The organism is Peptoniphilus rachelemmaiella, from assembly GCF_943169845.1.
Lineage (GTDB): Bacteria > Bacillota > Clostridia > Tissierellales > Peptoniphilaceae > Aedoeadaptatus > Aedoeadaptatus rachelemmaiella.
The window spans coordinates 1-56,880 of sequence record NZ_CALPBW010000003.1; the positions used below are offsets into that span (position 1 = coordinate 1).

Sequence of the window (56,880 nt, forward strand, 5' to 3'; positions counted from 1 at the left end):
GCAAAACTTTCATCATTTTCGAACCAAATTACTCTTTGTTTGTTCAAAAGATCGGTGATGGATGGCTTTTAGGAAAACAAAAAGGAGCCTAGTTTTCACTAGACTCCCCAATGGTTGACATAGAACCGAAAAAAACTCGTGATGACATCATCAATGCAAAAGAAAGGCTCTTTCCCATCGAAAGGATGAGAAAGAGCCTTTTTTCTGTGTTCTCTTTTAAAGGGCCGATGCTACTCCGCCACCCTTCCCCAATACAAATAGTTCTTGTCTCCTTCTTCTTCCACGAAAGACAAGATGCCGTCGTTACTGAAAAAGACAGAGCGCAGATTTTCTTGTCTTGTAGAAATTTTCTTTGCCCTCATTTCGGAAAGATCCACGAAGTCGAGGCTGACGTCCCCGTGAATAAAGAGGCGGCCGTCATCTAAAATTCTCGATTCTCGAATAAAATTCGAATAGTCGTAGCCCGGCAGGATATAGGGCCTGTACCCGTCGCCCTCTTTTTTGTAGAGAGTGCAGCGATCTTCTTCCGGCTCTCCTTTGAGATTCGGCGCGTTCAAATTGACGATGAGATCGGCATCCCCCGCCAAATAAGTGGAAAGTTTGGTAATAAAGGGGATCTCGTAGAGGGTGTTTTTCTCCCTGTCCAACAAATAGGAGCCCTTGGCTTCAGTGACATTTTCCGAATAATCGTCCAGTTCCTGAAATCCCACGGTATTTCCCATGCCGTAGAAATTCGTAAACAGATGCCCTTCTTTCACTTTTTCGTCTTTTCCCAAAGTAAAGGCTTCATTTACAATTTCATCTGCCTTCTCTGCGCCGTATTTCATAAAATACATGGCGTTTTCCAATTTATTTTCGCCGAGCACTTTTTCCAAGCTGACATAAAATCCCTCTTTTTCGGCAAAGGCGGCGATTCGGTTGAAATCCGAAAGAGCCACCTGCTTCACTTCTCCGTCGGGACGGATCTCGACGGAATCCACGGCCCCCTCCGTATTGGAGCCGACAAAATAAAACGTCCCGTCCACGACCTTGGTGGCATCGATAAACTTGTAAGGCTGCTTTAATTCCACATCTTTCCTCTCGCCGGTCTTGAGATCGGTGATTCGGATGCTTTTAAAAACTTCCTTCGTGGGATCGCTTATGTCTTGATATAAAATTTCCTCTTTCGGATCGAATCCGAAAACCGAGTCCTTCGAGATTTCTTTTTTCGAAAAATTGCCTTTGATCTCGTCCACGGATAGAGCGGTAAACTCCATCGTCTCCGGCTCTTTTAAATTGTCGGAAAGCACTTTCGTCTCCCGAGCCGAATTTTCCAATCCTTTGTTTGCTCCCGAGTTTTCTTGAGGCAAGGCCTCTTGTCTCCCGCAGGCAAGCAGGCAAAGCAAGATGCACACAATGGCAAATTTTTTCATGCTACCATACCCTTTCTCAAGTCGAAATAAAATCACAGGTCTCTTTCATATTCAATATATCTTTTTTCTCCCTTCATTGCAATTCCCATTCAAAGGGGGTTATTGTTATGCCTTTTATATGAGCGCCGAATATGTTTTTTATCGGCGGTCGTAAAGCTGATAGTAGGAACTCCTGTATTGATGGCAACCGCTTCTAAAGACACCCTTTATACAATTTGACGCCGCTTGGTGTGGAATCACGCACACTTATAAAGAAAAGGGACGCAGCGAAAAGACTGCGTCCTTTTTCAAAAGACAAGATTATGTGGGATTTTTTACTTGTGCGCGGCCAGTGCATCAAGCATGGCTTGATAATTGTTTGCCGCCATGAGAATTTGTTCATAAGCCCAGTGCTTTTCACTGACGTCCTTAAAGGAATTGAATTTCGCTCTAATCTTCATCAGATCTTGCTTGCTCATATTCCTGCCATCGTAACGATTCAGTATCGTCACGGCTTCAGCTCTCGTAATGGCGCCGTCGGGTTTAAAGGTGCCGTCGGGGTAGCCGATAATTCGGCCGTTGCCGAAGGCTTGATTAATGGCCGCTTCAAAGGGATGACCCTTTACATCGGCGAAAGGCGCGATGCGATCCGTCTTTTTGTCGATGCCGGCCAATGCCCGAGCAAATTCAGCCCTGGTAATGGGTTCGTTGGGACGGAAGTTTCCGTTTTTATCCGCCAACATCAAATCATTTTTCACCATGGCGTTGATGACTTCGTTGTACCAACTGCTGTCCGTGTCCTTGAAACCGGGTTTGGCCTTGTTGCTCGTATCCAAACCGGCCAGAGAGGCGATCATGGACGCCGCCTCGGCGCGACTGATCTTACCTTCGGAGCGGAAGCTGTTATCGCCGTAGCCGAAAATAAATGCCTGATGCTTTACTTTCGGCTCCACAGGCGTACTCGGCGTTCCCGGATTTTCCGCAGCCGTCACTGCAACCATATCTCCGTTTTCAAAATACGTGTCATTTGCAAATTTTACATAGACGATAGGTTTAATATATTTGGTATTTTCGGGTAGCTTCGTGATTTCGATTTCATAGCCGCCGGCTACTTGTTTTACCGTGTAATCATCCCGAGGCACTTCCTGCTTCTTATATTTCGGCGTCGCCGACGTGCTTGTATCCACCCTCGTCGAGGGACTGCTTACTGCCTTGGGTTTCCCTTCTTCAAAATCCTTCTGTGTCACATAATTCAGCTTAAAGAAAGCTTCTTCATTCTCGCCGATCTTTCCGGCCCCTGCAAGATTCGACTGAATTTCAATCTTATTGTCCTTTAATGCCACATACTTTTTATTATTGTGGGGGTTGAGCTGATCTCGCTTCCCCAGTACCTTATAATTGACGAGAGCTTTTTTCGTATAATCCCTGAAGAGGCCGGATTTCTTTCCATTAACCTTTTTATAAGGGACACTTTCAATAAAATTCAATTCCTCTTCCGTAATTTTTTCTTTGCCTAATAAAGTCTTCGCTTTTTCAACGGCGCCCTTGACTTCATCTTTCACGCCCGGCTGAAATTCAATGGAATCGCTGTCAAGAACCTTCTCTTCCACTGTTTTCATGTACTTTTGAAGTTCGGCCTTGGCCTGTCTAACCCTTTCGGCAAATTCCACATTGGTCTTGTCCGCTTTGGAATTTTTCTCTTTCGCTTGCTCGCGTTCAAGGCGACTTATACTTTGGTTCCCGGCAAGCGCCGGATTTTGATTCGCATCCATTGCCCTATTCGTTCCGGAGCCGGAGGCGGCATAGGAGGATCCCGGTAAAAATCCTGCAATTAAGGTAAAGCCTAAAAGGCATGAGACGAAACCGACAGACAATTTTCGCATTCCGTAACGAGGTCGTTGCTCTTTTTGTTTCATATTTTCTCCTTCATTATAAATTCCATGGCCCCTTTGTCCGCATCAAATCTATGTATTTTTCCATAGCAGACCTAATCCAAAGTTGTCATGAGCTAAAGTGATCTTCTAATTCGAAATTATATCACGCTGATATTAATTATCAACTGTTGTTTTTATATTTCTTCTCTTTTCCTTTATTTTTGCTTTCTGCTGCCTTTTTATTCTTATGTTCTAGCTCATTTAAATTATTTCTTCCGCGCGGCTTTTTGATGACTCTGTTGAAAAAAGAAAAAACCTCTGCAGTTGTTTTTCACGCCTGCAGAGGCTTTTCTCATTTCTTTTTTCTGATTGTCCGTTTAATTTAATTGATTTTTTAAATTCAGCATCATTTGGGTGGCTTCTTCTCTGCTCGCCGTGCCTTTTGGATCGAAGAGATTGTCGCCCTTGCCGTGCAGAATCCCTCGCGCCGTCAAGCTCGCCACCGCCGGTCGGAAGACGGGGCCGATGGCATTGGCATCTTTAAAGGGCAGGTTATGCGATGCATCGTCGTATTTCATGGCGACGAAAAGAATTTTCGCCATTTCTTCCCGACTGATTAAGCGTTCGGGGCGGAAATTTCCGTCTTCGTAGCCGTCGATGAGCCCGGCACGTCTCGCCGCCGCCACGGCTTTGGCGTAGTAGGCATCGGCAGGCACGTCGCTAAAACCTCCGTCCGCTTCCGTCATGGGCAGGCGTAGGGCGAGGCCCATTAAGAGGGTAAACTCGCCGCGGTTCATGGCCTCGCGCCCTTGAAAGCTCTTCAGGCCGCGGAAGGCGGCGGTGTTGATGCCCTCGTGGTTTGCCCGGCTCGGCACGTCTTTCGCCCAAGGTGAGGTAGCGTAGCAGCTCATGGCGTAGTTTAAGAGGGCCATGGTGTCGTGGTAGCGTTGATCCTGTCCCCGAGATCCCATGACCACGGAAATTAGGTGGCGGCCTTTGTTCGTGTAAGTCACCGAAAGGCATTGGCCGGAATAGGAGGCCGTGCCTGTTTTAAAGCCGTTGATTCCCTTAAAGTGGCGAAATTTTCGATAAAATTGATTGGTGGATCGATAGATTTCGTTTTTGTACTTGGTCTGATGTTTCGAGGTGGTGTTTAGAATTTCCGGGTAGTCGCTGATGATGGCGCGGGTCAAAAGGGCTTGTGCCCTTGGTGTGACGCGGTTGGGCTTCAGGCCGTTGGCCTCGGTGTAGTAGGCGTCGATGCCCAGTAGCCTCGCCTTTTCGTTCATCCGCTCGGCGAATTGGGCTTCGCTTCCGCCGCCGAAGTATTCCGCTATGGCGATGCCCATTTGATTGTTGCTGCGAACCAGAAAGGGCTCAAAGAGATCGCCGAGCCGCTCTGTTTCGGCGAAGTCGGTCTTGTCCCAGGGAGACTGGGTGCGGGCATTGACGGATATGGGGATCACCGTATCCCAAGTGGCTTCGCCTGTGCGCAGGGCATCGAGAATGATGTAGGCTGTCATGATTTTAGTCATGGAGGCGGCGGAGCGGGGCGTGTCCGCATTTTTTTCGTAGAGCACCTGCCCCGTGTCGTAGTCCATGACGATGGCCCCGGGGGCGTTGATGGCCGGCGCATTGGCAGCAAAGGCCGCCCCGGGAATTAATAGAATGGCGACGATGAGTAAAAATGCCGCCACAGAGTTAAATCGTTTCATTGTCGTCCTTTCAACTTTATCGAACAATTATCAACTTACCGTAAAATGCCCTGCAGATTTTTCGAGGGCTCTTTGTTATTTCTTGTCTGTGTCGAAAAGCGCCGTAATTTCATCGGGTTTGTAGCCCACGACGACCTTTCCGTCTGTAATAATCACCGGCACATATTTGTAGCCTTTTGCCTTAAATTCGCGAAGGGCGATTTGATCTTTCGAAATGTCTTTCTCTACAAAGGGCCGGTGGAGTTGATCCCTAAACATGGCTTTCGCCATAACGCAGTATTTGCAGCCTTCTTTCGTATATATGACCACGTCTTCCGTCTTTTGTGCAGGCGCCGCGTACGCTCCGGCTTTTTTGGAAATTTTCGCCATTTCCGAGCGGCGAATGGGGCGATCGCCTTGGAAGAGGCCGTCGCTGCCTTCGGCGGAGAAAATGTCTTCTTTTACCAACGCGGCCACATAGTCCGCCACGAGAATTTCCACGTCCTTCTCGTCGAAGACGGTGCCCATTTTATCCAGGTCCTTCATTTTGAGGTTGCTGTGATCTTTCGTTGCGGAAAGATTCAGGGCTCTGGCGTAGTAGGCGGCCACTTCTTTTCTCGACGGAAAGGCCATGTCTTTTGCCTTGAGCTTGCCGCAGGCCTTGGCCTCTTCCAACTGCTTTTGGGTTATAATGCCTCGATCCAAGGCGTAGGCGATGCTGTCTGTGGCCCATTCTCCTGCGCCGCTTGCCCGCGCCATGTCGCCATAATTTGCCTCGGCCTGTTTCATGGCGTCCTCTGTCGGCGCTTTGATTCTCTTGATAAGAACAAGGACCTCAGGCAGACTGACGGGTCGATTCGGCTTAAATGTGCCGTCGGGGTAGCCGGAGATGAGGTGCTTCTCTGATAGCTCAGCAATGGCATCATAGGCCCAGTGGCTTTCTTTGACATCTGTGAAGCGGGCGGCATAGGCACCGGAGGCCGGCGTGGCGATGGTCAGTGCGGCCAAAAGAAGGGCCCACGTTGTGATTTTCTTTTTCATTGTTTTTCTCCCTTGGATATGGATACGATGAAATCCGGATTGATGCGTTCTCTGTGTGCATGAAGCGTCTCTTCCAATCGGCCTTTCACTTGGTCGATTCTCGGACAGGGAATTTCGCCGCTTAGTACGGCCTCTGCAGGTAAGACGTCGAAATGGAGCCCATCGCCCCAGTGTTTGTCCACGTAAAGGGCGTCGGGCTGAAAAGCCACCACGTGCGTGCCCTTCTCGTCTTTTTTAAGGCGCGCCCGCACCATTTGCCCCGTCTCCACCCGGCTCGTGTTCATGTACTCACGTCGCTGATTGGAGACGAAGTTCCCCATGGAGTAGGCCACGAAACAGGCGCCATCCTTCGTGGCGATGTTGTCGACGGCGAGGGGCACGTGGGGATGGCTTCCGAAAATAATGTCCACGCCTTTTTCCGCCAAATAGTCGGCCTGCTTTTTCTGCGTCGCCGTGGGCTCCTTAATGTACTCTTCGCCCCAGTGCATAAAGCAGACCACGGCATCGACGCCTTGCGCCTTTAATGCGGCCATGTCTTCGTTTACCTTTGCTTCGGAATAAATGGCCACGGCATTGGGCCTGTCGCTGTTTTGCAGGGCACCGTCGTTGCCGTTAAGGCCGTAGGTGTAGGCGAGAAAACCGATTTTAATGTTGTTTACCGTTTTTATGAGAGGCTTCGCTTCCACTTCGCCGGTGCCCACCACATCCATACCCGCCTCGGTAAGGGCGCGGTAAGTGGTCTCCACGCCGGGTGCAAAGGTGTCGTAGGCGTGATTGTTGGCCGTGGTGATCACATCGAAGCCCACGGTTTTTAAATCCCGAGCGATTTCTATAGGCGATGCAAACATGGGAAAGGTGGTGTAGCCCTTCTTCCCGTCGGTTAAGGTGGTCTCAAGATTAATCACGGCCACGTCGGCATCGTCGATAAAGGGCTTCACGTAGCAAAAATCTTCGGTAAAATCAAAGCCCTCGCCCCGCCGCGCCGCGTTGATCTGAGGCCGGTGCACCATGTAGTCGCCGAACGCGATAAAGCTTACTTCCGTCGGCGGGATCTTTTTTTCCTGCGGCTTCACCTCAGGGGCCACGCAGCCCGTTAAAGTGAAAAGGAGCGCCAGCAGAATAAGTCGATATCTTTTCATCATCATTCCTTTTCTTCTGTTCATTCATTAACGTATTTATTGTATCAGTCTTTTCCTATTTTTTGCACTAAAAAAGCGGGGTCTCCCCCGCTTTCGTCGACTACGTCTATAAGCCGTGTTTTGTATTGGTTAACTATCTGTCTGGTCTTTCCGTCGCCGGAAAGCTCTAGCGACCTACCTACCGGAGACGACGAGCAGCCGTCTTTTTCCCTCTTTGGTCTTGCTCCGAATGGGGTTTACATAGCCGCACAGTCGCCTGTGCGCTGGTGAGCTCTTACCTCGCCTTTCCACCCTTACCTTTGCAGGCGGTATCTCTCTGTTGCACTAGCCTTGGGGTCGCCCCCACCGGACGTTATCCGGCATTCTCGCTCTGTGGAGCACGGACTTTCCTCGCTACGCGCAGTTAACTGACGTACTCGACGAATTATTCTACCATATTCAGTCTTCGATTTCAAAGACGAAGGGCGAATTCATCACCACGTGGGCACGGGCGTCGGAGATTTCTTCCACCCACTCCGCCATGGCCATTAAAATGGCCTTTTCGCTGTGAAAGTGGCCGATGTCCAAAACCATGAGGCCGATTTCGTAGGCGTGCTGGCCGTCGTGATGTTTCACATCCCCGGTGATGAGCACATCGGCGCCTTTAAACGCCGCTTCATCGATAAAATCTGCGCCGCTTCCGCCGACAAAGGCGATCCTATCCACCCGCTCTTTTTTCTGCCCGTAGCAGCGAATGCCGGTAATGGATTCCCGTTCGAAAATTTCCTTTAGATCCCTTAAGCTTAAAGACGACGTGCCGAGAATGCCCAGTTCTTCGTCATCGCTCAGTACGGTTACGTCCTTAAGGCTCAGCTTGTCGATCCACTGATCGTTGACGCCGCCTTTGGCCTTGTCCATGGACGTGTGAGAGGAATAGACGGAAATGTTGTGGCGAATGAGATCGCAGACCATTTTTCCTCGAAGCGTCGAATCCTCCACCATCTCAAGGGGCGAAAAAATAAAGGGATGATGGGTTAGGATGAGCTCCGCCCCCGTTTCAAGGGCCAGATCCACCACATCGCGGGTCACATCCATGGCCACGACGACATTCTTCACTTCCCGCTCGCCGAGACGCAATTGCCAGCCCGTTTTGTCCCAAGGCTCTTGCAATTCTTCCGGCGCCCAAGCGCGCAATTTATTGATGATCTCTACACTGTTCAATGTACGCCTCCCACTTTTTTACATCCCTATTTGCCTTGTCGATTAAATCCTTTTTGCCGCTCACTTCCACAGCCCGCACCACGCCTTCGAGGCGGGCCTTTTCTTTTTCCGCCATGGCGAGAAAATCGCCACAGTGAAGAAAATTTTTCCAGGAGAAGGCATCCCTTCCGCCGGCTGCGATTTTCATCAGGGGATAAAATTTGCCCCGCTCTTCCACGAGCTCCGCCTCCATGAGGCGAAAGCCCCGGGCGGTGAGAAAATCGAAAAGATCTTCCGCCCCCTGCATGGGCTGAACGATGCACCAATCCAAGGCATCCACCACGTCTTTTCCGCGAGACAGTATATCGGCGATCAATTGGCCCCCCATGCCCATAATAATGGCGCCTTGAATTTCGCCGGGAGCCATGGGGGCGAAGCCGTCGCCTAAGCGGGTCTCGAAACGGCCGTGAAAGGCCCCTGAAAGAAGCGTAGCCGCTTTGTTTAAGCTCGGGGCGGAAATATCTGTGGCGATGACTTTCTCGGCTCTATTTGCCTCTAAAAGGGCATGGGAGATATAGCCGTGATCGCAGCCTATATCTCCCACACAGTGAACCGCCGGGGTCATATGAAAGACGGCCTTAAGCCGCTTCGACGATTCAATCATTCCAAAAAGTCCTTTAACTTCTTGCTGCGGCTCGGATGGCGCAGCTTTCTCAATGCCTTGGCTTCGATTTGACGAATCCGCTCACGGGTCACGTCAAATTCCTTGCCCACTTCTTCCAACGTGCGGGCGCGGCCGTCTTCCAAGCCGAAGCGCAGGGTGAGCACTTGCTTTTCTCTTTCCGTCAAGGTGGTAAGCACGTCGCCTAATTGTTCCTTTAAGAGAATAAAGGTGGCCGCCTCTTGAGGAGAGAGGATGTCGTCGTCAGGAATAAAGTCGCCTAAATGGGAATCTTCTTCCTCGCCGATGGGCGTCTCCAAGCTCACGGGCTCCTGGGCGATCTTTTGAATTTCACGCACTTTGTCTACGGTAATGCCCATTTCCTCGGCGATTTCTTCCGGTTGGGGATCCCGCCCTAAATCCTGTACCAATTGCCGTTGGACCCGCACCAATTTATTAATGGTTTCCACCATGTGCACGGGAATGCGAATGGTCCGCGCCTGATCGGCAATGGCCCGGGTAATGGCTTGGCGAATCCACCAAGTGGCGTAGGTGGAGAATTTGAAGCCTTTTTTGTAATCGAATTTATCGACGGCTTTCATCAGGCCCAAATTGCCCTCTTGAATTAAATCCAAAAAGCTCATGCCACGGCCCACATAGCGCTTGGCGATGCTGACGACGAGACGCAGATTCGCTTCGGCCAATTCCCGCTTGGCCAACTCGTCGCCTTCTTCCATGCGCTTGGCAATGGCCACTTCTTCGTCGGGCTCCAAGAGGGGGATTTTCCCGATCTCTTTTAAATACATGCGCACGGGATCGTCGACGCTGCCGCCCTTCATTTCCGTGGGTTCTTTTTTCTTTTTCGCCGTTACTTTTTGCTTTTTTTCTTCGTCGTCTCTTAAGATTTCCACATCCAGGTCCTCAAACTCCGCATAGATGTCGTCCATTTCGTCGCTGGATAAATCCACGTCGTCAAGAGCATCGACGACTTCCTTCGCCGTTAAGCTGCCGTGCTTGACGCCTTTTTTAAACAACTTTTCAATGGCCGGATCTTTTTCCAAAATCTGTTCATCTAATTGATGGAGTTGATCCTTGTGATCCAAGTTTTTCGTCATCTATGATTCGTCCCCTTTTCTACTTCCTGTAAGCGCCTGTTAATTTCATCGAGTTCATATAATTTTTCAGACAAGTTTTGATTCTCATCCCCTGCCTGAGGCGACTGTTCCATATGTTCTATATCGTGGAGCAATTTCTGACTGCGAAGCCTGAGCCCTTCGGCGTAAATGCGGTCGATGAGCTCACCGACAATGGCTTCTCCATGTATTAGATCCATACCCTTTGTGAGGCGATAGAAACGGTCTTTCATCTCCGGATAGTGATCAAAAAATTGGCCCCTGCGTTCCTTCTGAGGAAGGTCTTCCTTGTAAAGATCCGATACGGTGGTAAACAAGGGGCCCCACGTTTCTCCGGCCACGTATTTCCACTGATCCTTCCCCTCAATGATGGCGAAAAAATCTTTGTCTTCCAAGCCGTACTGCAAGAGGCTGATCCACAAACTTTCCATGGGATCCGCCGCAGGGGTCTTCGCCGCCTTCTGCGGGCGATTCAAATTGCCCCGACGCATTTCTCCTTCGAAGGACTCGGGGCGCACCCCGTAGGCTTCGGCAAATTTTTTCGCAAAAACGTCCCGCTCCACCGGGCTTTTCACCTTGGATAATATGGCGGTGACGCCTTGTAAAAATTCCGAGAGGGAAGCCGCATCCTCCAGGTGATAGTCTTTTTCCAGGTTTTTCACCTGGAATTCGACGGAGGAAAGGCCCCGGTTCAACTTGCCTTCAAAGGCGATTTTTCCGTAATCGCGAATGTATTCATCGGGGTCTCTTCCCCCTTCCAGCACGACGATTCGCGGTCGAATGTCCTCCGCAGCCAAAATGTCGATGGCTCGGTTCGTGGCCTTTATCCCGGCATTGTCGCCGTCGTAGCAAATAAAAACCTGTTTGCCGTAGCGCTTAATTACCCGTGCCTGCTCACGGGTCAGTGAGGTGCCGAGGCTCGCCACGGCATAGCCGATTCCCGCCGCGTGAAGGGAGATGACGTCCATGTAGCCTTCCACCAATAGAATCCTGGCGCGGTCGGATACTTTCATGACGCGATTTAATCCGTAGAGCTCCCGGCTCTTTTTGTAGAGCAGGGTGTCCGATGAATTTAGGTATTTCGGCAAACTGTCGTCGAGAACCCGGCCGCCGAAGCCCACCACGCGAGATTTTCTGTCGATAATGGGAAAGATCAGGCGATTTCTGAAGCGGTCGTAGTAGTGGTTTCGCTCCTCGTTAAAGGAGACGAGGTTCGCTTCGAAAAGCTCTTTTTCGTCGTAGCCCTTTTTCTTCATGTGGCCCAGCAATTGATCGCCGCCGGCGGGGGCAAAGCCCAAGCCGAAAGCCAGAATCATGTCTCTTGCGATGTTGCGATTTTTTAAATAGTTCAGGCAATGGGGATTGCGGCTCAGGATTTCCATGTAGTAAAGGGCCGCTTCCCGATTCATGGCCACCATGCGGTTGCGCTTTTTTTCCCCTTCCGTGTCTCTGAAAGAGGGCTTTAAGTCGATGTGAAGGTCTTCCGCTAATTTCTCCACGGCTTCGATAAAGCCTAATCCCTCTTTTTCCATGAGGAATTTAATCACGTCGCCGCCGGCGCCGCAGCCGAAACAGTGGTAGTAGCCCTTATCCGGTTGCACAGAAAAAGAAGGGGTCTTTTCCGTATGAAAAGGACAAAGACCCATGTAATTTCTTCCTTTTTTCTCAAGCTTGGTGTATCGACCGATCCACTCGACAATATCGCTCTCTTCTTTTACCCGGCGAATGATTTCGTCGTCGATGATTAAAGCCATATTGTCACCTGCTTTCTACAAACTGTGCCAATCCTTAGGCACGTAAAGTTCCTTCCACACATTAATGGCGAAGCGATCGGTCATGCCGGCGATGTAGTCGGTGACCATATCTTCCACCGACATGGCGTGGGCTTTGGAAAACGCCACGTGGGCCGGAGGAATCGCCTCGACCTGCGCCGTGAAATAGCTGTAAAGATCTTTTATGAGTCGCTCCACCTTCCCGTCTTCGCTTTTCACCGTGGGATTAAAGTAGACCTTCTCAAACATATAGGCCCTGAGATCCAACATGGCGGCGTAAATGGCGGGATCCATGGTGATTTCATCCGAGGATTCGCTGGCTGAGATCACGCTTTTTACCAGACAGGTAATGCGCTCGGAATGGCTCGCGCCCAAGGTGTCCACAATGTCTTTGGGAATGTCGTCCATGGAAAGGACGCCGGCGCGAATGGAATCGTCGATGTCGTGATTTAAATAGGCGATGCGGTCGGCAAATTTAATGATCTGCCCTTCCAAGGTGTGGGCGGGATTGACGGCCTGCTCTTTGGAGTGGTGCAAGATGCCGTCTCGCACTTCCCAAGTAAGGTTCAAGCCCGGCCGATCGCCTTTGGATTCCAGAAGATCCACCACCCGCAAGCTGTGGGCAGCGTGATCGAAGCCATTTGGGTGCAATTGATCCAGCACTGCTTCTCCGGAATGGCCGAAGGGCGTGTGGCCCAAGTCGTGGCCCAGGGCGATGGCTTCCACCAAATCTTCGTTGAGGCGAAGGCCGCGGGCCATGGTGCGGGCGATCTGCGCCACTTCCAAGGTGTGGGTGAGGCGGGTGCGGTAATGATCCCCCTCCGGCGCTATAAAGACGTGGGTTTTATGCTTCAGGCGGCGAAAGGCCTTGGAGTGAATGATTCTGTCCCTGTCCCGTTGGAAACAGGTGCGCATATCACAATCAGGCTCCGCCATTCTGCGGCCCTTTGAACGGGCGGCGTGTGCGGCTCTTTCGTCTAAAATCGCCGCTTCAACTTTCTCCCATCGTTCTCGTTGAAGCATAGGCCCTCCTAAAACCGGCTAATCATGTAGTCGTTAATGATTTCCGCCGTCTCTTCAATGGCTTTGTTGGACACGTCGATAATGGTGCAGCCGATGTCTTTCATGATCTGCACGGAGTAGTCCACTTCTTCTTTGATGCGGTCTACATTGGCGTACTTCGCCGAAGAGTTTAGCCCCAATGCACGGAGACGCTCTTCCCGAATGGTATAGAGCTTTTGTGAATTGGCGATAAGGCCGAAGAGCCGGCGCTTATCCTTTTCGTAGACTTCCTTAGGCACGGGCACTTCCGGTACCAAGGGCACATTGGCCACTTTGTAAAGCTTGTTGGCCAAATACATGGAGAGGGGCGTCTTCGACGTACGGCTGACGCCGACGAGGACGATGTCCGCTTTCATGACGCCGCGGGGATCCTTGCCGTCGTCGTATTGAACGGCAAATTCAATGGCCTCTACTTTTTTAAAGTAGTTTTCGTCCAGGCGGCGGATTAAACCGGGCTGACGCATGGGCTCGTAGCCTAAGATGGTTTCCAGCTTGTCCATAGGCGGCCCCATAACATCCACCATGGGCAGGTTTAATTCCGCTTCTTTTCGCTTCATGTAGGCGCGGGTGTCCGTGTCCACATTCGTATAGATGACCAAGGCCCGCTTTTGTGCCGCCGCTTCTTCAAGGAGTGGCTTGACCTGATCCACACTGTTGGTGTAGGGGTAGCGCTTAATGGCGAAGTCCTTCGTGTCAAATTGTTTCACCGAGGCTTTGGCAATTAATTCCCCGGTTTCACCGATGCTGTCACTAATGACATAGACCATCAGTTTTGAGTCGTCGCGTACGGAATCAAGATTCATCGTCTCCCCCTAAATCTACAACTAAGCGGTTAATATTTGTTTTCGTCAGGCGGCCCACCACTTTCAGCTGCTCATCGCCGACCACTACGGGCAGGGCGTCGATCTCCCATTGATCGATGGCTTGAGCGGCTTTGTAAATGGAATCTTTCGGGCCGATGGAAATAATATTGGGCATACGGGTCATAATCATGGAAAGAGGCGTCTTCTCCGGATCCACCTGGCCGATGGCCGAGCGAAGCAGGTCTTTTCGCGACACACAGCCGACGAGAAAGCCGTCCCGAGTGATGAAAATAGTGCCGATGTTTTCGAGAAAGACGGCGCAGATGCCGTCGTAAACGCTGGCTTTTTCGTCGAGGACCACAGGCACGCTCATGATCTCTTCCACGTGAATGGTGTCGAAGATTTCCCGGACCTTCATATGGGCTGGATCGCCCTTGTAGTAGTAGCCCACCTTGGGCCTGGCGTCCAGATAGCCGAGCATGGTGAGCACGCTTAAATCGTTGCGAATGGTGCCTCTGGCCACCGCCAGGATGCCGGCAATGTCGTCGCCGGTAATGGGCCCTTCCTTTCGAACGATTTGAATGATTTGCTCTTGCCGTTTACTCAGTTTCACCGGGCACCTACCCTTCGACGATTTGGTTTCCGTTAAACTCCCGTTGTACCAAGGCATCGATTCGTTGAATCGTGGCCAGGCGATTGTTTCTCAGGCTTTCGTCTTCCGCCATAATCATGACGCGGTCGAAGTACAGGTGAATGGCGTCGGTTAAAGAATCCAACAGTTCCAGATAACGGGCATCGTCCCGTTTGCTGTAGGCTTCTTCAAGTGCCGGTTCCACTGCCAGGACCTTGTCGTAAAGGGCCCGTTCTTCTTCCGTCAAAATGGCTTCATCGATTTTGCCGTCTTTCGATTCGTTTTTCGAAGCGATGTTTTCCACGCGGGTGACGGCTTCGAGGAAGGATTTCCGATCTCCATCGACGAAGAAGTTTTGCATGGCCTGTGCCTTTTCAAAGACGCGCAGGCTGTCTTCGCCGTCGATGTCGTTTAATGCTTGAATAATGTCGTAGCGAATGCCGTCACCGTCTAACATGGTGTCGATGCGACCGCGGAAGAATTTCAAAATTTGTTTGCGCACTTCTTCCTTGTCGAAGACCAGGCCCATGGAGTCCACAAAGGAGAACAGGGAGGCATCGATGCACTCGCTTAAGCTTAATTCCCAGTGCTTTTCGTTAATCATGCGCAAGATACCGATGGCCTTTCTGCGAAGGGCAAAGGGGTCTTGGCTGCCGGTGGGCACTTCGCCGATGGCAAAGAGGCCGCAGATGGTGTCGAATTTATCCGCCAAGGACACAATGGTCCCGGTGGTGGATTCAGGCAGAGCCGCACCGCTTGCGACGGGCATGTATTGTTCGCGAATGGCGTTGGATACCACGGATTCTTCGCCGTCGAGCTCGGCGTAAATGCTGCCGATAATGCCTTCAAGCTCCGTAAATTCCTGAACCATATTGGTCATGAGGTCGGCCTTGGAAAGGTGGCAGGCACGTTTGGCCGATTCCACGGTTTTTTCGCCGACGGCTAAAATTTCGCCGATGCGGCCCACGAGGTCGGAAATACGCGCCGTCTTGTCCGCCATGGTGCCCAGTTTTTCCTGGAAGACGATGCCGCCTAATTGGTCCACGTAATCTTCCAAGGGCTTTTCTCTGTCGTTGTCGAAGAAGAAGCGGGCATCTTCCAGGCGGGCTTCCAATACCTTTTCGTTGCCTTCGGCCACGACATCGGCGTAGTCTTCGTTGCCGTTACGAATGGTGATGAAGTAGGGAAGCAAATCCCCTTCCGGGCTGTATACCGGCGTGTAGCGCAGGTGCTCGCGCATCGGCGTGGTGATGACCACATCGGGAAGGGAGAGGAATTTTTCCTGAACATTGCCTAATACCGCCGTGGGGTATTCCACGATAAAGGTGAGCTCTTCTAAAAGATCGTCGTCTTTACGAATTTCGCCGCCGTTGGATTTGGCCATGTGATTGATTTGATAGAGAATGGATTCTTTTCGCTTGTCTTGATCCAGAATAACGAAATTTTTCTCCAGGGCCTCTTCGTAGTCGCGCACGTCGTTGATTTCGATGTGGCTGCTACCTAAGAAGCGGTGGCCGCGGGTCACGTTGGACAGGGCGATGCCTTCTAAATCAAAATCCACGACGTGGTCGTTTAACATGGAGAGAATCCAGCGAATGGGCCGTGCGAAACGTAAATTCTTTCCGCCCCAGCGCATGTTCTTCGGGAAGGGAATGTGGCGAATGGCATCGGGGATGATTTCCGCGAGAATTACCTCCGCCGCCTCGCCGACTTTGTGGATGTGGGCGTAAATGTATTCGTTGCCCTTCAGCTCGCGAACTTCCAAGTCCGCTTCCGTCACATTTTGGCTGCGCATAAAGCCTTCCAAAGGCTTGTTCACGGAGCCGTCTTCTTTGTAGGCAATTTTCTTCGCCGGGCCCTTGACCCAGTCTTCGATGTCGCCTTGGGCATCATCGATGCCGTGAATCATGAGGCTCAAGCGGCGGGGCGTCGCGTAGGCGGCGATGTGATCGTAGCCTAAGTTTGCTTCATTCAGCGCCTTTTCTACTAAATCTTTAAATGCGTTTAAGGCATTGCGAATGTAGGAAGAGGGCAACTCCTCCACGCCCACTTCGATTAAATAGATATTCTCTTGATTACTCATGATCGTCCTCCCCGTTCTTAATAAGTGGGTAGCCCATGGCTTCTCGTTGTTGTATATATTTTTGTGCCGTCAAGCGGGCCAAGTTCCGAACCCTGGAAATGTACGAAGCCCGTTGGGAAACGGAAATGGCGCCTCGAGCGTCCAGAAGATTAAATGTGTGCGAGCACTTCAATACGAAGTCGTAGCCCGGCAAAACCAGATCTAAATCCAAGACGCGGCTCGCTTCTTTTTCGTACATATCGAATAATTGCTTGAGCAAGTCAATGTCGGCAACTTCGAAGCTGTATTTGGAGTGTTCGTACTCGGCTTTTTTGAAGATATCGCCGTATTTAATGTGGCCGTTCCAGTCGATGTCATAGACCGTGTCCACATCTTGCAGGTACATAGCGATCCTCTCCAACCCGTAGGTCAGCTCCGCACTTTCCAAATCGCAGTTAATGCCGCCCACTTGTTGGAAGTAAGTAAATTGCGTGATTTCCATGCCGTCGAGCCAGACTTCCCAGCCCAAGCCCCAGGCGCCCAGTGTGGGGGATTCCCAGTTGTCTTCCACGAAGCGGATGTCGTGTTTTAAGGGATCGATGCCCAAAACTTCCAGACTCTTTAAGTAAAGTTCCTGCACATCTTCCGGCGAGGGTTTTAAAATGACCTGCAGTTGATGGTGTTGGTAGAGGCGGTTCGGGTTGTCGCCGTAGCGGCCGTCGGCCGGCCGTCTGGAGGGCTCAACGTATACCGTGCGCCAGGGCTCGGGCCCCAAGGTGCGCATAAAGGTATGGGGGCTCATGGTGCCGGCCCCTTTTTCCGTGTCGTAGGCTTCCAGTACCGTGCAGCCTTGATCGTTCCAGTACTCTTGTAGTTTCTGTATCATTCCTTGAAAATGCATTTCTTCCTCCCCTCTACATCCTCAACTGTAGAGATTGTATGTTGTCCAGTTGTAAATTGACCACGGTGTAGACTTTCAGCAAACGATAAATTTTTTCCAAGGTGTTGGGATCCACATTTTCCAAATTTATCTTATCTAAAGAAGTATATAGCAAATGGCGCAAAGTGTAAATATCCCGCCCGTCCAGAACCTCTCCCCCGGCGGAATCTTCGGCTTCGACGACGCCGCTGTCGGCGAGAAAAACGTAGTGGCCTTCGCCGGATTCGGGCAGCATGGGCCGGTAGCCCATAAAGCTTAAATACTTAATTAAAAAACCGAGAAACACCGGAAGAGGCGCGTCACTTAAGGCAAGTTCGTGAAGGGCTTTTCGCACCAAGGAAAAGATCCGCGCCGTTCCCTGGCCTTCCATGCTGCTCTTGTCCACGATTTCCACCAGGGCGGAGGCATAGACCATGTTGTCGTAATTGTTCCTTAAGCCCATATTTGCCTGGAGGATTTTTCCACTGTTTAAGTAGTAGAAGCTCTTGCCGAGACTCAGGCGATAGCGGCCGAAGGTGAAGGGCTCGCTTAATGCCACGGTGGCGGAGCGACGGGACTTGGCACCCTTCACCAAGACGGAAAGCTTCCCCGCCTGCTCCGTGTAAAGGCGAATGATCTTGTCGCTTTCGCCGTAGGCATTAGCGGCGAGGACCACGCCTTGGCACTCAATCCGCTTTGTAGCCAAAGGCCTTGACCTTCTCGTCTTTTTCCCGCCAGTTTTTGCTTACCTTGACCCAAAGGCGCAGGTTCACGTGTTCGCCTAGGAAGGCTTCGATTTCTTTTCGCGCCTCCATGCCGATGCGCTTCAGCATCTGACCGTTTTTGCCGATAATAATGCCTTTGTGGGAATCCCGCTCCACGTAAATGGTGGCCTGGATGTCCATGTGGTCCTTCCCTTCCACTTCCTTCATGGCATCCACGGACACGGCCAGGCCGTGGGGCACTTCGTCCCTTAAATAAAAGAGGCCTTTTTCCCGAATCAACTCGGCGACGATAAATTTCTCCGGCTGATCGGTAATCATGTCTTCGGGGAAGTATTGGGGGCCTTCCGGCAGATGGTCGAAGATCACGTCCACCAGGTGGTCCACATTTTCGTCGTTTAAGGCGGAGACGGGGACGATGTCGTCGAAGCGATTCATGGCGGCAAATTTCGCGATAATGGGAAGCACCTCATCTCTCGGCGCCATATCCACTTTGTTAATGACTAAGATCGCCGGAATGTTTCGCCCTTCTTTTTCCATGGCATCGAGAATCATTTGATCCTTCGGGCCAAGGTAATCGCTCATATCCACCACCATAAGGATCACGTCCACCCCTTCCATGGAGGAGACGCTGGTCTTTAACATGTAGTCGCCTAATTTGTTTTTCGGCGACTGAATCCCCGGCGTGTCGAGAAAAATAATTTGTCCCCGATCGTCGGTGTGGATCAAGGTGATTTTATTTCTCGTGGTTTGGGCCTTGTTTGAGGTGATGGACAGTTTTTCCTTGAGTATTCTGTTTAAAAGCGTACTTTTTCCCACATTGGGGCGTCCCACGACGCTGACAAATCCTGATTTATGCATGGACATCTCCTTTGACATTTTCCGGCCCAAAGCTGTGGGGCAGGAGTTCGTCCAGTGTGTGGACGTGGTAATTTTCTTCGTCTTTCGCCACGACGACGGTGGCATTCTTTCCGAATTCACGGAGCACCTGGCGACACACGCCGCAGGGATAGCCCATGTCCTCCCCCGCCACTACGGCGATGATTTCCACCGTCTTCGCCCCTTCGCTAATGGCTTTAAAGACGGCCACCCGCTCGGCGCAGACCGTGGGGGTAAAGGATGCGTTTTCGATATTGCAGCCGGTGTAGATCTTTCCGTCGTCGGCGAGCAGGGCCGCGCCCACGGCGTAGTTCGAGTAGGGCACATAGGCGGATTGTTGTGCCGCCTTTGCCGCGGCGATTAATTGTTGAATCATGTCTTTTCGGTTCATTTTATCCCATCCAAACAAAAATAATGACGGCGATGGCCGTGCCTAAAACGGCGCCTGCCACGGTTTCCATGGGCTTATGTATCTCCCCTTCGATGCGGCTTTCCGCCACGAGAAAGGCCAGGCCGAAAGCCAGAGCCGCGATAAATCCGTTCATGGAAATAAAGGTAATGGATGCCGCCATGCAAAAGGCCAATGCGGAGTGGCCGCTGACGGCGCCGCCTTGAAAATAGCTGCCTCCGTTCTCCCGCTTGTAAAGCTTCGCGCCCACGGTCAAAATCAAGACGATAATCATGGCCACGAAGGTCAGGTGGGGGCCGGAGTTTTTAATCCGCACCAAAACCACATCGGTAAAGGAAATGATCCGGTCGAAAAAGAGCAGATAGCCTGTCACCGCCGCGTTGATTCCCGCGAGCAACACGGCGCCGGCGCTAATGTCTTTAACCAGCTTCGCCATGGGGTGGTATTCCTGGGTCACCATGTCCACGGTGCGCTCGATGGCCGTGTTAAAAAGCTCCGAGACGATAACGAAGGTAACGGCAAAGAGCAGGGCAATAAATTCGATGCGGGAGAGATTAAACAACAGGCTGAAGGCGATAACCCCCAGCGCCGCCGCGTAATGAAATTTCATGTTTCGCTCCGAATGGATGGAGCTGATAATGCCCTGTACGGCAAAGTTAAATGATTTAATAAAATTACCGCGCTTCATTTTCTTCCCCTTCAAATGCCGCGAGGAGCGCCTCTTCCTTGGCGCGCATGGCCGCCTTTTCCCCGGCTTCCTCGTGATCGTAGCCAACTAAGTGGAGCAAACTGTGTACCGTAAGGTAGGTGAGCTCCCGGCGGTAGCTGTGGCCGAATTCCTCGGCCTGTTCCTTCACCTTGGTGGTGTTGATGATGACATCGCCCAGGTTTCTGTAGTCGCCGTAGACCTCGTCCATGGGAAAGCTCAACACATCCGTCACTTTGTCCACGCCGCGAAAATCCCGATTCAAGATGCGGATCTCCTCGTCTTCTACAAAGCTCACGGAGACTTCCACCTGATCCTCCTCGGTGATTCTCGGAACGACGAATGAAATAAGGGACTCAATTAAATTCCTGTCTTCCTCCGATAAGGCGATGGTCTCTTGTCGATCGTCCATGTAGAGGCTAAGTTCGGTCATGGCTCTACCCCTTTTTCTCCTCGTTCTTATTGCTGTCTTTGCTTTCCGATTCCTCGGCCTTCTTTTCCTTCTCCCGATCGAAGCGATCGTAGGCGTCGATGATCCGTTGCACCAAGGGATGGCGCACGATGTCGTTTCGACCCAGGCGAATGATGTCGATGCCCTTGACGCCGTCCAAAATGTTCAGCACGGTCTTCAGCCCCGATTGCTTGCCTCTGGGCAAGTCGATCTGGGTCACATCCCCGGTAATAATGGCCTTGGAGCCGTAGCCTAATCGAGTCAAGAACATTTTCATCTGCTCGTTGGTGGAGTTTTGCGCCTCGTCTAAAATCACATAGGCATTGTCCAAGGTGCGGCCGCGCATATAGGCCAAGGGCGCCACTTCGATAAGGCCTTTTTCAAGGTACTTTTGAAAAGCGTCTTGACCCAGGATTTCGAAAAGAGCGTCGTAGAGAGGGCGAAGGTAGGGATCCACCTTCATTTGCAAATCCCCGGGCAAAAAGCCCAAGCTTTCCCCGGCTTCCACGGCGGGGCGTGTGAGGATGATGCGGTTCACTTCTTTTTCCTTAAAGGCCTTCACCGCATTGGCCATGGCGATGTAGGTCTTTCCCGTGCCGGCGGGGCCGATGCCGAAGACCACGTCGTGGCTTCTGATGGCATCTAAGTAGCGCTTCTGCCCCAGGGTTTTCGGGCGAATGGGCCGCCCCATTTCCGTGTAGACGATGACATCGTCCAGGAGGGAGGTAAAGCTGTCTTCGATGCCCGCCTGTACCAAATCGATGCTGTAGCGAACATCTTTTTTGTCCACGCGCTTTTGCTTGTGGATGGCTTCGATTAAATTTTCAAGGACGATGCCCGCCTGTTTTACCGGGCCCTCTTCCCCTTTTACCGTAAGGCCGTCGTCTTCCTGGCGAATGGTCACGGAAAAAGCATCCTCGATCATTTTCGTGTGTTCGTCTAAGTGACCGAATAATTCCTTTAATACCTTGGGTTCACTGATGCCGATAGCTAATTGATCTTGCAAAAACGTCTCCTTTACTTACGCTTACACTTTGGTTTGTTAAATACTTCACTGTAGATAAACGGGCGGTAGGCTTCGTCGAATTTTTCGATGGCACCAAAGGGCGAGGGCTTTTCGGCCTTCGGTTCCGGCTCTTTAACAGGTGCCGCTTCCATGGTGTGATCTGCGGCGAGGGCCGTTTCCGTGGCCTGTTTTAAGGCCTCATCCTTCATTTGCCGCTTCTTTTTCAGGTCCTCGTTTACTTTTAGGGCTTCTTTTTTCGCCGGCTTTTTCTCGGGCTTTTGAAAACTTTTTATGGCCCGCTGCACCTCGATGGGCAGATCCTTGTAATCCGCCTCTCGATGACGGCCTCTTTTCGTTTTTTCCTTGCGTCCCTGAAACTCATTTATGGCCTGCTTCATCTCCGTAGAAAGCCCCTTGTCTTTGGTTTTCCCCTTCGTTTTCGACTCGGATTTGCGGCTTTCTTCCACATAGGTCTTAATCAGACCGAAGAGGGCGATGAGGATAAGGGGAAGGAAGCTGCTCATTCACGGGCCTCGGCGGATTGTTTTTGATCCCCGCCGGCGATGGCTTCCCGCATGGCCGTGTCGCTCTTTAAGTTTTCAAGCTCGTAGTAGCCGCCGACGGAAAGATTGCCGGATTTTAATGCTTCCGCCAAGGCCTTGGGCACTTCCGATTGGGCTTCGACGACGCGGGCGCGCATGGCTTCCACTTCCGCACGCATTTCCTGTTCCCTGGCAATGGCCATGGAACGGCGTTCCGATGCTTTCGCTTCGGCGATGCGCTTGTCCGCCTCCGCTTGGTCCGTTTGCAGGCGGGCGCCGATGTTTCGCGCCACGTCCACATCGGCGATGTCGATGGATAAAATCTCGTAGGCCGTGCCCGAGTCCAATCCCTTTTCAAGAACGACGCGGGAAATATTGTCGGGATTTTCCAACACTTCTTTGTAGGTTCTCGAAGAGCCTACGGTGGTGACGATGCCTTCGCCGACGCGGGCGATAATGGTTTCTTCACCGGCCCCGCCGACGAGACGATCGATATTGGCCCTGACAGTAACCTTGGCGATGACCAAGACTTCGATGCCGTCTTGGGCCACGGCGGAGATCTTCGGCGTCTCGATGACTTTCGGATTGACGCTCACTTGCACCGCTTCCAAAACATCTCTGCCCGCCAAGTCGATGGCTGCGGCTTCTTCAAAATTCAATTGAATGTCTGCTCGTTGGGCGGCGATGAGAGCGTCGACCACGGCATCCACATTGCCCCCGGCCAGGTAATGGCCTTCTACGGATGAAATGTTTAAGCCCATGCCGGCTTTCGTGGCTTTAATCATGGGGTTTACGATTCGACGGGGCTTCACGCGGCGCAGACGCATGCCGATGAGATCGCTCATCCGCACTTTCACGCCGGAGAAAAAGGCCGTCACCCACAGACCGATGGGCACCATGGTAAGTATGACGGATAAAAAGACGATGACGACAAAGGCGACGATGCCGCCGAAAATAATGCCGATTCCCATAAAATCCTCCTGTTATAAATTCATTCGTTCATTTCAATTTAAAATAAGTTCATTCCCTTTTATCGAAGGGGCGAAATTATTCCACCTCTTTCACGGAAATACTGCGTCCGCGAACGGAGACGATCTCGATTTTTCGGTGGCCTTCGATTAAAGGACCGGTGGAGCGCACGGTGACTTTCTCGCCGTTAAACACGCCGATCCCTTCCGGGCGAAGTTGGGTCCCGGAAATACCCACGTCTCCCACCTTCCACGGCATGAGCTTTTCTTTGTGAGGCGCATTTTGCCCCACGAGGCGCTTCACCATAGGCAAACTCTCGCCTTTTTCCCATAGCCCTCGGGCCATTAAAAGCACCACGACGGCGGAAAGAAAAAAGGTGAGCATGGCCTGCAGGCCGTTATCCATGGCCAAGGCGAGTGACGTGAAAAATAAAAGGATGCCGCTGATGCCGGCGATGCCGAAGCCCGGCACAATGGCCTCCACGAGAACGAGGACGCCGCTTGCCAAAAACAAAAGCAGGGTAATAATCGATGCCGAGCCGCCGAAGATGCCTGTGAGGAAAAAGACCAATATGGCAGCCGCCCCGAAGATCCAACTTTTTGAAAAGGTCTTGGAAAAAAGGGCGTAGGTAAAGCTCGCCAAGCCGATCAAAACCAAGGCCGACCTAAGCCAGGGCAAAAGGTCGGCGCCGGGGCCCGCCGCGTAAACCGGCGTAGTCGCAAAAAGAGACAAAAGCACCGCTAAACTATGTTTCATGCCCACACCTCCCCATTTATTTATACCCGAGGAAATTGTGCGTAATCGAAAGTAACCCGGAGAAGCTCTCCGGGTTACTTTATTTTAAAATGCGATTGACGATTGCGTTAACCGCCTTGCCGTCGGCGCGTCCTTGCACTTTCGGCATAATGTTTTTCATGAGAAGACCCATTTGTTTTTTCTCCGTGATGTTGTTTTCTTCCATCACTTGGCGAATCAACTTTTCAAGCTCTTCTTCGGATAATTGTTCGGGCATATATTTCATGAGAACGTCGATTTCCGCTTTCGTGGCTTCGACCAAATCGTCGCGACCGGCTTTTTCGAATTCTTCGATGCTTCCCCGGCGTTCCTTGATTTCCTTGGCCAGCACTTTCAGTACGCCATCGTCGTCCAGTTCGACTCGATCGTCAACTTCTTTTTGTTTGACGGCGGCACGCACCATGGTGATCGTATCTTTCGCTCTCTTATCCTTCGTCTTCATCGCAGTTTTTAAATCCTGCATTAAGGTTTCTTTTAAAGACAAATTAACACCTTCTCAATTAGTATTTGCGTTTTTTTCTACGTGCTTCCTCAGATTTTTTCTTACGCTTTACACTGGGTTTTTCGTAGTGTTCGCGCTTGCGAACTTCTTTCAAAACACCACTGGAAGCACATTGTCTTTTAAATCTTTTTAAGGCAGATTCTAAAGACTCGTTTTCTCCAACGCGGATTTCCGACATGATTTCCCCTCCCCTCTTTTTGAAAAGAGTGAATAGCTTTTTCAGCTAAATTCTAAACTATTATACACGTTTCGGAAGGGGAATTCAACAAATCCTAAGGTTTTTCAATGATTTAACCCGGCGGCCATTGCAGGCTTCTTCCGCCTAAGACGTGGAAGTGCATATGTTTTACCGATTGGCCGCCGTCTTCGCCGATATTGTGTACGACGCGGTAGCCCCTCTCGAGGCCTTCTTCCTTAGCCAGATCGCGAATTTTTTTGAATACATATCCGATGAGTTCGCTGTCTTCATCGCTCATGGCATCGAGGGAATCGATGTGTTTTTTCGGAATCACCAAAAAGTGTACCGGCGCCTGAGGTTCGATGTCTTTAAAGACATAGACCTTGTCGTCTTCGTACAAACATTGGGAAGGAATTTCTCCTTCGATGATCTTACAGAACAGACAATCCATTGGCTTGCTCCTTTCTGATTCGGCCGGTGATTTCACCGCCTTTTTCTCCCTCAATTGTAACACATTCAAGGGTGTTTCTCAGATCTTCTTTTCCCTCCACGGCAACATACATATAATTGGGCGTGTAGCCGTAATTTTTTCCGTCTTTTTTCTCTTCAAAGAGCACGGGATAGGTTATGCCGATTCTCTCTTTTACGAAATCCGCGGCCAGTTTGTCCCCGAGGGCGATCATGCGGGCGGCCCGCTCTTTTTTCACAGGCCCCGGAATCTGATCCTTTCTTCGGGCGGCAGGCGTGTTTTTCCTCATGCTGTAGGGAAAGACGTGGAGGCGCGAAAAGCCCATTTCCTCGACGAAATTCATGCTCTCACGAAAATCTTCCTCGCTTTCGCCGGGAAAGCCCACGATGACATCGGTGGTGAGCCCGGCGTCGGGGAAGACGTCCAGGATGCGCGCCACCGTGTCCCCATATTCCTCGGGGGTGTAGTTGCGATTCATCTCCCGCAGGGTTTTTTCAGCGCCGCTTTGCAGAGACAGGTGGAAGTGGGGCATAAAATGCTTCAGCTTGGCCACGCGGTTTAAAAAGTCGTCGGTCACGGTCATGGGCTCGATGGAAGAGAGGCGGATGCGCTCGATTCCCGCCACTTCGTCCATGGCCTCGATGAGATCCACGAGAGCCACGTCTTCGGAAAGATCTTTTCCGTAGCTGCCCACGTGAATCCCCGTCAAGACGATTTCTTTAAAACCGCTTGCGGCGAGGCGCTTCGCCTCCTCTACGGCATCACGCATGTCTCTGGAGCGAATAAAGCCTCGGGCGTAGGGAATAATGCAGTAGGTGCAGTATTGATTGCAGCCGTCCTGCACTTTCATGTAGGCTCGCGTATGATCTTCGATTTCTTTAATCTCTAGCTGTTCGAAGTCCTCGCCCTGTTCGTGGGCTCTGACGTGAACGATTTGCTCCGCGCCCTGAAAGAGGGCATCGATGTAGCCGGGCAGGGCGGTGCGATCTTTTGTTCCTAAAATCAAGTCCACGCCGTCGATTTTCGCCACTTCTTCGGCGGATACCTGGGCGTAGCAGCCAATAACCACCACTTTGCATTGGGGGTTTTCCCGCTTGTGGCGACGAATGATCTGGCGGCTCTTTCGGTCGCTTTCGTTGGTCACCGTGCAGGTGTTAATGATCGCCAGGTCCACGTCCATGGACTCGTCGTGACCATAACCCTCCTTTTCGAGCATTTCTTCCACGGCTTCCGTTTCGTATTGATTGACTTTACAGCCTAAGGTATAGGTTTTAAATCGCCGCATAAGACCCCCTTTCTATTTTTCGCTTCATGACAAAAGATGCCACGATTCCCGCCGTCTCCGTGCGCAGGATGCGCTCGCCCATGGTAATAAATTGCGCCTTCGCTTCCTGCAAGAGGGCCACTTCCCTGTCAGAAAAGCCCCCTTCCGGCCCGATCACTACATAGATTTTCTCCGCCGAGCCGAGACGTGCATCTTCGATTTCCACCGCCGCCTCGCCTTCGTAACAGACGAGGAGCAAATCACGATCCGTGACGGAGTTTATTAGCCCGTCGACGGTGAGCAAGTCGCCGACAACGGGTACACGCCGCCGATTGGATTGCTTCGCCGCCTCTTCAGCGATTTTTTCGAAGCGGGCCTTTTTCCCGTCGTACTTCTTCGTAAGATTGGCCACGGAGCGATCCATTTGCAAGGGAATAAAGCCGTCGATGCCGCATTCCGTGGCGTGTTTTAACACGGTTTCCGTCTTTTGATTTTTGCCCACGCCCTGAGCCAAAATCAGCTGCGTAGACACATCTTTTTCTTCTACGGCTTCTTCCACCAGCACAAAGGCCTCATCGCCGATGATCTCAAGCCGCCCTCGAAAGAGGCTTTCGTTCCATGCGATTTGCAGGGCGTCGCCTTCCTTCGCCCGCAGGACGCGGAGCAGATGCTCCCTGTCTTCTTCACGCAAAATCGCCCGCTCGCCCACCACGGGCTGCTCGTCTACAAAGAAATGCCTCATTTTATCGCCTCGCCGCAAGGGCCGACCAATCGCCCTTGGTTTCGCTTTCGAGAATGGTAAAGCCTTCTTTCACCAAAGCCGCTTTCACATCCTCGAGTTTTTCTTTTAATATGCCCGATGCGATGTAAATGCCCTCGGGCTTCACGTGGTGATACACATCCTTCGCCATGCCGATGATAACCTCGGCGAAAATGTTGCTCACCACCACGTCCGCCTCTTCATTCACCACCTGAAAGAGGTCGCCGAAGCGCACGTCGATTTTATCTTCCAGCTGATTTTTCGCCGCGTTTTCCTTCGTGGCTTCGATGCACTGGGGATCCAAGTCTCCGGCGATGACCTTCTTTGCGCCGGAAATGGCCGCCACAAGGGACAAAATGCCGCTGCCGCAGCCGATGTCGATGACCGAATCCCCGTCCTTTACATAGCGCCTCAAATAGCGGGCGCAGAGAAAGCTGGTGGCGTGATTGCCGCTGCCGAAGGCCATGCCCGGATCCAGCCACAGAATTTTTTCGCCGTCACGGGCATGGTAATCTTCCCAGCTCGGCACGATGGCAAGGCCCTTGTCGACGGCGATGGGATGAAAATACCGCTTCCAGTCGTTGGCCCAGTCCTGATCCGCCACATCTCCTGTTTCCACTGTAAAGCCCTTCGCCTTCGCCGCCGATGCGACTTCATCCATCACCGATTGTTCGCCGGCTTCAAAATAGGCCTTGAGTTCGAAGCTGTCCGCGGGAGCCTGAAGCAGTTCCTCGTCGATGCAGTCCCAAATAAAGGCGCCGTCCTTTAAATTGTCGATGGCGTCGGCGGAGATCACTTCGTAGCTGTCCACGCCCATGGACTGAAGGAGCATCTCCCCTTCTTCTTGTTGCGACCGTTCGCCGCTTAGTTTCAGCATGTGGTACTGTGTCATTCAAAAAAGTCCTTTAGTTTTTGTAAAAATCCCTTTTCCTGCTCGGTCTTCTTGTTCCCTACTTCGCTGCGCAATTGCTCCAAGAGCTCTCGCTCTTCATCGGATACTTTCGTCGGCACGAGGATTTTTACCGTGAAGATCAAATCCCCGGCGCCTTTTCTGCGCAAGAAGGGCACGCCTTCGCCTGGAATGCGGAAGTCTTTGCCGCTTTGGGTGCCGGCGGGAATATCGTAGTCGATGATTTCTTTTAAGGTGGGCACTTGAATGGTGCCGCCTAAGACGGCATCTTCGTAGCGAATGGGAATGTCTACGTATAAATTATTGCCTCTTCGCGTAAAAATGTCGTCTTCTTCCACGTGGAGGTACACATACACCGTGCCCGCCTGGCCGCCGTTGTCGCCGGCGTGGCCTTCCCCGGCCATGGTCATGACGCTTTGATCGTCGACGCCGGCGGGGATGCGTAGGTGAAGGGTTCTGTTTACCGTCTCTTTGCCGCTGCCCTTGCAGTGCTTACAGGGCGCTTCGATGACGGTGCCCGTGCCGCCGCAGGTATCACAGGGCACCACCCGCATAAAGCGGCCGAAAGCCGATGCGGTGGACTGGCGCACCTGGCCGCTGCCGCCGCAGGTTTCGCAGGTGTGAATCTTCGTGTCGTCTTCGGCTCCGGTGCCGTGGCAGTGGGAGCAATTTTCCGTGCGGCGAATCTGAATGTCCTTTTCCGTACCGAACACCGCTTCTTTAAAGGTTAAGTTCAGGTCGTAGCGAATGTGGGCGCCGTCTCTGGGCGCCTTGGCTTGATTGCCGCCGGAAAAATTCGCCCCGAAGCCGCCGCCGAACATATCGAACAGATCACCGAAAATGTCGCCGAAACCGCCGGAGAAGCCACCGCCGCCGGAGGTGAAGTCATTTTTAATACCCTTTTCGCCGTAGACATCGTAGGTGCGGCGCTTACTCTCGTCGCTTAACACCTCGTAGGCCAGATTCACTTCCTTAAATTTATGTTCCGCCTCATCGTCTCCGGGATGAAGGTCCGGGTGGTACTGCTTCGCTTTTTTTCTATAGGCTTTTTTTATCTCCGCCGACGTGGCGGTACGCTCGATCTCTAATATCTCGTAAAAATCTCTCATAGACACCATCTCTTTCTCTTCGCTCAAATAGTATTATCATATCCTATCTCCCGCGACTTTAAAAGATTCTAAACAAAAAAAGAGCACCGAAGTGCCCTTTTTACCCAAGTCATTACTTATCGTCTTCGTCATCGACCACTTCGTAATCTGCATCGACTACGTCGTCGTCAGCTTTGGCTTCATCGCCTTGTGCGTTTGCTTGTGCTTGGGCTTGTTTATAAAGTTCTTCCGATACCGATTGGAAAGCCGTTTGAAGGGCTTCGGTCTTGGCCTTGATGGCGTCGATGTCGTCTGTATCTTTAACGCTCTTCAAGTCTTCAATGGCATCTTCGACTTTTTTCTTATCTTCATCGGAAATCTTGCCGTCGACATCTTTCAATGCGCTTTCGGATGCGTAGATGACGGAGTCGGCGTTGTTTTTAATTTCGATGGATTCTTTCTTCTTCTTGTCTTCTTCGGCGTGGACTTCGGCTTCGCGAACTTTTTCCTTGATTTCATCTTCCGTTAAATTGGAGGAAGAGGTAATGGTAATGTGTTGTTCTTTGCCGGTGCCTAAGTCTTTGGCGCTGACGTTGACGATGCCGTTGGCGTCGATGTCGAAGGTAACTTCGATTTGAGGTACGCCGCGGCGTGCCGGTGCGATGCCGTCTAATTGGAAGCGGCCCAAGGTCACATTGTCTTGTGCCATTTGGCGTTCCCCTTGAAGGACGTGAATGTCGACGCTGGTTTGATTGTCGGCAGCCGTCGTAAAGATTTGGCTCTTCTTCGTGGGGATGGTGGTGTTCCGTTCGATTAAGCGGGTGGTCACGCTGCCCATGGTTTCGATCCCTAAGGAAAGGGGCGTTACGTCTAAGAGGAGCAAGTCTTTGACATCGCCGCTCAATACGCCGGCTTGAATGGCTGCACCTAAGGCGACACATTCGTCGGGGTTAATGTCTTTTTGGGGATCCTTGCCGATTAAGGTCTTAACCAAGTTTTGTACGGCAGGGATACGGGTGGAGCCGCCGACCAAGAGGACTTTGTCGATGTCCGATGCGGAAAGGTTGGCATCTTTCAATGCTTCCATGACAGGACCTTCGGTCTTCTTGACGAGGTCTGCGGTTAATTCATCGAATTTCGCACGGGTCAGGTCCATGTTCAAGTGCAAGGGGCCTTCGGCCGTGGCGGTAATGAAGGGCAGGTTGATGTTGGTGCTCATGGTGGAAGAAAGTTCTTTCTTCGCCTTTTCTGCCGCTTCTTTCAAGCGTTGCAAGCTCATGCGGTCGGCCTTTAAGTCGACGCCATTTTCTTTTTTGAAGCTGTCGGCGATCCAGTCGATGATCTTTTCGTCGAAGTCGTCGCCGCCTAATTTGTTGTTGCCACGCGTGGATTGTACTTCGAAGACGCCGTCGGACAGTTCCAAAATGGAGACGTCGAAGGTGCCGCCGCCTAAGTCGTAAATCATGACCATGCTGGAATCCGTGTCCTTGTCTTCGCCGTAAGCGAGGGCGGCTGCCGTCGGTTCGTTGACGATACGTTTAACATCGAGTCCGGCAATGCGTCCGGCGTCTTTCGTCGCTTGACGTTGGGCGTCGGTAAAGTAAGCCGGTACGGTGATGACGGCTTCGGTAATGGTTTCGCCTAAATAGCTTTCGGCGTCGGATTTTAATTTTTGTAAAATCATGGCCGAGATTTCTTGGGGCGAGTAGTCCTTGCCGTCGATGGTAACCTTGTAGTCGCTACCCATGTGGCGTTTAATGGATGCCACGGTTCTGTCCGGGTTGGTGATGGCTTGACGCTTTGCCGTTTCGCCGACGAGGCGTTCGCCGTCTTTTGTGAAAGCGACGATGGACGGGGTGGTCCGATTGCCTTCAATGTTGGGGATAATTGTCGATTGTCCGCCTTCCATAACTGCGACGGCGGAGTTCGTTGTACCTAAGTCAATACCAATAATTTTTGCCATATTCATTTCCTCCTGAATGTACGTGTTTTTTTAAGTGTACGTTTTTTTAATCTATATTATTTTGAGACCTTCACCATGGCCGGTCGAATGACGCGGTCTTTGAGTTTATAGCCTTTTTGCAAAACGTCGATGACCACATCGGCTTCGACGCCTTCTTTTTCTTCCGTCATGACGGCGTGATGCAGATTCGGGTCGAAGGGCGCGTTCAGCGCGTCGATTTCCACGATTTCATTTTTCGCCAGCTCCCCTCGGAACTGTTCGGCGATCATTTTCATGCCTTCGTAAAACTTTTCGTCTTTTACATCATCTGTGGCCAGTGCCCGTTCGAAATTGTCTAAAACCGGCAGAATGTCCAGGGCCAATTTTTCCATGCCCAAGAGATGCATTTGTTGCTTTTCTTCGCCGCTGCGCCGGCGGAAATTGCTGTAGTCCGCCTGCAGACGCAGGTAGCGCTCTTCCAGCTCAGCCATGCGTTCGTCTTTTTCCGACACATCTTCTGCAACTTCATTTTCAGTTGCTTTGGTCGCATCCGTTTGTTTGATTTCTTCTTCCGTCGGATCCATGTCCATCGGATTTTCCTTATTATTTACTACCACTTCTCACCTCAACGTTCTTTTCCCAAGTCGTCTCGACAGTGCATCGGTAAATGCCATAATGGAATTTGCCGACTTTCTATAATTCATCCGCATGGGCCCGATTAAGGCGATGGCGCCTAAATCCGTGCCGTTCATGGGATAGATACGACTGATTAAACTATTTTTGCGCATCGTCTCTTCCGCATTCTCCGAGCCGATGCGAAAGCGAATGGTTTCGTCTTTCGGCAGGGGCTGAAAGAGCCGCAGAAGATTTGCCTTGTCCCGGACGTAATCCATCATGGATTGCATGCGCCCCGGATCTTGAAATTCTTCGTAGCGGAACAAATGGCCCATGCCGCTCATCACCACGTCCACCTCTTCCACTGCGTGAATGACGCGGGAGAGGATCTCCGTGATCTTAAGGACGAAGGATTCGTAGCGAACAAGCTCGCCGGAGAGGACGAATTTCACGCCGTCGATTGCATCGAAGGGCGTGCCCACGAAGGCATCGGATAAGACGCCTGAAACGTAGCGCATATCGTCTTCATCGACAGCGAAACCCAAGTCGATCATGCGCTTGACGACGACTCCGCGGTCGCCGACGACTAAAAGCATGACCATGTGGTCGTTCACCGGAATCAAGTCCAGATACTTGAGCCTTCGATCGCTTTTTCTCGGCATCATCATAAATGCCAAGTTCTCCGTGTAATCGGCCAAGGCCTCCACGGCGGCAGAATAAAAATCCTCGGAGCCGTAGAGCTCCATGGGGATGGCCTCTTCGAAATGTGCCACGAGGGATTTCGGATAGTCGATTTCGGGAATCAATTCGTTTACATAAAATCGATAAGCGCCTTCGGACGGAATGCGCCCGGCGGAAGTGTGGGGCTTTTCTAAAAGACCCAAGGCTTCCAAATCGCTCATTTCGTTCCGTATCGTCGCCGAGGACACGGCGAGTGACGGGGATTTCGAAATGGTGCGACTGCCAACTGGCACGGGAGAGGCGATGTAGGACTCGATAATCAGGTTTAAGATGTCTATTTTTCTCTTGTCCAAACAAAACCTCCTTTCCGTATTAGCACTTGCTTTGTTTGAGTGCCAATCGCTTATGGTTTAAGTATACCACGGTTTTAGCACTTGTCAAGTGAGATTGCTAAAAATAAAAAAGATTCCCCTTTTGAAGGCTCGATTCAGGAATTAGTAAAATAATCTAAAGCTTTGAATTTCGCTGGATCGGGACTTTTTAATTGCCAGCGGCACGTTTAATTGATTACAAAACAAAACGACCGCACCGGGGCATTCTTTTACCCTGATGTGGTCATTTTTGTTCTCTCTCATAGGAAGGCACAGTGGCGTGAGACCTTTCTCCGACAAGGTCTACTGTGGTGAATGCGGAACAAGGCTCGGTTCAAAAGTCTGGCATTCCAACGACAAATACAAGCAGGTCATCTGGCAATGCAACAGGAACTGCAAGAAAAGCTCCCCCTGCAAAAACGGCGTGCATCTTCCCGATGAGGAGCTAAAAGCCGCCGTCCTTTCTGCGGCCAACAAGCTCATAGAGAATAAAGATGAGATTCTTAATAGCTTTCAAGAGATTGTCGGAGGCGTTTATAATACTCATGCTTTGGTATGCGAAAAAACAAAGCCGGAAAGCGAGATGGATGTCTGTGCCAAGATGATTGAAGACCTTATCCGCCAAAATGTTGCCATCCCACAAGACCAGAGCGAGTACCAAGCAAAGTACGAAGATCTGGAACGCTTCTACAATGAAAAAAGGCGGCCTTAGCGAAGGTCGAAGGAAAGCTCAAAATGATGCAGGCGACCAAAGCCGATATCAATTTCTGCCTGAAACAGCTACAAAAACAAGATACGCTTCTGCAAGCATTCAATGCTCAAAGCTTCTGTGCCCTCGCGGATCACATCACGGTATATGGAAAAGACGATATCCGCGTGATATTTAGAAACGGCTCAGAAATCAAGGTATGAAAAAGAGCGTACTTATGCAACAAAGCACACTCTCAGCCACCCTTATTTCATCATATGCTCAAAATAAGAAATAAGCTTGCGGCAATCATCCGTCTGTAAATCAAGTTTCTCATATCCATCTTGTTTGATCAGAAGGACCGTCCGGCAGACTTTCAGTAATAGCTCGATGTCATGCGTAATAATAAGTGTCGGGCGACCTTTGGCAAGTTCAAAGATAAGCTCGACGATTTTATCCATGTGCATGTAATCCAAACCGCTGGTCGGCTCATCCAAAATAAGAATTTGCTTTTCACTCAAAAAAGCATTGGCGAGAGCCAGCCTTTGCTTTTGCCCGCCGGATAAGTTTTGCGGATGCTCGCTGCGTTTATTCCAAAGATCAATATGCTTAATGATCCAAGAGACCTCTGACAAGTAAGCATCGCTTATTTTTTTGCCGTTCGCGAGCGCCTCATTTTCTACGGTATCAAAAAACAGCTGATAGTCTACATCCTGCATCATGTAGTAGGCATTTTTCAGTCGTTCTCGCTGAGTTTTTCCCCATGAAATATCTTGCTTCTTGCCGGCAAGTCCGCAGAGAACACGACCTAAACTGCTTTTTCCGATACCATTTGTGCCGACAATCCCCATGATTTCATCGGAATGTAAGTCAAAGGATAAATTCGAGATGAGTTCTTTTTTGCCTACAGAGACATGAACATCCTTCGCAGAAAAAACACGCTTACCTGTCTTTGTCGTGTTGTGCGGAACAAGTGCGGAAAAATCGATTGTCCGAAGCCCGAAGTCTTTGCAATCGGAAGTCTTAAGTTCTCCGGCATCAAACTCTTTGATAAAAGTTCCGTCTTTCATGACATAGAGCTTATCGTAGAGTTCTTTCAAAAAATACAGTCGGTGTTCGGCAATGACGATGGTTTTACCTGACGCTTTAAGCAATTTCAGAATGCCTTGCAAATCTCGGATACCTTCTTGATCAAGGGAAGCTGAAGGCTCATCAAAGAAAATAATCTTTGTGTCATAAACTAAGGTAGAGGCAATAGCTACCCGCTGCTTTTCGCCGCCGGAAAGTTCATTCAAATTTTTATCCATTAAGTGAGCAATGCTCATGTACTCAAAAGCTTTCTTCACCCGTTTTCTCAGTTCCGCCTGCGGCATGCCGAGGTTTTCTCCGACAAGGGCGACCTCATCTTCTGCCTTGCGGGTAAAGAATTGATCGGATGGATTTTGAAATACGTTGCCGATGACCTTAGCCAAGGTACCCGTCTTAAAATCATGCAGGTTTTGACCCAATAATGTGACTTTACCATCCAGTGTTCCTTCATACTGTTCTGGTATAAGACCGTTTAGCACTCTGGTGAGCGTGGTCTTTCCACAGCCGGAATTACCGGTGAGCACGATGAATTCTCCTTCGGTAATCATAAAATGAATATCATGCAAAGATGCCTTCTCTGCGCCTTGATAATTGAAGCGCTCAATATTGACTTTCATGATGTCCATAGTGCAACTCCCAAAAGCGCCACGCCGGCAAACAGGCTGATGCCATCTGCGAATTTAAAGCGCATATCATAATAACTGGTTTTTTCTCCTTCATACTCGATACCTTTGGCAATAATTGAAGAGACGAGCGTTTCGCTGACATGCAGACACTTATATACCAAAGGAACAAAGTACAGCTCAAAAGTGCGGACGGGATGCAAAAGGGAAGCATGAAAGCCGCGGATTTTCATACCGTTTCGAATCTCATGCAAGCGCAGGCCAATTTCATCCATAAAACGCAAAGCTGCAATCATGGCTACACTAACGGTGTTGGGCATATGAAGCTTGCGAAAACAGGCTAAGATTTTCGATGGGCTGGTAAGAATCAATACAATGCCAATATTAAAGATCGGTATGAAGCGGGCAATGAGTGCAAAAAGTCCTATAAAAATGCCTGTGACATATCCCAAATCAGCGAAGGCCAAAAGATACATCATGCCATAGGAAACAGAAAAAACAATAATCTGTCTAAGGAAGAGACCTGTCGAGGCATTTAAAGCAATCAACAACGTCAGAACAAGCACAGCCCAATAGACCGTTTGATTGCCAAAAAAGACCTGGAAGGACACCAGTATCGTAAGCGCGAAGAGCGTAAACGGATGCAGCTGTCCTTCCTCCTTTTTCTTTAGAGCTGATTTCTTTATCATCAGCTAAGCCTGCTTTGTTTACTATTCTTTTCAAAAAATTTGTTATTGATGAAAAGCCCGAAGCGGCCGGCGATAAGCTCCAAAACAATGTTTACCAAAACACAAATCACTATTACATTTCCGGTATAGCTGGCCACCATCATTTGCGCTTGCTCTAAACTCATGCTACTGACAAATCGTGCAATGTTTTCGGCACCCAACAACACAACAAATAGAATCGGATGCATGGCGTAAATAAACATTGATGCGCTGAAAGCCATGGCGATACGGTTTTTATTGCTGTAATCACCTACAATCAGTTCAGCTATGATACCGGCAACAACACAAATCGGTGTTGCAATCCAATAGCCCATTACAATGTATAAGAGACCGATAATCATCCAAAAGAGAAACGATGCACCTCGCTTTTGCACCTTGCGTGCCATGATGACATAGACCGGTGCGACAAAGAAAGCGCCAAATCCTGCGGATACATAAAGTGAAACCACGCCTAAAAGTCCCGTCAGCATACCGATGCCCATAGCCAGAACAAAGCCAATGACTCCAAGCACTGCAATTTGTACCACATTTTTAAGTTTCATAAAATCCTCCTTAAATGCTTTTTATATCTTCCAAGACTCAGCCGTTTTCCGAGCCTGAAGGAACCTGGAATAAATACCGTCTTTTGCGGCAAGTTCGTTATGTGTGCCACTCGCCACTACTTTGCCTTCATCAATCACTAAAATTTGATCGGCGTTTTCAACTGTTTTCAAGCGATGAGCAATCATAATGATGGTTTTATCTTTCATTAAGCTGTTCATAGCCTGCTGAAGCTTATCTTCGTTTTCCGGATCGACATTGGCTGTTGCTTCATCGAATATGATGATGGGCGCATCTTTGAGGATGGCTCTTGCAATAGAGATACGCTGTTTTTCACCACCGGAAAGAGATGCACCGCCTTCTCCGATTACCGTTTTATAGCCTTCCGGCAGACTCATGATGAAATCATGGCAAGCTGCTTTTTGAGCAGCTTGAACGACTTCTTCATGCGTGGCATTCATGTTTCCAAATTTGATATTGTTTTCAATGGTGTCTTGGAACAAATAGACGCTTTGGAACACCATAGAGATCTGATCCATCAAAGAGGTCAACGTATAGTCCCGAATATCATGTCCTCCAATTTTGATGCTTCCTGCATTGACATCCCAGAAACGGGCAATTAAATTACAAACCGTTGTTTTCCCGGATCCAGAAGGGCCTACGATGGCCGTGGTTGTTTTTGCCGGAACGGTAAAGCTTACATCATGCAAAATTTCTTTGCTTCCATACGAAAAGTCAATATTTGCTACCTTTATGGAGGCTTTTTTCGGACGGATATCTTCACCATGAATATCCATAACCGGCATCTGTTTTAGGTTTTCTACCTGATCAATAGAACTGGATACCACACGCAAAACAGCCATAGATGAACCGGCGGAATCAATCTGGGCAAAAATCATAAAGGAAATAATAACGGACATCAGAGCATTTTCCGGAAGCATAGTTCCTTGCACGTAAAGGTAAATAGCTACAACGATAATCAAAATGCTAAAGAGCTTTAGCACAAAATCCTGGGCCATATTGTAAGGCGTAAACATTTTTTCAATAGCAAGGTTGGTCTTCTTGTTACGACGAATTGCCGCATGAACCTTTTTATCACCTTTCCCTGTCAGATTAAAGGATTTAATAATGGACATTCCCTTAATCTGTTCAAGGACGGCTTCCACCAGTTCTGCTTGCGCTTCTTGGCGTTTCGGTGCAAGATGTGCCGTCTTTTTCTCCATCGCCGAGGTAACCCACAAATAAATCAGTGTACCGACAATAACGATGAGACCGATACGCCAATCCCAGATCAAGGTTATTAAAGTAAACACAAAAGCATTGAGAAAGCCTCCCATGATATTGATCAGCACAACCGGAGCTGTGTTTTCTACATCACCGAGAACCGTAGTAAGCGTTCCTACAATATTGCCGGTGTTTGCTTCATCAAAATAGCCCATAGGCACGGTCTTCATTTTGTTTGCGACCGCAAGTCTCTGCCGAGCCACCATGAAGTAGCCGGCATGCGTTTGCTCGAGCTGAGCAAAGTAGTTGGTAAGAGCACGTCCGAAGATGCTGATAAGGAGAAAAAGGAGTGCCAAAAGAGCAGGGTTTATGCCGATATCTTTTCCCAGCATCCCTAAGATGACGAAGTAAACAGCACCAATTTGAAACATATAGAAAATGGCAAAAAGAAAGGAAACGGCGATGGACTTTCTAATATTGCCCTGTTCCTCTCCGGCAAAATGTCCTATTTTTTTCAGTGCATTCAACATGTTATTTGCCTCCTTTCGCGCCTACATGAGCAAGCCACATACTTTGATAGAGCTTTGACTTTTTAAGCAGCTCTTGATGTGTGCCATGATTTTCGATTTTTCCTTCTTCTATGACGAAGATTTGATCGGCTTCCGTGATGGTGGAAAGTCTATGAGCGATTGCGATAACGGTCTTCCCCGCAACAAGTTGTCCCATTGCTTGCTGCATCAGCACTTCATTCTCGGGATCAATGTATGCTGTTGCTTCGTCGAAAATGACAATCGGGGCATCTTTAAGCATGGCGCGCGCAATAGAAATCCGCTGACGCTCACCTCCGGAAAGATGAGTGCCTCCTTCTCCTGCAATCGTGTCATAACCGTTTTCCAGATTCTCAATAAAGTCATGACAGCCCGAAAGCTTCGCAATGTGCTCCACGTCTTCATCCGTAGCACTCAAGCAACCCATGCGAATGTTGTTGCGAATGCTTTCGTTAAAGAGAAAATTATCCTGAGATACAAAGGAAACGCTGTTATATAGTTGTTCTAAGGGAACCTTTTTCGCATTGATGCCACCGATAGCGATGCTTCCTTTTTCCACATCCCAATAGCCGGCTATCAGTTTTGCTAAGGTCGATTTGCCGCCGCCGGATGGACCTACAAATGCATTAAAGCTCCCGTCTTTTATGCTTAAAGAAACATCATGAATAATTTCTTTGGCATCTTCACCGGGTTCATAGGAAAAAGAAACATGATCGAGAACAATGTCGTGTTTGTTGAACGATATCGGGTGTTTTTCATGCTGCTGCTCTTCGGCAGCTAAGAGCGCATCAATCTGACCGACAACCGTTCCCACCCGAGCCAAACTATCCACAAAATTCATGGCAGCCATCAAAAGGCCCGAAAGGGAGAAAGAGAGGATCACCGTCGTCAAAAATGTGCCTCCGTCCAAACTTCCACTTTGATAAAAAAGATATCCTGCCGGCAAAACAGCAAGCAGAGTTGTAGGAAGTATCGATTTAGACAGCGACATTAAGAATTGAACGCTTTTCATCCAGTCGTAGTAGTATTGGGCATTTGCGAGAATTCTCTCGGAAAACTTGTGATAGCTGCTCTCTCCTTGATTGAAAGCTTTAATAACTTCAATGCCTCCGGCATATTCCGCTATAGCGGCATTCATCTGAGCGCTAACCTGGACCGAGCCGGCATATTGCTTGCCGTAGCTTTTCATAATGATACTCATAAAAAACATTCCGATCGGGATGGACACCAAAGATAACAGTGCCATGCGCCAGTCCAGTACAATGAGATAAATCAAAATACAGAGCGGCCCCACCATATTTGCCGTCATTTCCGGAATAAGATGAGCAACCGGACGCTCCAAACTTTCCACCTGATCTACAATGAGCTGCTTCCATTCACCGCCAGGTGTCGCTGTTACTCTCCCCAGCGAGAGTTTTGGAAGCTTGTGCAGCATTTTTTCGCGCAGTTCCTGTAAAAGTTCAAAAGTGGCTTTATGGGAAACGGAAAGCGACAGTGAATATAGAACGGATTTCACGGCATAGCCTAAAAGCCCGACAACGCAGGCTTTCATATAAGCACTGAAGTCTATCACACCATTAAATAAGTTTGTCAGAACCTGTCCTGCAGCCACGTAGGGAACGATACCACCTAATACTCCAAGTACCGCAAGACTCACAGAGAGTTTTAGTCCGGCGTGCTGACTGGCAGCCAGTTCCCACAGACGCTTTATGGGACTTTGTTTTTTCATGTTTTTACCTCCTCACGATCACATATAAAGCAAATTAGATAACTAAGTTATCTCTTGGATAAAAAAATATAGAGCTACGGGCTGCGGTACTTTTCCCAACCCGCATTGAAAAAATTAGACATCGTCTTTGTCATACTGAGAAGCTGTTCTTTATCGGATGCGTGTACAACGAGTTCAGAGATGGCGTTGAAAAATGCATGATTGATGATATGGACACTTTGCTTGGTCATAATGGAATCCGCATTTTCTTTCCCATGGATCATCTCTAAAATCGACCAGTCATTACGATCCTCAATTACGATGAGTTTATCTAAGAAATGCTCATACTTTGTGCCATAGGATTTAAAAATAAGAAGCTCAAAGATATCTTTATGTGCATAGAAAAACTCAACACTTTTAAGCGTCCCTTCTTGTTTGAGTTCAAGAACTTTTAAGATTTTTTCTTTGGGAACGGGAAACTTCGTGCCGTAGGTGGAAAAACTTTCTTTTTCGTAGTAGTTATAAATTTCATTGATCTTATCTGCTAAAGGCTCTACCAACTTTGCAAACAAATCTTCCTTATCTGTAAAATGCTTATAGAAAGCTCCTGTTGTCACGCCAGCTGATTTACAAATTCTTCTTATATTTGCTTTTTCATAGCCTTCCTCCAAGAAGGCATCCAGACCACTTTTTAGTATGTTGGCATGAGTTTCTTCAAAATTACCTGTAGTCATAGATCCTCCCATCAAAAATAGTTCTTGTTTAGATAACTAAGTTATCTAAACATTACACCCAGCTGTTGCTGTCTGTCAAGAGAAATATTTTACGTCAATAATTATGACCAGAAGAAGGCCTGGTTTTATATGATCGTGATGCTATTTGTCCTATCGAATTGTTTTCGTGCCCCCCATACCTATTTTTTGTACCTCTGAGTATGAGTTTCGTACCCTAAGCGGCTGTGCCGTTAAAATGTATCAAATATGGCGTTTTGTTCTCATGAAGTAATATCAATGCTTACAGACACTAGATCTTAAATCTATTTAGGTGGATTGTTAGTGCTAAAAACCGGAATTTATTAGACTGTTCTAACAGTCACACGAACGCAAAATTACTGTTGCTTAGCTTTCTTTCTATTTATCAATTCTGCGAAAACAGCAATAATGTTCATTACAAAAATGGTACATATCCAAATAATCCACAGATTATTTGTTGCTCCACCGCCAGCATCTAATTCACTTGTTTGGAACAAACACCCAATAGCAAAGCCGAGTGGATATGAAATCGCAGAGATAAGAGGTACTATTTTAACTTTAGTGAAACAGAGGACTATCAACTCTACAGCGATAAGTAAGCATAGCACAAGTGGCAATTGTTTCATTCCGTGTATTCCAAATACGGCATACCTAGCAACAGTAAATGAAAAGACCAGAATAAGTAACGAGACCGCACTAATCTTGTTAAATTTTTTCATAATAATTATCCCCACAAATTCTAATTTGTTTTATTCTTTCATTCATTCCCTCAATTACTCTAATCGCAACTGCTGCTAATAGTTGCAATCCATATGGACTAACCAAGAAACCAATAATTAACGCCCGTATACATGTTGTTGTATCTCTTTGAACAAAACATGCTATTGCACCTATGATACAAAAAAGCATCAAAATATAAAGTATTGTTGTTCCAATGCCGTGTACAAATTTTATAAAGGCTGTTTGTCACTGATAAAAATATAGATACAGGAAAAAGTATAATTTTCAAAACTATTCTCAAGTTTTTCTCCGTTACGCTGATGTAAAGTGCTTGTTGCCTTCCCTTTCGAAGCATCGTTTCATTCACATGAATGGCTCCGTGTTTTTTCTTTCTCTCATCTTCAAGGGAACTCATTTTTATAAGCGGAAGAAATCCACTTCCACCCGATTGGCCAGGTCGCGTCCCTTGCGCGTTAAGGCCGCGCGGCCGTTTGTTATGGTGAGGAGGCCGTCGTTCACATTTTTTTCGATGGCTTCCTTATAGAGCGTGTCAAAACGCGCCCCCGAAGACATGAGGGCATCCATGGCAATGCCCTCATTGAGTCTGAGGCCGAGCATGGTGTACTCGTTGTCCCGATCCACGGGCGAGAGCACTTCTTCCTCTTCGATGGGCGCGCGCCCTTCGCAAAGGGCCTCGTCGTATGCCGAAAGGTTTTGCACATTTCTATACCGCCTGCCATTTAAGTGGCCACTTGCAACCGGGCCAAGGCCGATGTATTCGCCTAAGTGCCAGTAATTTAAATTGTGGGCGCAGGTGTGGCCGCCTTTTTCAAAATTGGAAATTTCATACTGCTTGTAGCCCAAAGCGGCGAGGCCTTTTTCGTAGGTGTGAACATGAATGCGATCCGTATCCTCCATGGCTTCCATCATTTTCCCGTAGCGGCGATAAAAAGCCGTCTCCGGCTCCACGATTAAGCTGTAAAGACTCACGTGTTCCGGATTCAGCGCCTCGATCATGGCGAGGCTCGCCGCCACGTCCTCCATGGTCTCCGAAGGAACGGAGGAGATAAAGTCCAGATTGATGTTTTTCGCTCCGCCCTTTCTTAAATGATGAAAGGCTTCCTCGGCGGTTTTCCCGTCGTGAATGCGGCCCATGATGTTTAAAAGGCGATCCGATGCACTTTGCACGCCCATGCTGAAGCGATTAAAGCCCGCGTCGATTAAGGCGGCCACGTCGAGATGAAGGACGCTTTCGGGATTTCCCTCCATGGTAATCTCAGCCCCCTCGTTTATAAAGGGGCGCAACTTTTCCATAATTTTAGCGAGGCGATCCGTGCCCAAAAGGGAGGGGGTGCCGCCGCCGAAAAACACCGTGCTTACGCCGGCGCCCATGATCTCTTCATATAAATCGATCTCTCGCAGAAGAGATTCGAGATAGTCGTCGAAATCCGCCTCGCCCTTTTTCGGCAGGGAATAGAAATCGCAGTAGTCGCACTTTTTTTCGCAAAAGGGCACGTGAATGTAAATGCCCGGGGACTTTTTCATAAAACCTCCAAAAAACGGACCCTTTCAGGTCCGCCTTTCTTATTTGTCTTCGTCGTATTTGAGGACGGCGAGGAAGGCTTCTTGAGGCACTTCCACATTGCCGATGGAGCGCATGCGCTTCTTCCCTTCCTTTTGCTTTTCCAAGAGTTTTCGCTTCCGGGAAATGTCGCCGCCGTAGCACTTGGCCAGAACGTCTTTTCTGACGGCGCGAATGGTTTCTCTGGCGATGATCTTCGATCCGATGGCCGCCTGAATGGGCACGGCAAATTGATGGCGGGGAATGACGCCGGTGAGGCGCTCGCAAATTTTTCTGCCCCGCTCGTAGGCCTTGTCCTTGTGCACGATCAGGGAGAAAGCATCCACCAATTCCCCGTTGATGAGAATGTCCATTTTCACCAAGTCGCCACGTTCGTAGCCGATGAGCTCGTAGTCGTAGGAGGCGTAGCCTCTGGTCTTGCTCTTTAAGGCGTCGAAGAAATCGTAGATCACTTCGTTTAAAGGCAGCTCATAGGTGATGACGACGCGGGTCTCTTCCAAATAGTCCATGCTGATGTAGCGGCCCCGCCGCTCTTGACAGAGCTCCATAATGGTGCCCACGTAATCCGTAGGGGACATGATTTCCGCCCGCACAAAGGGCTCTTCCATGTACTCGATGGAGGTGGGGTCGGGAAGGTTCGACGGGTTTTGAATCTCTTCCATTTCACCGTCTACGGTGTGCACCCGATAGATTACCGAGGGTGCCGTGGTAATAATATCCAGGTCGAATTCCCGCTCCAGCCGCTCTTGAATGATTTCCATGTGCAGAAGGCCCAAAAAGCCGCAGCGGAAGCCGAAGCCCAAGGCCACGGAGGTTTCCGCATCGAAAACCAGGGCCGCGTCGTTGACCTGGAGCTTTTCCAAAGCGTCCCGCACATCGGTATAGGATTCTCCTTCCGCAGGATAAATGCCGGAGTAGACCATGGGCACGACTTTTTTGTAGCCGGGCAGGGCTTCCTTGGGCGGATTAGCCGGATCGTAAATCGTGTCGCCGACCCGGGCTTCTTTTACATTTTTTATGCTCGCCGTAATGTAGCCCACATCGCCGGCGGAAAGTTCCTTAAGGGGAATGCTTCCGTTGGCATTGACGCCCACTTCCACCACTTCGAATTCTTTTTCCGTGGCCCACATTTTAATGCGGTCCCCGGCCTTGACCTTGCCGTCGAAAACACGCACGTAGCAAACCACGCCGCGGTAGCTGTCGTAAATGGAATCGAAGATGAGGGCCTTTAAGGGCGCCTTCGCATCCCCCGAGGGGGCGGGAATCTCGTCGATAATGGCGTCCAGCACATCGTCGATTCCCACGCCGTTTTTCGCGCTGATTAAAGGGGCGTGTTCCGTATCCAGGGCCACAATGTCTTCGATTTCTTTTTTCACTTCGTCGACTCGCGCCGAGGGCAGGTCGATTTTGTTGATGACCGGCACCATTTCCAAATCCTGATCCATGGCCAGGTACACATTGGCCAAGGTTTGTGCCTCTACCCCTTGAGTGCAGTCCACCACCAAAAGCGCCCCTTCGCAGGCCGCCAGGGAGCGGGATACCTCGTAGTTAAAGTCCACGTGGCCCGGGGTGTCGATGAGGTTTAAAAGGTATTCTTCGCCGTCTCGCTCGTGAACGAGGCGCACGGCCTTGAGCTTAATGGTAATGCCCCGCTCTTTTTCCAGGGCCATGGAGTCCAACACCCGGGCATCCATTTCCCGCTCCGTGAGCATGCCGGTCTTTTCGATGAGTCGGTCGGCCAAGGTGCTCTTTCCGTGATCGATGTGGGCGATAATGGAGAAATTACGAATATTTTTCTGACGATCGGTCATAGTACCTCCTTTATGCGTCCGTTAATGATTAAATAGAGTAAATTTCGAAAAGGGATAGTAGCGAAGCACCGCCCGAGAGCGCACGTGCTTTTTCTCCACCGGACCGAAGTAGCGGCTGTCGATGGACATGCCCTCTTGGCGATTGTCTCCCATGACGAAAAATTCGCCTGCTTTAATGTCCCAGGCCTTGTCCTGATAAATCCCCGTGGATACGCCGGGATGGATGTAGTTTTCCTTTAAAGCTACGCCGTTGACAAAGACCTTGCCCTCATCGATTTGAATGTGATCGCCGGGCAGGCCGATGACGCGCTTCACATATTCTTTTCCCGATTCGTCCGGCGCATCGATAATCACGATGTCCCCTCGTTTGGGATCGGAGAAGTAATTGGGAAAGACCAAACAGATCATGCGCTCGCGCTCGTGTAAGGTGGGTTCCATGCTCTGGCCGATGACCATGGTGGTGTTAAAGACGAAGTGGCGGATGACCACGGCCAATACCACCGCCATAATTATTATTTTTATCATTTCTACCACCGTGGAAGTCGATTTTCCTTTTCTCTTCAAAATGTTCCCCTTTCTTGAATCTGACTATTCATTTTACCACAAACGCAAATTTTCTACATCTTTTGTAAACTTCCTACTTCCCTTTCTTGCAAAAGCCACGGCCATATGGTAAAATTCTACAAGTTAAGGTATCCTAAGGGATAAAATCACAGTCGGAGGTGAATCATGGCAAATATTAAATCCGCTATTAAGCGTATCGGCACGACGAAAAAAGAAACGTTGCGCAATAAATCCGTAAAGACCGGTATTAAGACGTCCATTCGTAAATTCGAAGAAGCGCTTGACAAAGGTGAAATCGACGAAGCGAGAGATCTCCTCCGCGCTGTCGACAAAAAACTCAAGAGAGCGGCATCTAAGAATGTTATCCATAAAAATGCGGCAGCTCGTCGCATGAGCCGTTTGACCAAAAAATTCAATCGCGCCAACTAAAAGAAAAACTGAAAACAGCTGTTTTCAGTTTTTTTATTGCCCTTTTTTAATTGTCTCGCAACATGGAAAGAAGCAAGGTTTGAAGCACGTCCCGATCCGAAGCGGAGGTGCTCTTCATGCGAAGCTCCTCATCTAAAATCAATCGGTAGTGCCGCCGCAGCTGCGCCTTCGTGTAAGCGCCGCTTTGGGCGGCTATTTTTTTGCCCTCGTAAGGCTTTATGCCCATGAAGCGAAAGATCTCTCCGTCGCTTCTTCCCGTCTCCCTCATGGTTTTGTAATAGAGGAGATTGCCCGTTTGCCGCGCGATCATGTAGAGGATGCGCCCGGCGGGCTCTTCCCTTACCTCAAATTCGTCCAAAAGGTTTAAAATCGCGGCTCCGTCTTTTCTCGCGATGGCGGCGAGAAGGTCGAAGATGGTCTCCGCGGAGAAGGGATCCAAAAAAGCGTCCACCGCCGCCATGGTCACTTCCCCTTCCGAAACGCTTGCGATTTGATCCAAGGTGTTGACCAAGCCCTGAAGGTCTCCCGTAAATTGCCTGTCACTGTAGCCTGAAAGGCGAATAAAATGCTCCAGCACCTCGGGGCGAATGCGGCGATTTTGCTTCGCCAAATAGCCGGCGAGAAAGCGCCTGAGCACCTGCCCGGTGAGCCGCTCCATGGCAATAACCCGATGGGCTTTATCGAAGCGCTTGTAGAGCTTTTGATTCTTTTTTATGGGAGTCTCCGTTTCCATTAAAAGAAGCACCGTGGAGGCGGGGATTTCAAAGACTGCCTCCAGAAAATAATCGAAGGCCGGATCGCTCGCCAAAAGCCCCGCATCTTTTACGACGACGATACGCTTTTCGGACATAAAGGGCAAGGTGTTGGCCTTGGCCAGAATCTCCCTCACATCCCCCGACGCCACGTCGTAATTTAAATCCTTGGTGGCGGGGTCCAAATACTTCTTTTCTATTTGTCTGCGCTTCTCTTCCATACCGAACTTTTCCGGTCCGTGGAGAAGATAGGCTCCGTTGTAATCCACTGATTCCATAAATCGTCTCTTTTCTTAAAATACCCTGCGCCTGCATAGACCATACCCATTAAGATTACCACGCAGGCGGCAAAAAAGATACATTGCCCCATGGAAAGGGCCCGCGGTTTATAGACGGACACATACACCTTGCCGTCTTTCAAATTCATGGTGATTGCGCCGTTTTTCGTCTCCAAATAAGAAATGTGGTGGTCTTTTAAACGCTGAAGCACCACTTGGTGGGGATGGCCGTAGGAATTGTTCTCTCCCGCCGAAATAAGGGCCAGGTGCGGCCGGGTGGTCTCCAAAAATTCGTCGCAACTCGATGTCTTCGATCCGTGGTGGCCCAGTTTCACAATGCCCTCGCGATGGCGAAGATCTGCAAGAAGCATTTTCTCCTGCGCCGCAGGCAAATCGCCGAGAAAGAGCATCCGCTGCCCCTTCGACGAAAGCTCCATAACCATGGACAGGGCATTATCCGCATCGCCATAGGACGGAAAAACCCTAAGCTGCCAATCCTTCATGGGAAAAGTTCCCTCGATGGCTTCGATGACTCCCGCCTCTTGCTGAATCGCATCGTACATGGCCACATCTTCCTCGCTTCCCGGCGCCGGGGCAAATATGTGTTTGATCTTATGCGCCTTTGCCAAGGTGGTGACGCCGCCGGCGTGATCCGCGTCGTAGTGAGACAGAAAGATGGCGTCCAAGGTGCCCACGCCGCATTTCCGCAAAAAGGGCACCACGTAGCGGGCCGTAGGGTCGGCGCCGAAGCGGCTGCCGCCGGTGTCGATGAGGCCGCGAAAATCCTTCGCCTCCACATAGGCGCAGTCCCCCTGACCCACGTAGAGCTGGGTCACGGAAAGGTCGGGCCGCATCCATTGGCCCCACGCGAGGACGAGGATGCCGACAACCGCGGCCTGGAGCATCAAAAGCCGCCCCGCCCGTAATTTCAACCGCCGCATGGGGAAATACATGGCGAAGTGAAGAATTAAGTAATATACGCAGGCCTCCGCTACGGAAAAGCTCGGCAATACCCAATTAAAGGGCGCGAGGGCCATGTGTTTTGTGAGAAAGAGAAAGGGCAGAAAGATCCATCGAGTCATAACCGCCGCCCCGGCCGCCACAGGCGGTAAGAGAAAGGACAAGCAGCTTACGGCAATGCCGCCGTATAAAATCGCCGCAGCCAAAGGCAGAAGCACCACGTTGGCGAGAAGGCCCATGATGGAAATGCTTCCCGAGGTAAACAGAAGAAGGGGTGCGATGGCGAGGTTCACGGCGACACTCACACCCAAAGCCTGCATGATTCTTCCCCGAGCCGTTCCGAAGAAGGGCAGCTTCGGATAGATGGCTAAAATGCCGTAGACGGAGAAAAAGCTGAACAAAAAGCCCAAGCGGTAAATATAAAAGGGATTCACCAAGAGAAAAACCGCGCCGCTGAAGCCCAGGGCGTAGGCGGGATCCACCGGCCGCCAAAGCCGCTTCCCTGCATCCGTAAACAAAAGAGACAGCCACACCCGCATGCCGCCTATGGGAAAGCCCGTGAGAAAAAGATACAAAAGCAAGAGCCCGTGGACGGACAGCTTCCCGGCGTCGTAGGGTACGGTGAGCCTCTTTAATGCTGCAGACAAAAGCGCCATAATCAACCCGATATGTAGGCCGGAAATGGACAAGATGTGAATCACATTGAGGGTGCGAAAATCCTCCAGCCCCTCCCAGTCCGCGTCGTTTCCGAAGAGCATGGCGGATAAAAGTTTCGCCTCTTTCGGCGGAAAATACCTTTCACAAATGGCCGCGCCTTTTTTTCTGAACCGCCCCCGGCAGGTGTAGAGCTTTTCCATGGCCCTTCCCTCCTCGGGAAGGATCTCTTCCTTCGTGGGGCGCAAGGTGGCCTTAATGCCGTGAGACAAAGCGTAGTGGCGCCCGTCGAAGCCGCCGGGGTTTCGCGGCGCCTCCGGCTTCATGGTAATCCCCCGCACGGCCACCCGCGTTCCCATGGCGGGATGGGCCTCGGAGAAAACCCGCACCCTCTTTAAGGGGCCGATCCTTAAATCGTAGTAATTTTCCTTCGATGCCATGACCACGCCTCGCACCGTGACCCGCACAGGGGGCCCTTGCGTCGACTGAAGACCGGATGAAGCGAAGACAAACACAATCAGGGCCGCCAAGGGATAGAGGCCATTGGCCTTCTTTCCCCACAGGAGAAAGCAAAAGGCGGCGAGGATCAAAACAGGCGCAGCAAACAACAGGGGCACGCGCTCCGCAAAAAAGCAGCCCCCGCCCAATGCGAGGCACAAGATAAACCACAACTGTTTCATAACCACCTGCTTTCGAAAAAAACGAAAGATATGATAAAATAAGTAAAACGCGAATTAAACAAAAGGAGGCGCCTATGGCCCTGTATCTGAGGGAACCTTACCGTAAATCCATGAAAATCACCGTTCCCGACACCGTAAAAAGTAAAGGCTTTGATTATTTCTTTTTAGAAGACAGCATCGTCGCCCCGCCCGTGGAGGGCTACTACACCGGCGATAAAATCACCCTGGACGGCGAGGCCGTAGACTACACCGTCGAAGGCGGGCGCATTCAGTGCAAAATGGATGCGGCAGAAAGCGGCAAGGAGGCGGAACTTTCCATCGACTGGCCCCGCCGCCTGCAGTCCATGCAAAATAATATCGCCCGCATTCTCTTTACCTGCGCCTTGGAAAAGCTTCTCCACGCCAAAGTCCTCTCAGGCTCCACGGAAGAAGCCTGCTACCTCGTCGTCGATGCCGAAGACATCGGCTTTATGTCCCTTGAAAAAATAGAAAACTACGTCAATCATCTTATCGAATCCAATCTGCCGATTCAAGAAGAAAAGGGCGAGGTGACCATCCCCTCCGTAGACAAGGTGTACAGCGTGGGGCCGCTGTTGAAAAACACCGGTGAGGTGGCTCTCTTTGCTATTCAAAAAATCGAAAAAGAGGAAGAAGGCCTGAAGCTCACCTTCGTCTGCGGCAAATGCGCCTTAGACGATTACAGAAACCACCGTTACCTGACGAAAAATCTGTCCATGTACCTGAAGGAAAACACCACCCAGGGCATTTGGCAGGCGGTGAAAAAACTTCACGGCAAAATCGACGAACAAAAGAAAAAAATCGATTCAATGGAAGAAGCCATGGCCATGGAGCAGGTTCATGAATTTATGGCCAAGCGACGCACCGTCGAAGGCGTGGGCTATATTTACACCACCTTGGAAAACATCAATTTCAAAAGCTTTAAGTACCTGTCCAATGCCATCCAAAAAAAGGCGAAGACCGTGCAAATCTACGGCATTCCCAACGGCAACGAAGCCCAGATTCACATCCTTCGAAGCGCCGATGTACCGGTGGATTTAAAAGAAATCATGGATCGGTTAAAAGGCGATTTGGAAGGCTCCGGCAATATGTATCACGTGCAGATCAATGTGCCCCGCACGCAAATGAACCCGCTGATGGAACGCTTCTTAATTGCCATTCAAAAGCAATTGCTGTAACAATCAAAAGCCCTCGGGATTTTCCGAGGGCTCTTTTTTATGCATTTTCCAAAATTTCCACGCCGGTGGTGGTAATGTGCAGGATTCGAATGTCCCAGGTGGCATCCAGGGGTTCGGATATTTTTTCCCAGTCCTTTTTTATGGCCTCCAGATCGGCGGATTTTTCCGAGACGAATAAGAGGGTAGGCCCGGCGCCGCTAATGAGGACGCGGCCATTGTGGCGCTCTTCCAACGTCTTCATCACGTCGTAGCCGGCGATAAGTTTGCTGCGGTAGGGCTCGTGAATTTTATCTTCCAAGCCGAAGAACAACGCCTCCGTGTCGGCGGTTTCCAAGCCGTGAATCAAAAAGCCCATGTGGCCGATGTTCGACACCGTATCGGCATAGGTCAGAGACTTGGGGAGCGCCGCCCGCGCCTTGGCCGTAGACAAATCGAAGTCCGGGAAGGCCGCAATGGTGGCGAAGTTGTCGATGTTGTTGATCTTTCTGTAGACCACGCCGTCGTCTGTAGGCAAACTGATGACGCAGCCGCCTAGAAGGGCCGGCGCCACATTGTCCGGATGGCCCTCGAAATCCGACGCCATTTTTAAAATTTCATCTTGGGTAAAGGGCGCGCCAAGCAATTCATTGGCTCCCACCATGCCGCCGACGATGCAAGTGGCGCTGCTGCCCAAGCCCCGGGCGATGGGAATGTCCGCATCGACCCGGTAGCTGAATTTTTCCATGGAGGCGTCTGCCTTGTCGAAGACCACTTTCGCCGCCTCATAGATCATGCTCTCTCTGTCGCAATCGCCGCCGTCGAGGGCAAAGGTAAAGGTGTTGTATAAATCCAAAGCCAAACCGATAACGTCGAAGCCCGGTCCCATATTGGCCGTCGTCGCCGGCACACGCAGTTTAATCATGAAATCCCTCCTTTACCACTTCTTTCATTTCATCCACCGTAATGCTTTCATTGAAGCGCACGGGCAAATCGAAGACCGACCTTAAAGGCCTCGGGCAAGGAACACCGGTAGCATCTTCGATTTTTTTCAGGAGATCCACATCCCCTTCCCCTTCGATGCCCAACGCATCCGCCACCGTGTCGGGGAATTTGTAGGGGCTCGCCGTGGCCATCACGAGAACATGGTTGGCGGAGCCGTGTTTCTTCGCTCCGTCGTAGGCTACCGCCGTGTGGGGATCCATGACATAGCCGAAGCGATCGAACACTTCCTTGATCCGCGCTTCCCCTTCCGCATCCGTGGACCAATAGCCTACGAGCTTCGAGCGGTTGATGACGTCCATGGGAATCTCGAAGCGGCCCGTGGCATTTAAGGATTCCATTTTCTCCCGCACTTTATAATCTTTCTTCAAAACCAAATGCAGGTAGCGCTCAATATTGCTCGCCACAAGAATATCCATGGAAGGCGAAGTGGTTTTAAAGAAGTCGCGGTTTCTGTCGTAGACGCCGGTGGTAATGAAATCCGTAAGCACGTGGTTTTTATTGGAAGCGCAGATAAACCGTCCCACAGGCATGCCCATTTCCTTGGCGTACATGGCGGCTAAAATATTGCCGAAATTGCCCGTAGGCACGCAAATGTCGATGGTATCGCCCATGGCAATGGTGTTTCTGCGCACCAATGCCAAATAGGAATACAAATAGTACACCACTTGGGGCACCAGGCGGCCGATATTAATGGAATTGGCCGAAGAAAATTCGATGTCCGCGCGTCGAGAAGCTTCCCTTAAGGCGTCGTCTCCGAAAATTTCTTTCACCGTGCGCTGGGCGTCGTCAAAATTGCCTTCGATGCCGTAGACGTAAACATTGCTCCCCCGCTGCGTGGACATTTGCCGCCGCTGCATGGTGCTCACGCCGTGAGCGGGATAAAAGACAAAGATGTCCGTGTTCTCAACATCTTGAAAACCGGCCAAGGCAGCCTTGCCCGTGTCGCCGCTGGTGGCCGTTAAGATCCGCACCTTTCTTCCCTCCGCCGATGCAGCCATAAGATAGGGAAGCATTTGCAGAGCGAAGTCTTTAAACGCCGCCGTGGGCCCGTGGAATAATTCCGCCACGGTGATGCCGTCCAGGTCGAAATAACCCACCGGTTCCGTCCCGGAAAAAGAACCGTAGGCTTTCTCTGTCCAATTTAGTAAATCGTTTTTAGAAAAATCTTCGAAAAATAAATGGAGCACTTCCGCCGCCAACGCTTCATAGGAATAGTCCATGTATTGTTTTAAGTCGATCTTCGGAATTTGATCCGCAACAAACAAGCCACCGTCATCGGCAGGACCCTTGAAAATTGCCTCTTTTGCCGTTACCACACGGCTTTTGTCTCGGGTAGAAAAAAATTGCATCGTCGTCTCCTTTTATGTCTTTTATCTTTTTAGTGTATCACAGTTTACGCTATTTTCGCCCCTCGATCAAGAGGCAAACGCTAACGAAAAAACCATTTCATAGGTTGATATTTTTCTAACTATTTACTATAATGGACGTACAACAATATAGGGAGGGTAGTATGTTTAAAATTTTAGAAAAGAAGAATCTGGCGCCCAATGTGTTTTTGCTACGCATTCACGCGCCGCGTGTCGCCGTTGCCGCTCAACCGGGACAATTCGTCATCGTTATCTCCGATGAACGCGCTGAACGCGTGCCGCTAACCATCGCCAATTACGATCGCGAAGAAGGCTGGGTTGACTTAGTTGTTCAAGCATCCGGTCCGTCGACAACGAAGCTGTCTCAAAAAGAAAAAGGTGATGAACTGAAAGACTTCGTCGGCCCCTTAGGCGTTCCTTCGGATTTCACCGAATTGAGCGACGAAGAATTAAAGAAAAAAAAGTACTTATTTGTCGGCGGCGGTATCGGCGCCGCACCGGTCTATCCGCAAGTCCGTTACCTGTCTGAACGCGGTATTCACTGCGACGTCATCATCGGCTTCAAAAACAAAGATGCCGTTATCTACGAAGAAGAATTCAAGAATCTGGACTGCACACTTTACGTTACCACCGACGACGGCTCCTATGGCTTCAACGGTATGGTTACGGCAAAAATCGACGATCTCATCGAAAACGAAGGCAAATCCTACGATACATGTGTCGCCATCGGCCCCATGATCATGATGAAGTTTGTTTGCCTCACCACGAAGAAATACGATCTGCACACCATCGTTTCCTTAAACCCGATTATGGTCGACGGAACCGGTATGTGTGGCGCTTGCCGCGTCAATATCGACGGCGAAACGAAGTTCGCCTGCGTCCACGGACCGGAATTTGACGGCCACAAGGTGGACTTCGACTTGGCTATGAAGCGTCAAAGACAATACATGAACGTGGAAAAGACAAAGGGTCAACAAGTCTGGAGGAATGCGTAATGGATCGCTTTACTAGAGTGCCCGTACGGGAACAAGATCCCAATAAACGGAACAAGAATTTCGAAGAAGTTTGCTACGGCTACAATCACGAGGAAGCTGTCCAAGAAGCGAAACGTTGCTTAAACTGTAAAAATCCCCAATGTGTAAAGGGCTGCCCGGTTTCCGTCAACATTCCCGCTTTCGTCCACGAAATCGCCGAAGACAATGCCAAAGGCGCTGCCATGGAGCTTTCCAAACACACGGCACTGCCTGCCGTTTGCGGTCGCGTCTGCCCCCAAGAAAGCCAATGCGAAAAATACTGCGTCTTAGCGAATAAAGGCGATGCCGTCAGTATCGGTAAGTTGGAACGCTACGCTGCCGACTACGCTCGTGAAAATCACATTCAAACCATTCAACCCGAACCGTCCAACGGCCACAAAGTTGCCGTCGTCGGCGCAGGCCCCGCAGGCATTACCGTTGCCGGCGAACTTTTGAAAAAAGGTTACGACGTTACGGTTTTCGAATCCTTACAACAACCCGGCGGCGTTTTGGTTTACGGTATTCCGCAATTCCGTTTGCCCGACACCGTCGTCGCCAGCGAAGTGGAAAAATTAAAAGACTTGGGCGTTAAATTTGAAACCAACACCATCATCGGTCGCACCATGTCCTTAGAAGCCATTCGCGACGAAGGCTATGAAGCCATCTTCTTAGGTACCGGCGCCGGTCTTCCCCGCTTTATGGACATCCCCGGCGAAAACTACAACGGCGTCTTCAGTGCCAATGAGTTCTTAACGCGTACCAACCTCATGCACGCTTACGAAGCCGGCTACGACACGCCCATTATCGCCGGTCGCAAAACCGCTGTTATCGGCGGCGGCAACGTGGCCATGGACGCTGCCCGCGTGGCAAAGCGTTTAGGCGCCGATGTAACCATCGTTTACCGTCGTACGGAAGCCGAGCTCCCCGCCCGTGCCGAAGAAGTTCACCACGCCAAGGAAGAAGGCATTAAGTTCCATCTTCTCACCTCCCCCGTTGAAATCCACGCCGATGACGACGGTTGGGTTACGAGCATGACCCTTCGCCCCATGGAACTCGGCGAACCCGATGAATCGGGACGTCGTCGCCCCGTTCCCAAGGTAGGCGAAGACTTTGATGTGGAAGTGGATACGGTTATTATGGCTTTGGGTACCAACCCGAACCCCTTGATTACCGGCACCAACCCGGACATCGAAACCAACAAAAAACAAGGCATCATTATTTCCGAAGTCGGCCAAAGCTCTGTTGAAGACGTCTTTGCCGGCGGCGACGCCGTTACCGGTGCCGCAACGGTTATCCTGGCCATGGGCGCAGGTAAACAAGCTGCCGAAGGGATCGATGAATACATCAAGAACAAAAACAAATAAGATTTCCCTTAGAAATCCAATGAAAGAAGCAGCCGCATCGTCGGCTGCTTTTTTTGTTTCAGGTTAATTGCCGGGACCGCCCTATTCGTGGTGGTGGCCGCAGCAATCGTCGTGATGATGGTCGTGGCCGCAACAGTCCTCATGATGGTGTTCATGATCGTGGCTGCAACAATCGTCATGATGATGATGATGATCGTGGCCGCAACAGTCTCCATGGTCATGGTCGTAGTCGCAGCAATGATCCTCTTCATCTCTTTCGTAATAGGCGGCCAATTCGTGGATTTTTTTGTGAATGGCCTCGTCTTTTAATATGGCGTCGAGGTTAATGTAGATTTCCATGGCGAAGTCCACATTGCCTTCTTCCTCCGCTTTTTCGGCGACACGCTTTAAAATTTCCACTCGATCCGGATCCAAGGTGCCTTGAATGTTGCGCTCTTTCAGGTAATTTAAGAAATCTTCCTTCGATGCCGGCGTGGGATTGCCGAAACGCTGACCGATCATCAGGAGATTCCCTTCGGCGGCGTCGTTGTCCGGATCGTAATCCTTGGCGATCATGCTCATGGCAAGGGCCAAGGCCGGTCTGTTTTCCTTAAAGAGGAAATAGCCCTCGTTGGAGAAACACTGGGAGAAATCCGATGCGAGATAGGCCGATTCAAAGGCCTGTTGATTGTAGGCCTTCGCCCTTTCCATATCCCCTTCCTGGCGAGCCACCTTCGAAAGGGTCAGGTAATTGGCCGTGGACATAGGGTTCACCGCCAAGGCTTTTTCCAAATACCTGCGGGCGCCATCGTAGTCCTTTAATTCCGCCGCCACGCCGCCGCGAAGGGTGAGCCACATATCCACCTCGGGCCCTAAAATGGGCAGGCGATCGCCGTCTCGTTCCACGCGGCAAATCACTTCTTCCACCATGGACTGGAAGGAATAGAATTTTTCGCCGCTGTCCAAGGCTTCGAGGGCCGTTCTTAAAAAATCCACCTCTTCTACCATGCGGTCGATAAATTCCTTGGCCCCTTCCATGTCTTCGTCCAATGTTTTGGCGAAAACCGCGTCTAATAGGGTATAAAACTTATCGATGCCGGCGCCGTCTTGTTTGAGGCTGCGGTAGTCGCCGCCTTCTGTGCGGTGCTCGGCCATAAGCTGTTGTCCGTAAGTTAAAAGCTTTTGGGCCAGTTCCCCTTCCCCTGCAAGGGAAAGCTTTTGTATTTCGTCGTAGATGGCATTTAAATCCTCTACATAATCGCCTGTCAGGCTGTTTATAAAATCATTGTATTGTTGTTCCATTGATACCTCCACCTATAGTATACCAAAGCTCGAAAGGAGTTGTTATGGCCAGTCTCGTTACCCATTATTTTTTTGCACAGCGCCTCTTGCCCATCTTGCCCGAAAAGGCACAAAAAATCATCGCCGCCTACCCCGATCACTACGCCCTGGGCGCTCAAGGGCCGGATATTTTCTTTTACTACCTGCTCTCGAAGAAACATAAAATCGGCGGACAAATTCACGGCAAGCCTCTCATGGATTTCATCGCAAAAAACGGTGATTGGATCCGCAAGGGGCCCGTCCCCTCCCCCACTTGGGCCTACTTTTTCGGTTTCCTCACCCATTTTTCTCTGGACATGACGGTTCATCCCTACATCGATCGGGTGGAGGAGAAAATTTCCATCGACCACGTCACCTTGGAGCGGGACTTCGACCGGGTGATTTTAGAAGAAGAGGGCTACGATCCCACGACCTTTCTCTGCCGAGATCTCCTGCCTGCCCCCGCCACTGTAGCGGAAGCCGTCGCCCCCCTTTACGCAGCCTACACCATCAATGGCCACGACGTCCGCCGGGCCCTGGCCTCTTTTCGCATGGGCCAGCAATTTTTCCACGTGGACGATTTAAAAGCCTACGATGGCAAACACAGGCTCCTAAGGGCATTGGGCGTGGACGATTCCTTCGGCGGCATGCTTTTAAATCCCAATGGCTACGAGGATTCCGTCTACGTCACCAATCCCGTGATGAAAGAG

Annotated in this window: 56 protein-coding genes and 1 other RNA gene (1 of these 57 only partly in view); 7 read left to right on the forward strand and 50 right to left on the reverse strand. The window is 50.3% G+C overall.

The features are described from left to right. Window positions 1-230 precede the first annotated feature (230 nt). The 34 genes from KO087_RS01600 to hrcA all read right to left on the reverse strand — a co-directional run bounded on the left by KO087_RS01600 (window position 231) and on the right by hrcA (window position 32,602). Window positions 231-1,412: a hypothetical protein gene (locus tag KO087_RS01600; RefSeq protein WP_215507039.1), complete on the reverse strand. Its 1,182-nt coding sequence runs from the start codon at window positions 1,410-1,412 to the stop codon at window positions 231-233. Window positions 1,413-1,726: 314 nt separating this feature from the next. Continuing rightward, on the reverse strand, window positions 1,727-3,307 hold the full coding sequence (locus KO087_RS01605) for an S-layer homology domain-containing protein (protein ID WP_215507041.1): 1,581 nt from the start codon (window positions 3,305-3,307) through the stop codon (window positions 1,727-1,729). Window positions 3,308-3,642: 335 nt separating this feature from the next. Then, entirely contained in the window at window positions 3,643-4,980 is a 1,338-nt protein-coding gene (locus tag KO087_RS01610; RefSeq protein WP_215507043.1) for an S-layer homology domain-containing protein, read from the reverse strand. Between the two features lie 75 nt (window positions 4,981-5,055). Then, complete coding sequence (locus KO087_RS01615) at window positions 5,056-6,000, reverse strand: S-layer homology domain-containing protein (RefSeq protein ID WP_215507045.1); 945 nt, start codon at window positions 5,998-6,000, stop codon at window positions 5,056-5,058. Continuing rightward, on the reverse strand, window positions 5,997-7,163 hold the full coding sequence (locus KO087_RS01620) for a CapA family protein (RefSeq protein WP_215507047.1): 1,167 nt from the start codon (window positions 7,161-7,163) through the stop codon (window positions 5,997-5,999). Before KO087_RS01620 ends, KO087_RS01615 begins: the two co-directional genes overlap by 4 nt. 69 nt (window positions 7,164-7,232) lie before the next feature. Beyond that, an RNA gene (rnpB, locus tag KO087_RS01625) (RNase P RNA component class A) lies at window positions 7,233-7,558 on the reverse strand. A 19-nt stretch (window positions 7,559-7,577) separates the two neighbouring features. Then, complete coding sequence (locus KO087_RS01630) at window positions 7,578-8,339, reverse strand: Nif3-like dinuclear metal center hexameric protein (RefSeq protein WP_215507049.1); 762 nt, start codon at window positions 8,337-8,339, stop codon at window positions 7,578-7,580. After that, window positions 8,314-8,982: a tRNA (adenine(22)-N(1))-methyltransferase gene (locus tag KO087_RS01635; RefSeq protein ID WP_215507051.1), complete on the reverse strand. Its 669-nt coding sequence runs from the start codon at window positions 8,980-8,982 to the stop codon at window positions 8,314-8,316. Before KO087_RS01635 ends, KO087_RS01630 begins: the two co-directional genes overlap by 26 nt. Further along, window positions 8,979-10,094 carry an RNA polymerase sigma factor RpoD gene (rpoD, locus tag KO087_RS01640; RefSeq protein WP_215507053.1) on the reverse strand — a complete coding sequence of 372 codons (1,116 nt, stop codon included), beginning with the start codon at window positions 10,092-10,094 and terminating at the stop codon, window positions 8,979-8,981. Before rpoD ends, KO087_RS01635 begins: the two co-directional genes overlap by 4 nt. After that, window positions 10,091-11,866, reverse strand: a complete 1,776-nt coding sequence (gene dnaG, locus KO087_RS01645; RefSeq protein ID WP_215507055.1) for a DNA primase — start codon at window positions 11,864-11,866, stop codon at window positions 10,091-10,093. The genes rpoD and dnaG overlap by 4 nt, the downstream gene beginning before the upstream one ends. A 15-nt stretch (window positions 11,867-11,881) precedes the next feature. Beyond that, on the reverse strand, window positions 11,882-12,907 hold the full coding sequence (locus KO087_RS01650; protein ID WP_215507057.1) for a deoxyguanosinetriphosphate triphosphohydrolase: 1,026 nt from the start codon (window positions 12,905-12,907) through the stop codon (window positions 11,882-11,884). An 8-nt stretch (window positions 12,908-12,915) separates the two neighbouring features. Further along, window positions 12,916-13,749: a pyruvate, water dikinase regulatory protein gene (locus tag KO087_RS01655; protein ID WP_215507059.1), complete on the reverse strand. Its 834-nt coding sequence runs from the start codon at window positions 13,747-13,749 to the stop codon at window positions 12,916-12,918. After that, window positions 13,739-14,362, reverse strand: a complete 624-nt coding sequence (ccpN, locus tag KO087_RS01660; protein ID WP_215507061.1) for a transcriptional regulator CcpN — start codon at window positions 14,360-14,362, stop codon at window positions 13,739-13,741. The genes KO087_RS01655 and ccpN overlap by 11 nt, the downstream gene beginning before the upstream one ends. 7 nt (window positions 14,363-14,369) lie before the next feature. Beyond that, window positions 14,370-16,463 carry a glycine--tRNA ligase subunit beta gene (gene glyS, locus KO087_RS01665; RefSeq protein WP_215507062.1) on the reverse strand — a complete coding sequence of 698 codons (2,094 nt, stop codon included), beginning with the start codon at window positions 16,461-16,463 and terminating at the stop codon, window positions 14,370-14,372. Then, window positions 16,456-17,343, reverse strand: a complete 888-nt coding sequence (gene glyQ, locus KO087_RS01670; RefSeq protein WP_215507064.1) for a glycine--tRNA ligase subunit alpha — start codon at window positions 17,341-17,343, stop codon at window positions 16,456-16,458. Before glyQ ends, glyS begins: the two co-directional genes overlap by 8 nt. A 13-nt stretch (window positions 17,344-17,356) precedes the next feature. Then, a complete protein-coding gene (recO, locus tag KO087_RS01675; protein ID WP_215507067.1) occupies window positions 17,357-18,067 on the reverse strand; it encodes a DNA repair protein RecO in 711 nt (236 codons plus the stop codon). Next, entirely contained in the window at window positions 18,048-18,944 is an 897-nt protein-coding gene (gene era / locus KO087_RS01680; RefSeq protein WP_251374894.1) for a GTPase Era, read from the reverse strand. Before era ends, recO begins: the two co-directional genes overlap by 20 nt. After that, window positions 18,937-19,353, reverse strand: coding sequence for a cytidine deaminase (locus tag KO087_RS01685; protein WP_215507069.1), 417 nt, complete (start codon window positions 19,351-19,353; stop codon window positions 18,937-18,939). The genes era and KO087_RS01685 overlap by 8 nt, the downstream gene beginning before the upstream one ends. Window position 19,354: 1 nt before the next feature. After that, the gene (locus KO087_RS01690) at window positions 19,355-20,059 is read right to left on the reverse strand and encodes a diacylglycerol kinase (RefSeq protein WP_215507071.1); all 705 of its coding nucleotides are present in this window, start codon (window positions 20,057-20,059) and stop codon (window positions 19,355-19,357) included. Continuing rightward, complete coding sequence (ybeY, locus tag KO087_RS01695) at window positions 20,046-20,510, reverse strand: rRNA maturation RNase YbeY (RefSeq protein WP_215507073.1); 465 nt, start codon at window positions 20,508-20,510, stop codon at window positions 20,046-20,048. Before ybeY ends, KO087_RS01690 begins: the two co-directional genes overlap by 14 nt. Before the next feature lie 4 nt (window positions 20,511-20,514). Further along, complete coding sequence (locus KO087_RS01700; protein ID WP_251374895.1) at window positions 20,515-21,534, reverse strand: PhoH family protein; 1,020 nt, start codon at window positions 21,532-21,534, stop codon at window positions 20,515-20,517. Between the two features lie 11 nt (window positions 21,535-21,545). Beyond that, on the reverse strand, window positions 21,546-22,058 hold the full coding sequence (locus KO087_RS01705; RefSeq protein ID WP_215507075.1) for a hypothetical protein: 513 nt from the start codon (window positions 22,056-22,058) through the stop codon (window positions 21,546-21,548). Beyond that, window positions 22,055-23,047 (reverse strand): flotillin-like protein FloA, encoded by a 993-nt coding sequence (gene floA, locus KO087_RS01710; RefSeq protein ID WP_215507077.1) that lies wholly within the window; start codon window positions 23,045-23,047, stop codon window positions 22,055-22,057. Before floA ends, KO087_RS01705 begins: the two co-directional genes overlap by 4 nt. 76 nt (window positions 23,048-23,123) lie before the next feature. Then, window positions 23,124-23,801 carry an NfeD family protein gene (locus KO087_RS01715; RefSeq protein WP_215507079.1) on the reverse strand — a complete coding sequence of 226 codons (678 nt, stop codon included), beginning with the start codon at window positions 23,799-23,801 and terminating at the stop codon, window positions 23,124-23,126. Window positions 23,802-23,880: 79 nt separating this feature from the next. Beyond that, on the reverse strand, window positions 23,881-24,324 hold the full coding sequence (locus KO087_RS01720) for a GatB/YqeY domain-containing protein (protein ID WP_215507081.1): 444 nt from the start codon (window positions 24,322-24,324) through the stop codon (window positions 23,881-23,883). A gap of 16 nt (window positions 24,325-24,340) precedes the next feature. Continuing rightward, the gene (gene rpsU, locus KO087_RS01725; RefSeq protein ID WP_068367335.1) at window positions 24,341-24,520 is read right to left on the reverse strand and encodes a 30S ribosomal protein S21; all 180 of its coding nucleotides are present in this window, start codon (window positions 24,518-24,520) and stop codon (window positions 24,341-24,343) included. A 112-nt stretch (window positions 24,521-24,632) separates the two neighbouring features. After that, the gene (locus tag KO087_RS01730; RefSeq protein WP_215507083.1) at window positions 24,633-24,971 is read right to left on the reverse strand and encodes a histidine triad nucleotide-binding protein; all 339 of its coding nucleotides are present in this window, start codon (window positions 24,969-24,971) and stop codon (window positions 24,633-24,635) included. Then, complete coding sequence (gene mtaB / locus KO087_RS01735) at window positions 24,952-26,274, reverse strand: tRNA (N(6)-L-threonylcarbamoyladenosine(37)-C(2))-methylthiotransferase MtaB (RefSeq protein ID WP_215507085.1); 1,323 nt, start codon at window positions 26,272-26,274, stop codon at window positions 24,952-24,954. The genes KO087_RS01730 and mtaB overlap by 20 nt, the downstream gene beginning before the upstream one ends. Next, window positions 26,261-26,995: an RsmE family RNA methyltransferase gene (locus KO087_RS01740; RefSeq protein ID WP_215507087.1), complete on the reverse strand. Its 735-nt coding sequence runs from the start codon at window positions 26,993-26,995 to the stop codon at window positions 26,261-26,263. Before KO087_RS01740 ends, mtaB begins: the two co-directional genes overlap by 14 nt. 1 nt (window position 26,996) lies before the next feature. Then, the gene (prmA, locus tag KO087_RS01745) at window positions 26,997-27,905 is read right to left on the reverse strand and encodes a 50S ribosomal protein L11 methyltransferase (RefSeq protein ID WP_215507088.1); all 909 of its coding nucleotides are present in this window, start codon (window positions 27,903-27,905) and stop codon (window positions 26,997-26,999) included. Continuing rightward, complete coding sequence (gene dnaJ, locus KO087_RS01750) at window positions 27,902-29,032, reverse strand: molecular chaperone DnaJ (protein ID WP_215507090.1); 1,131 nt, start codon at window positions 29,030-29,032, stop codon at window positions 27,902-27,904. Before dnaJ ends, prmA begins: the two co-directional genes overlap by 4 nt. A gap of 112 nt (window positions 29,033-29,144) precedes the next feature. Further along, window positions 29,145-30,974: a molecular chaperone DnaK gene (gene dnaK, locus KO087_RS01755; protein WP_215507092.1), complete on the reverse strand. Its 1,830-nt coding sequence runs from the start codon at window positions 30,972-30,974 to the stop codon at window positions 29,145-29,147. A gap of 56 nt (window positions 30,975-31,030) precedes the next feature. Next, complete coding sequence (gene grpE, locus KO087_RS01760; RefSeq protein ID WP_215507094.1) at window positions 31,031-31,570, reverse strand: nucleotide exchange factor GrpE; 540 nt, start codon at window positions 31,568-31,570, stop codon at window positions 31,031-31,033. Between the two features lie 3 nt (window positions 31,571-31,573). Further along, on the reverse strand, window positions 31,574-32,602 hold the full coding sequence (gene hrcA, locus KO087_RS01765) for a heat-inducible transcriptional repressor HrcA (protein ID WP_215507096.1): 1,029 nt from the start codon (window positions 32,600-32,602) through the stop codon (window positions 31,574-31,576). A gap of 256 nt (window positions 32,603-32,858) precedes the next feature. Between hrcA and KO087_RS01770 the strand changes: the two genes are divergently transcribed. Next, a complete protein-coding gene (locus tag KO087_RS01770) occupies window positions 32,859-33,332 on the forward strand; it encodes a recombinase zinc ribbon domain-containing protein (protein ID WP_215507098.1) in 474 nt (157 codons plus the stop codon). 23 nt (window positions 33,333-33,355) lie between these two features. Further along, a complete protein-coding gene (locus tag KO087_RS01775; RefSeq protein ID WP_215507100.1) occupies window positions 33,356-33,532 on the forward strand; it encodes a hypothetical protein in 177 nt (58 codons plus the stop codon). A 42-nt stretch (window positions 33,533-33,574) separates the two neighbouring features. Here KO087_RS01775 and KO087_RS01780 read toward each other — a convergent pair whose 3' ends face one another. The 11 genes from KO087_RS01780 to lepB all read right to left on the reverse strand — a co-directional run bounded on the left by KO087_RS01780 (window position 33,575) and on the right by lepB (window position 45,158). Further along, complete coding sequence (locus tag KO087_RS01780; protein WP_215507102.1) at window positions 33,575-35,023, reverse strand: ABC transporter ATP-binding protein; 1,449 nt, start codon at window positions 35,021-35,023, stop codon at window positions 33,575-33,577. Further along, window positions 35,011-35,709: an energy-coupling factor transporter transmembrane component T family protein gene (locus KO087_RS01785; RefSeq protein ID WP_215507104.1), complete on the reverse strand. Its 699-nt coding sequence runs from the start codon at window positions 35,707-35,709 to the stop codon at window positions 35,011-35,013. Before KO087_RS01785 ends, KO087_RS01780 begins: the two co-directional genes overlap by 13 nt. Then, a complete protein-coding gene (locus KO087_RS01790) occupies window positions 35,709-36,290 on the reverse strand; it encodes an MptD family putative ECF transporter S component (RefSeq protein WP_215507106.1) in 582 nt (193 codons plus the stop codon). Before KO087_RS01790 ends, KO087_RS01785 begins: the two co-directional genes overlap by 1 nt. A gap of 21 nt (window positions 36,291-36,311) precedes the next feature. Then, the gene (locus KO087_RS01795) at window positions 36,312-38,042 is read right to left on the reverse strand and encodes an ABC transporter ATP-binding protein (RefSeq protein ID WP_215507108.1); all 1,731 of its coding nucleotides are present in this window, start codon (window positions 38,040-38,042) and stop codon (window positions 36,312-36,314) included. A gap of 1 nt (window position 38,043) precedes the next feature. Next, window positions 38,044-39,789 carry an ABC transporter ATP-binding protein gene (locus KO087_RS01800; protein ID WP_215507110.1) on the reverse strand — a complete coding sequence of 582 codons (1,746 nt, stop codon included), beginning with the start codon at window positions 39,787-39,789 and terminating at the stop codon, window positions 38,044-38,046. 74 nt (window positions 39,790-39,863) lie between these two features. Continuing rightward, window positions 39,864-40,502, reverse strand: coding sequence for a TetR/AcrR family transcriptional regulator (locus KO087_RS01805; protein ID WP_215507112.1), 639 nt, complete (start codon window positions 40,500-40,502; stop codon window positions 39,864-39,866). Window positions 40,503-40,876: 374 nt separating this feature from the next. Further along, the gene (locus KO087_RS01810; RefSeq protein ID WP_215507114.1) at window positions 40,877-41,239 is read right to left on the reverse strand and encodes a hypothetical protein; all 363 of its coding nucleotides are present in this window, start codon (window positions 41,237-41,239) and stop codon (window positions 40,877-40,879) included. Then, window positions 41,226-41,474, reverse strand: a complete 249-nt coding sequence (locus tag KO087_RS09615) for a CD1845 family protein (RefSeq protein WP_479681177.1) — start codon at window positions 41,472-41,474, stop codon at window positions 41,226-41,228. The genes KO087_RS01810 and KO087_RS09615 overlap by 14 nt, the downstream gene beginning before the upstream one ends. A gap of 183 nt (window positions 41,475-41,657) precedes the next feature. Further along, window positions 41,658-42,785 carry a radical SAM family heme chaperone HemW gene (gene hemW / locus KO087_RS01820; protein ID WP_215507116.1) on the reverse strand — a complete coding sequence of 376 codons (1,128 nt, stop codon included), beginning with the start codon at window positions 42,783-42,785 and terminating at the stop codon, window positions 41,658-41,660. A gap of 39 nt (window positions 42,786-42,824) precedes the next feature. Beyond that, window positions 42,825-44,633 carry a translation elongation factor 4 gene (lepA, locus tag KO087_RS01825; RefSeq protein WP_215507118.1) on the reverse strand — a complete coding sequence of 603 codons (1,809 nt, stop codon included), beginning with the start codon at window positions 44,631-44,633 and terminating at the stop codon, window positions 42,825-42,827. Window positions 44,634-44,654: 21 nt separating this feature from the next. Then, window positions 44,655-45,158 carry a signal peptidase I gene (gene lepB, locus KO087_RS01830; protein WP_215507121.1) on the reverse strand — a complete coding sequence of 168 codons (504 nt, stop codon included), beginning with the start codon at window positions 45,156-45,158 and terminating at the stop codon, window positions 44,655-44,657. Window positions 45,159-45,362: 204 nt separating this feature from the next. Here lepB and rpsT point away from each other — a divergent pair, with 204 nt between their 5' ends. Further along, window positions 45,363-45,626, forward strand: a complete 264-nt coding sequence (gene rpsT, locus KO087_RS01835; protein ID WP_215507122.1) for a 30S ribosomal protein S20 — start codon at window positions 45,363-45,365, stop codon at window positions 45,624-45,626. A gap of 46 nt (window positions 45,627-45,672) precedes the next feature. Here rpsT and holA read toward each other — a convergent pair whose 3' ends face one another. Continuing rightward, on the reverse strand, window positions 45,673-46,647 hold the full coding sequence (holA, locus tag KO087_RS01840; protein WP_215507124.1) for a DNA polymerase III subunit delta: 975 nt from the start codon (window positions 46,645-46,647) through the stop codon (window positions 45,673-45,675). Next, window positions 46,575-48,950 (reverse strand): DNA internalization-related competence protein ComEC/Rec2, encoded by a 2,376-nt coding sequence (locus KO087_RS01845; protein WP_215507126.1) that lies wholly within the window; start codon window positions 48,948-48,950, stop codon window positions 46,575-46,577. The genes holA and KO087_RS01845 overlap by 73 nt, the downstream gene beginning before the upstream one ends. Before the next feature lie 74 nt (window positions 48,951-49,024). On the opposite strand from KO087_RS01845, the gene KO087_RS01850 reads away from it, so the two are divergent. Beyond that, a complete protein-coding gene (locus KO087_RS01850) occupies window positions 49,025-50,146 on the forward strand; it encodes an alanyl-tRNA editing protein (protein ID WP_215507128.1) in 1,122 nt (373 codons plus the stop codon). A gap of 37 nt (window positions 50,147-50,183) precedes the next feature. Here KO087_RS01850 and thrB read toward each other — a convergent pair whose 3' ends face one another. Then, window positions 50,184-51,047, reverse strand: a complete 864-nt coding sequence (gene thrB, locus KO087_RS01855; protein WP_215507131.1) for a homoserine kinase — start codon at window positions 51,045-51,047, stop codon at window positions 50,184-50,186. Then, on the reverse strand, window positions 51,040-52,476 hold the full coding sequence (gene thrC, locus KO087_RS01860; RefSeq protein WP_215507132.1) for a threonine synthase: 1,437 nt from the start codon (window positions 52,474-52,476) through the stop codon (window positions 51,040-51,042). Before thrC ends, thrB begins: the two co-directional genes overlap by 8 nt. A gap of 161 nt (window positions 52,477-52,637) precedes the next feature. Here thrC and KO087_RS09550 point away from each other — a divergent pair, with 161 nt between their 5' ends. Further along, window positions 52,638-53,489, forward strand: coding sequence for a sulfide/dihydroorotate dehydrogenase-like FAD/NAD-binding protein (locus tag KO087_RS09550; protein ID WP_340413209.1), 852 nt, complete (start codon window positions 52,638-52,640; stop codon window positions 53,487-53,489). Beyond that, entirely contained in the window at window positions 53,489-54,871 is a 1,383-nt protein-coding gene (gene gltA / locus KO087_RS09555; protein WP_349665970.1) for an NADPH-dependent glutamate synthase, read from the forward strand. The genes KO087_RS09550 and gltA overlap by 1 nt, the downstream gene beginning before the upstream one ends. 81 nt (window positions 54,872-54,952) lie before the next feature. On the opposite strand, the gene KO087_RS01870 is transcribed toward gltA, so the two are convergent. After that, window positions 54,953-56,152 carry a hypothetical protein gene (locus KO087_RS01870; RefSeq protein WP_215507134.1) on the reverse strand — a complete coding sequence of 400 codons (1,200 nt, stop codon included), beginning with the start codon at window positions 56,150-56,152 and terminating at the stop codon, window positions 54,953-54,955. Between the two features lie 44 nt (window positions 56,153-56,196). Between KO087_RS01870 and KO087_RS01875 the strand changes: the two genes are divergently transcribed. Continuing rightward, a protein-coding gene (locus KO087_RS01875) for a zinc dependent phospholipase C family protein (RefSeq protein WP_215507136.1) crosses the window boundary here: on the forward strand, window positions 56,197-56,880 show its 5' portion. It continues 102 nt past the right edge of the window; only the first 684 of its 786 coding nucleotides appear in the window; the start codon lies at window positions 56,197-56,199; its stop codon lies off the right edge, out of view.

Excerpts from the sequence above, each read along its gene's own strand:
- KO087_RS01715 (WP_215507079.1), bottom strand. The coding sequence starts at position 23,801 with ATGAAACATAGTTTAGCGGTGCTTTTGTCTCTTTTTGCGACTACGCCG.
- lepA (WP_215507118.1), bottom strand. The coding sequence starts at position 44,633 with ATGACCGATCGTCAGAAAAATATTCGTAATTTCTCCATTATCGCCCAC.
- dnaK (WP_215507092.1), bottom strand. The coding sequence starts at position 30,974 with ATGGCAAAAATTATTGGTATTGACTTAGGTACAACGAACTCCGCCGTC.
- KO087_RS09550 (WP_340413209.1), top strand. The coding sequence starts at position 52,638 with ATGTTTAAAATTTTAGAAAAGAAGAATCTGGCGCCCAATGTGTTTTTG.
- KO087_RS01770 (WP_215507098.1), top strand. The coding sequence starts at position 32,859 with ATGTGGTCATTTTTGTTCTCTCTCATAGGAAGGCACAGTGGCGTGAGA.
- KO087_RS01685 (WP_215507069.1), bottom strand. The coding sequence starts at position 19,353 with ATGAACCGAAAAGACATGATTCAACAATTAATCGCCGCGGCAAAGGCG.
- KO087_RS01810 (WP_215507114.1), bottom strand. The coding sequence starts at position 41,239 with ATGAAAAAATTTAACAAGATTAGTGCGGTCTCGTTACTTATTCTGGTC.
- KO087_RS01600 (WP_215507039.1), bottom strand. The coding sequence starts at position 1,412 with ATGAAAAAATTTGCCATTGTGTGCATCTTGCTTTGCCTGCTTGCCTGC.
- rpsT (WP_215507122.1), top strand. The coding sequence starts at position 45,363 with ATGGCAAATATTAAATCCGCTATTAAGCGTATCGGCACGACGAAAAAA.
- gltA (WP_349665970.1), top strand. The coding sequence starts at position 53,489 with ATGGATCGCTTTACTAGAGTGCCCGTACGGGAACAAGATCCCAATAAA.
- KO087_RS01805 (WP_215507112.1), bottom strand. The coding sequence starts at position 40,502 with ATGACTACAGGTAATTTTGAAGAAACTCATGCCAACATACTAAAAAGT.
- KO087_RS01790 (WP_215507106.1), bottom strand. The coding sequence starts at position 36,290 with ATGAAACTTAAAAATGTGGTACAAATTGCAGTGCTTGGAGTCATTGGC.
- dnaG (WP_215507055.1), bottom strand. The coding sequence starts at position 11,866 with ATGGCTTTAATCATCGACGACGAAATCATTCGCCGGGTAAAAGAAGAG.
- KO087_RS01740 (WP_215507087.1), bottom strand. The coding sequence starts at position 26,995 with ATGAGGCATTTCTTTGTAGACGAGCAGCCCGTGGTGGGCGAGCGGGCG.
- KO087_RS01705 (WP_215507075.1), bottom strand. The coding sequence starts at position 22,058 with ATGAGCAGCTTCCTTCCCCTTATCCTCATCGCCCTCTTCGGTCTGATT.
- rpoD (WP_215507053.1), bottom strand. The coding sequence starts at position 10,094 with ATGACGAAAAACTTGGATCACAAGGATCAACTCCATCAATTAGATGAA.
- KO087_RS01730 (WP_215507083.1), bottom strand. The coding sequence starts at position 24,971 with ATGGATTGTCTGTTCTGTAAGATCATCGAAGGAGAAATTCCTTCCCAA.
- hemW (WP_215507116.1), bottom strand. The coding sequence starts at position 42,785 with ATGAAAAAGTCCCCGGGCATTTACATTCACGTGCCCTTTTGCGAAAAA.
- KO087_RS01785 (WP_215507104.1), bottom strand. The coding sequence starts at position 35,709 with ATGATAAAGAAATCAGCTCTAAAGAAAAAGGAGGAAGGACAGCTGCAT.
- KO087_RS01655 (WP_215507059.1), bottom strand. The coding sequence starts at position 13,749 with ATGAATCTTGATTCCGTACGCGACGACTCAAAACTGATGGTCTATGTC.
- KO087_RS01650 (WP_215507057.1), bottom strand. The coding sequence starts at position 12,907 with ATGCTTCAACGAGAACGATGGGAGAAAGTTGAAGCGGCGATTTTAGAC.
- KO087_RS01800 (WP_215507110.1), bottom strand. The coding sequence starts at position 39,789 with ATGAAAAAACAAAGTCCCATAAAGCGTCTGTGGGAACTGGCTGCCAGT.
- ybeY (WP_215507073.1), bottom strand. The coding sequence starts at position 20,510 with ATGACCGAACTTAGCCTCTACATGGACGATCGACAAGAGACCATCGCC.
- floA (WP_215507077.1), bottom strand. The coding sequence starts at position 23,047 with ATGGGAATCGGCATTATTTTCGGCGGCATCGTCGCCTTTGTCGTCATC.
- KO087_RS01615 (WP_215507045.1), bottom strand. The coding sequence starts at position 6,000 with ATGAAAAAGAAAATCACAACGTGGGCCCTTCTTTTGGCCGCACTGACC.
- KO087_RS01795 (WP_215507108.1), bottom strand. The coding sequence starts at position 38,042 with ATGTTGAATGCACTGAAAAAAATAGGACATTTTGCCGGAGAGGAACAG.
- KO087_RS01620 (WP_215507047.1), bottom strand. The coding sequence starts at position 7,163 with ATGAACAGAAGAAAAGGAATGATGATGAAAAGATATCGACTTATTCTG.
- glyS (WP_215507062.1), bottom strand. The coding sequence starts at position 16,463 with ATGAGTAATCAAGAGAATATCTATTTAATCGAAGTGGGCGTGGAGGAG.
- KO087_RS01605 (WP_215507041.1), bottom strand. The coding sequence starts at position 3,307 with ATGAAACAAAAAGAGCAACGACCTCGTTACGGAATGCGAAAATTGTCT.
- KO087_RS01775 (WP_215507100.1), top strand. The coding sequence starts at position 33,356 with ATGATGCAGGCGACCAAAGCCGATATCAATTTCTGCCTGAAACAGCTA.
- KO087_RS01610 (WP_215507043.1), bottom strand. The coding sequence starts at position 4,980 with ATGAAACGATTTAACTCTGTGGCGGCATTTTTACTCATCGTCGCCATT.
- lepB (WP_215507121.1), bottom strand. The coding sequence starts at position 45,158 with ATGATAAAAATAATAATTATGGCGGTGGTATTGGCCGTGGTCATCCGC.
- glyQ (WP_215507064.1), bottom strand. The coding sequence starts at position 17,343 with ATGCATTTTCAAGGAATGATACAGAAACTACAAGAGTACTGGAACGAT.
- KO087_RS01780 (WP_215507102.1), bottom strand. The coding sequence starts at position 35,023 with ATGGACATCATGAAAGTCAATATTGAGCGCTTCAATTATCAAGGCGCA.
- KO087_RS01870 (WP_215507134.1), bottom strand. The coding sequence starts at position 56,152 with ATGGAACAACAATACAATGATTTTATAAACAGCCTGACAGGCGATTAT.
- prmA (WP_215507088.1), bottom strand. The coding sequence starts at position 27,905 with ATGACACAGTACCACATGCTGAAACTAAGCGGCGAACGGTCGCAACAA.
- rpsU (WP_068367335.1), bottom strand. The coding sequence starts at position 24,520 with ATGTCGGAAATCCGCGTTGGAGAAAACGAGTCTTTAGAATCTGCCTTA.
- KO087_RS01690 (WP_215507071.1), bottom strand. The coding sequence starts at position 20,059 with ATGAAGCGCGGTAATTTTATTAAATCATTTAACTTTGCCGTACAGGGC.
- KO087_RS01635 (WP_215507051.1), bottom strand. The coding sequence starts at position 8,982 with ATGATTGAATCGTCGAAGCGGCTTAAGGCCGTCTTTCATATGACCCCG.
- era (WP_251374894.1), bottom strand. The coding sequence starts at position 18,944 with ATGCATAAATCAGGATTTGTCAGCGTCGTGGGACGCCCCAATGTGGGA.
- KO087_RS01845 (WP_215507126.1), bottom strand. The coding sequence starts at position 48,950 with ATGAAACAGTTGTGGTTTATCTTGTGCCTCGCATTGGGCGGGGGCTGC.
- KO087_RS01850 (WP_215507128.1), top strand. The coding sequence starts at position 49,025 with ATGGCCCTGTATCTGAGGGAACCTTACCGTAAATCCATGAAAATCACC.
- thrB (WP_215507131.1), bottom strand. The coding sequence starts at position 51,047 with ATGATTAAACTGCGTGTGCCGGCGACGACGGCCAATATGGGACCGGGC.
- dnaJ (WP_215507090.1), bottom strand. The coding sequence starts at position 29,032 with ATGAGAGATTTTTACGAGATATTAGAGATCGAGCGTACCGCCACGTCG.
- mtaB (WP_215507085.1), bottom strand. The coding sequence starts at position 26,274 with ATGCGGCGATTTAAAACCTATACCTTAGGCTGTAAAGTCAATCAATAC.
- thrC (WP_215507132.1), bottom strand. The coding sequence starts at position 52,476 with ATGCAATTTTTTTCTACCCGAGACAAAAGCCGTGTGGTAACGGCAAAA.